The organism is Pantoea sp. Sc1, from assembly GCF_000255315.1.
GTDB lineage: Bacteria > Pseudomonadota > Gammaproteobacteria > Enterobacterales > Enterobacteriaceae > Pantoea > Pantoea anthophila.
Map to the genome: position 1 here is coordinate 575,345 of NZ_AJFP01000001.1, position 56,687 is coordinate 632,031.

Genomic DNA, 56,687 nt, shown 5'->3' on the forward strand with positions numbered 1-56,687 from the left:
CAGGCAGATCAAGACGCTGTTCACGCCCCTCGTCATCAAACAGGCAGAGCTCGACGCGCCCGGCATGCTGAGAAAACAGGGTGAAATTGACGCCTTTGCCATCGTAACTGGCACCCAGCGGTTCGGGATCCCCGGCAGTAATGGTCATTCCCCCTCCCGCACCAGCCATACCGTTGCCAGCGGTGGCAGATTGAGGCTCAGCGACTGTGGTCGTCCGTGACTCTCCTGCTCATCGGTATGCACCCGGTGATTGCGCACATCACTGCCGTGATACTCATGCTGGTCGGTGTTCAGCACTTCGCGCCAGGTGCCAGGCTGATTGACCCCAAAGCGGTAGCCCGGACGCGGCACCGGCGTAAAGTTACTGACGACGATGATTTCGTTACCTTCGCGGTCACGACGTACAAAGGCGAAGACCGAATGTTCCGCATCGTTGACCACCAGCCACTCAAAACCTGCCGGATCGAAGTCGAGCTGATGCAGCGGCGTGTAGTACTGATAGGTGTGGTTGAGATCGCGCACCAGACGCTGCACGCCGTGATGCCAGTTATCGCCGCCTTCCAGCAGATGCCAGTCCAGGCTGACATCGTGGTTCCACTCGCGGCCCTGAGCAAACTCGTTGCCCATAAACAGCAGTTTCTTGCCGGGGAAGCCCCACATCCAGCCGTAATAGGCGCGCAGATTGGCGAACTTCTGCCAGGCATCGCCCGGCATGCGGTCGAGAATGGAGCGCTTGCCGTGCACCACTTCGTCGTGCGACAGCGGCAGCACAAAGTTTTCGGTGTAGTTGTACATCATGCCGAAGCTCATCAGGTTGTGATGATGCTTGCGGTAGATAGGATCGACCTGCATGTAGTCGAGCGTGTCGTGCATCCAGCCCAGGTTCCATTTGAACCAGAAGCCCAGCCCGCCGCCCTCTGTCGGACGCGTTACGCCAGGGTAGTCCGTCGACTCTTCCGCCATCGTGACCGCACCGGACGCCACGGTACCGAGCGTGCGGTTGGTGTGTTGCAGGAACTCAATCGCCTCAAGGTTCTCGCGGCCACCATACTGATTCGGCACCCACTGCCCTTCAACGCGGCTGTAGTCGCGGTAGATCATGGAGGCGACGGCATCCACGCGCAGGCCATCGATGCCAAAGCGTTCTGTCCAGTAGAGCGCATTGCCCGACAGGTAGTTACTCACTTCCCGGCGGCCAAAGTTGTAGATCAGGGTGTTCCAGTCCTGATGGTAGCCTTCTCGCGGATCGCTGTGCTCATAGAGCTCGGTGCCGTCAAAGCGCGCCAGCCCGAAGTCATCATTGGGGAAGTGACCCGGTACCCAGTCGAGCAGGACGTTGAGGCCGGCAGCATGGGCGCTGTCGATAAAGGCGCGGAAGTCGTCACGGGTTCCGAAACGGCGAGTCGGTGCATACATGCCCAGCGGCTGATAGCCCCAGCTGCCGTCAAACGGATGTTCGTTAATCGGCAGCAGTTCGATATGGGTAAAGCCCATCTCTTTGACGTAGGGCACCAGCTGTTCAGCCAGCTCTTTGTAGCTCAGCCAGAAATTGTTGTCGGTATGACGACGCCAGGAGCCCAGATGTACTTCATAGATGGAGATCGGCGCATCGAAACCGTTGGCGGCCTTGCGCTCCGCTTTCATCTCAACGGGCGCAGGCAGGCCGCAGATCATCGAGGCGCTTTCCGGGCGCATCTGCGCTTCGAAGGCGTAAGGGTCCGCTTTGATACGCAGATCGCCATTGGCGTCGATGATTTCATATTTGTAGAGCTGACCGTTGACCGCACCCGGCACAAACAGCTCCCAGATGCCCAGCTCCTGGCGCAGACGCATCGGGTGACGGCGGCCATCCCAGAAATTGAAATCGCCGACGACGGAAACACGACGGGCGTTAGGCGCCCAGACGCAGAAGCGGGTGCCGGTCACGCCATCAATCACGTCACCATGCGCGCCCAGGGTTTCATACGGACGCAGGTGGGTGCCTTCGGCCAGCAGCCACAGATCCATCTCCTGCAGCAGCGGGCCAAAGCGATAGGCATCGTCGACCAGGTTTTGCTGGCCGTGCCAGTTCACCGCCAGCTGATAGCGGAACGGATTTTTGCGGCGGGGGATCACGCCGCTGAAGAAGCCGCGTGCGTCTTCACACGCCAGTTGAGCCAGCTTGCGCCCGGTAGAGGTCTCAATGACCCACACCTCAAGCGCTTCGGGGAGCAACGCCCTGACTTCAAGGCCTTGTGGCGTTCGGTGCATCCCTAGTAACGAAAAAGGATCGGCATAATTACCCGCAAACAGGGCATTGATCGCCTCGCGATCGGGAAGCTCTGACATGACTTTCTTCCTGTGATAACTGGCAGCCGAGATGCTCGCGACACGGCCTGTCGCGCGTCATCTGCGCTGCTCTTCATTGAGCCATACGTACGACGGCAAAAAAGTGTCAGGCCATTCCATGGAAAAAGTGTTTTGCCGTGTACCACAACCATTTAATCCGGAAAGCAAAAGCGAAACCTGTGGCACATCATGGTTAAATCATAGCTTGGTCGCAGCAGTTGCCATGGCTGAAAGCAAAATATTCTTTGCCGGCCGCCAAAAAGGGGAAGCTGATCACTGAGTAAGCGAACCGGCAGGTTGTTTCACGTACTGCAAAGCAAAAAAAAGGCCGGATAAATCCGGCCTTTGGCGATATTTTTCTTAGTCGATTAACAACCGCAGCATGCGACGCAGCGGTTCGGCTGCGCCCCATAACAGCTGGTCGCCTACCGTGAAGGCGGAGAGATACTCCGGCCCCATATTGAGTTTGCGCAGACGGCCAACCGGCGTGGTCAGCGTACCGGTCACGGCCGCGGGGGTCAGTTCCCGCATCGTCAGCTCGCGGTCATTCGGCACCACTTTGACCCACTCGTTATGAGAGGCCAGCAGCTGTTCAATTTCAGACAGCGGCAGATCGCGTTTCAGCTTCAGGGTAAACGCCTGGCTGTGGCAGCGCAGTGCGCCCACACGCACGCACAAGCCATCAACCGGAATGACGTTGCGGGTCGCGAGGATCTTGTTGGTCTCCGCCTGGCCTTTCCACTCTTCGCGGCTCTGGCCATTCTCCAGCTGTTTGTCGATCCACGGAATCAGACTGCCCGCCAGCGGCACGCCGAAGTTATCGGTCGGCAGGGTGCCGGAACGGGTGAAGTCGGTCACGCTGCGCTCGATGTCGAGAATTGCTGAGGCCGGATTCTGCAGCGCAGGCGCAACGTGGTCGTGCAGCATGCCCATCTGAGTCAGCAGTTCACGCATGTGGCGCGCGCCGCCGCCTGACGCCGCCTGATAGGTGGCGACAGAGGCCCACTCCACCAGGTCCTGCGCGAACAGGCCGCCCAGCGACATCAGCATCAGGCTGACGGTGCAGTTACCGCCGACGAAGGTTTTGATGCCCTGGTCGATGCCCTGACGGATCACCGCGTGGTTGACCGGATCGAGGATGATGATGGCATCGTCCTGCATGCGCAGCGTCGAGGCCGCATCGATCCAGTAGCCCTGCCAGCCGCTGGCGCGCAGCTTAGGATAGACATCGCTGGTGTAGTCGCCGCCCTGACAGGTGATAATGATGTCCAGCGCACGCAGCGCCTCAAGATCAAAGGCATCCTGCAGTGCGCCCTGCTGCTTGCCCGCAAACGACGGAGCTGCCTGACCATGCTGCGACGTCGAGAAGAAGACCGGATTGATTGCATCAAAATCGCGCTCTTCGCTCATGCGGGACATCAGCACGGAGCCGACCATACCGCGCCAACCAACAAAACCTACATTCTTCATGTCGTGTCCGTCTCAGGCAGATTTCACCTGCTTTCATTTCAGTGGAGAGAGCGGCGTGCTATGTTCACGCCGCTCTGCGTAATAATAGGATTTACCTCTGTCTGCTCACTCTACAAAATGCAGGCCTGGTGGCAAGTGAATTAATTCGATTACGCTAACTTTTTCAGCAGCGTAACTAATAACTCCGCTTTCTGGCGGACGGGATGGCGTTAAACCAATGACTGAAATGATTTCGGCGACAATATTATTGTTGTTAATTATGGATCCGCTGGGCAATCTGCCGATTTTTATGTCGGTTTTAAAGCATCTGGAGCCGAAACGGCGGCGGGTAGTGTTGATCCGCGAAATGCTGATCGCCCTGATTATCATGCTGCTGTTTCTGTTTACCGGCGAGCGCATTCTGGCCTTTTTAAATCTGCGCACCGAGACGGTGTCGATTTCCGGCGGCGTCATTCTGTTTCTTATCGCCATCAAGATGATTTTCCCGTCGGCCGAGAGCAGCAGCTCTGGTTTACCGGCAGGGGAAGAGCCGTTCCTGGTGCCGCTGGCGATTCCGCTGGTCGCCGGGCCGTCGCTGCTGGCGACGCTGATGCTGCTGTCGCATCAGTATCCACATCAGATGTCCCACCTGGTGGGCGCGCTGTTGATCGCCTGGGGCGTGACGGTCGGCATTCTGCTGATGTCAGGTCTGTTCCTGCGTCTGCTGGGTGATAAAGGGGTCAACGCGCTGGAGCGTCTGATGGGGTTAATACTGATTATGCTGGCGACCCAGATGTTCCTGGACGGCATCCGCGCGTATCTGAAGTTGTAGAAGAGGCACTGCGCCGCCCTGCTGATCAGAGAAGCGCAGTGTTCAACCTATGACGAGAGCAGTGCGAAAGCAATCATACCGACGATAGCCCCGGTCGTGCCGAGAATCGTCTCCATCAGCGTCCATGTCTTCAGCGTTTCCGCTTCGCTGGCCCCGGTAAAGCGGCCAAACAGCCAGAAACCGGCATCGTTCACATGACTGATGATGATGGAGCCGCCGCCGATACAGATCGAGAGCGCCGCCAGCTGCGCGCCGCTATAGTGCAGCGGTTCAATCACCGGCATGATCAGCCCGACCGTGGTCAGACAGGCGACCGTTGCGGATCCCTGAATGACCCGTACCGCACCTGACAGGATAAAGCAGGCCAGCGCAATCGGCAGGCCAGCGCCGGTCAGCGCGTTACCCAGCACCGGACCCACACCGGAGTCCACCAGCACCTGCTTGAACACGCCGCCCGCGCCAATCACCAGCAGGATAATCCCCGCCGGTTGCAGCGCGCTGCCGCACACCTGCATCACCCGCTCTTTATCCATGCCCTGACGATAAGCCAGACCATAAATCGCCACCAGCAGCGCCAGCAGGATCGCGGTGAAAGGATGGCCGATAAATTCCAGCCACGCATACAGCGAGGTCCCTTCGGTGGTGAAGCGGGCGCCAATGGTTTTCAGGCCGACCAGCACCAGCGGAAACAGGATCAGAGAGAGGCTGAAGCCAAATGAGGGCAGCTGGTTCTCATCGACATCCGGCTGATGATCTTCCGGCGGGGCGCTGAAGGAGACGTGCTTCGCAATGAAATTGCCAAACAGCGGCCCGGCAATCAGCATCCCGGGGATCGCCGCACACAGCCCCAGCAGGATCATCCAGCCAAAGTCAGCGTGCATCTGTGAAGCCAGCAGCATCGGAGCCGGTCCCGGCAGCAGAAACGCGGCAGCAGCAGCCACCCCGGCAAAGAGCGGGATAACCAGCTTCACCAGATTGCCCCCGGTTCGCCGCGCCACGGCAAAAGCGATGCTGATCAACAGCACGACAGCCACCTCAAAGAAGAGCGGCAGCGCGCAGATCAGACCGGCAATCCCCATGGCGTAGTGGGCGCGGCTCTGACCAAAGGTTTTCAGCATCCGGATAGCAATCTGATCCACGGCCCCGGTTTCATGCAGGATTTTGCCGAACATCGCGCCCAGCGCCACCACGATAGCGAGGAAGCCGAGCGTGCCGCCCATCCCCTTCTGCATGGTGTCCGCAATCTTATCCAGAGGCATGCCGGAGAACAGTCCGGCACCGATTGACACTAACATGAGTGCGACAAAGGCGTGCATACGCGCCTTCATCACCAGAAAAAGCAGCAGCAGGACGGAGCCTGCTGCGGTCAAAACGAGTGTTGCGGTATTCATCTCTAACCCTGGCTGATAGCGTCCCGGATAGTCGCAACCGTAGCCGCCACAACCTCATCCAGTGAATGCGTGATATCCACTTCCAGTACATCCGGCTCGTCGCTGCCTGGCGCTTCCAGCGTTGCAAACTGCGTCACCAGCATCTGCGGCTTGAAGAAGTGCCCTTTGCGCGCCTTCAGGCGGGCTTCAATGGTGTCGAAGTCCCCTTTCAGGTAGATGAAACGCAGGTTGTCATTTCCCTGACGCAGAATGTCGCGATAACGCTTCTTCAGGGCCGAACAGACAATGATGGAGATCGCCTGGGTGCGCTGCATGGCAAAAGCGGCATCGTTCAGGGCCTGTAACCACGGCTGACGATCGTTGTCATCCAGCGGGTGACCATCGGCCATCTTCAGAATGTTGGCACGGGGGTGGAGAAAATCGCCGTCAAGAAAGGCTGTATTCAGCTGGTGAGAGACCTGATTGGCGACGGCAGACTTTCCGCTGCCTGAAACGCCCATCAGGATAAAAACGTGATGCGACGGGGATTGCGTAGTCATTTTTCTGCTCCGGCAGGTGAGAATTTGCCAATGTTACCGATAACAATGTCGTTTCTCATTCTCCTGGCCGCTTAACAGCGTGGCAACCTTTTTACCCGGAAAAGCCTCAAAGTGTGAGCTGACTCATAAAAACGCCACAATCAGATGCTGCCGCCTTCACTGATCGCAAAACCGGTGTCGAGCATGCGCGTTTCGCGGCTTTCACCGGCGATGCGCGCCAGCAGCAGCGCTGCGGCTTCGCGCCCGATGCGATCACGCGGCGTCAGCACCGTAGCCAGCTGAGGCGTCACCACCTGACTGATATCGTGACCATGGAAACCGGCAATCGCCATCTGATCGGGCACCCGCAATCCCTGGCGCTGGCACTCAAACATCGCGCCGACCGCCAGGTCGTCGTTGGTACAGAAGAGGCTGTCGGTTTCAGGATAGAGACGCTGCGCCTCACGCAGCAGATCGCCACCGGCACTGAATGAAGAGGCATCTTCCATCATGACGCTGCGCGGCGTCAGCCCGGCTTCGCGCATCGCGATTTCGTAACCACGCTGCTTCTGCAGGGTACGCTCATCCAGGCGTGCGCCAAGATAAACGGTGTGGCGATGTCCTTTGCCGAGGATCGCCTGAGTCATCTGCCGGGCCGCTTCGACGTTATCAAAGCCGACCGCCATATCCAGGCAGGGCGTAACGCTGTCCATCATCTCGATGACCGGGATGCCCGCCACTTCCAGCATGCGCAGCGTGCCCGGGGTATGGGTGCGTTCAGTGAGGATCACCCCATCAATGTTCCAGCCCAGCAGCGAGCGCAGTTGCAGCTCCTCTTTCTGTGGGTTGTAGCCAAAGTGGGCGACGAGCGTCTGGTAGTTCGCTTCATCCGTGACGGCTTCAATGCCGCGCAGAACGTCAGCAAAGACCTGGTTGGTCAGTGACGGCAGCAGCACGCCAATCGCACGGCTGGTGGCGTTCGAGAGCATATCGGGGGCGCGATTAGGGATATAACCCAGCTCATCCAGTGCCACCGCGATCTTATCCCGCAGGGCAACAGAAACCTGCTCAGGATTGCGCAGGTAGCGGCTAACGGTCATCTTGGTAATGCCGACACGATCGGCAACGTCCTGTAATACCGGTCTTTTCTTCTTCATCGTAGCGCCTGGGATCGCCCTGAAAGCTAAAGTACGATGAGTCTATCACTTTTCTGTCACAAAATTGCCAGCGGGGCGCACCGGGGTGCGCCCGTCAGTTTTCTCAGACCGGTGGCAGATCAAACAGCAGAACTTCTGCGGCCGTGCTGGCTTCCAGCGTAAGCGCGCTTTCATCCCAGATGGCAAGGGCATCGCTGGTGGTCACCGCGTTACCGTTTACGCTCACGTTGCCTTTGACGACCTGGATCCAGATGCGACGACCGGGTTCAATCGCCACGTTATCCTGTTCACCGGCACCCAGTACCCAGCGCGACAGAGTCATGTCCTGATAGACTTTCAGCGACCCTTCACGGGCATCCGGGCTGAGCACCAGCTGACGTCCCTGCACATCCGGGAAGCGGCGCTGATCGTAGCGCGGCTCAATGCCGGTACGCTCAGGAATGATCCAGATCTGATAGAGGTGCAACGGTTCGCTTTCGCTGGCGTTGTACTCCGAGTGACGCACGCCAGTACCGGCGCTCATGATCTGGAACTCCCCTGCCGGGATCTGCTCTTTGTTGCCCATGCTGTCCTGATGCTCAACCGTACCGGAGAGCACGTAGGTCAGGATTTCCATATCTTTATGCGGGTGAGTACCAAACCCCTGACCGCCGTCGATCACGTCTTCATTAATTACCCGCAGCGCGGAGAAGCCCATGAAGTTCGCGTCGTAATAGTTGGCGAATGAGAAGGTGTGCCAGCTATCGAGCCAGCCGTGGTTTGCGTGACCGCGTTCTTCAGCTTTGCGTACATAAATCATTTTCAGATCTCCTCAATGTTTTTTCATAGTCTGTGCCTGAGACGGTCTGATTGATAGCTGAAAAACTTCACTCCTCTGTTCAAAATAGTTGAACAAGGGTTGCGCAGTGGCTGAAAAAGGCTGAAGGAGAGCGGGCAAAAAAAAGCCAGCGCCCTGGCTGGCTAAATAATACTGGAAGCAATGTGAGCAATGTGAGCAATGTCGTGCTTTCTCAGGCTGTCGGGCGACCTCCCGAGAACGCATGACAATAATAATCATTATCATTCGCGTCTGTAAAGCGGTTTTCGCACTTTTTCACTTGATTAACGGATTGAATACCTTAATGTTTAAAAGGTTTTTAACGGCGAGAGGAGCGACCATGAGTGAAATCGTTGTCCGGCACGTTATACCCGAAGATGCCGCTGCACTGCACCGGATTTACAGCCAGCCCGATACCCAGGCCGGCACCCTCCACCTGCCCCATTCATCCCTACAGGGGTGGCATACGCGCCTCGCCACGCCTCAGCCCCATTCATACCTGCTGGCTGCCTGCATTGATGATGAGGTTGTCGGGCAAAGCGCGTTAAAGGTGGAAGAGCGCCCCAGGCGCCGTCACGCCGCTTCACTGGGAATGGGCGTGGATGCGCGTTACCGGCAGCGTGGCGTCGGCAGCGCACTGATGCGTGAAATGGTCGCCATGTGCGATAACTGGCTTCAGGTGAGCCGAATGGAGCTGACGGTGTTCGTCGACAACGCGCCGGCCATTGCCCTTTATCAGCGATTTGGTTTTGAGATTGAGGGAACGGCGCGTGGGTTCGCTATACGGGACGGTGAACTCATCGATACGTACTATATGGCGCGGATTAAACCCTGACCTGTGATGATGAAAAGGGCACCTGCTGGTGCCCTTTGTGCTGAAAACCCTGGCACGTTTCGCTGTCAGTCAGCGCCTGCACAGGAAACGGGGTCAGATCGGAAAGACGCAAAAGCCGTCATCCATGACACGCTCGGCCCGCGCCGTCCTGGCGCGGGACGCTTTCCTCTTCTGACCCCGTTCCCTGCGCGTTAAGCTTATTTATTGCTGTCAGATTCACCTGGGTCAGGTTTGTATCAGTAACCCGCACTTAAATCATCGATGCTGCGCGGGTCAGACGCGCCATACAGCATGCCATCCGGCCCAATCATGATGCTCTGGGTACTGCCCATCGCAGGCAGCACCTTCACATGCTGACCTCTGGCTTCCAGCAGACGCAGCGTGTCCGGACTGAAGCCCTTCTCTACCCGCAACTGATCCGGCAGCCACTGATGGTGGAACCGCGGTGCGTTAGTCGCTTCCGCCACGTTCATGCCAAAATCGATGCTGTTAACCACCATTTGCAGCACGGTGGTGATAATGCGGCTGCCGCCCGGGCTGCCGGTCACCAGCCAGGTTTTGCCCCCTTTGGCCACGATAGTCGGCGACATCGACGACAGCGGGCGTTTCGCTGGCTGCACCGCATTCGCTTCACCGCCCACCAGCCCATAGACATTAGGCGTTCCAGGTTTAGCAGAGAAATCATCCATCTCGTTGTTCATCAGAATGCCGCTCTTGCCTGCCACAATGCCGCTGCCGAAATAGGTGTTCAGCGTATAGGTCACCGCAACCGCATTCCCCTGCTTATCCACCACCGAGAAGTGGGTGGTCTGGTTGCTTTCATAAGGGTCGAGTTTACCCGGCTTGATCTCGCTGGAGGGGCGCGCTTTCGCCACATCGATCTGCTGCGCCAGCGTCTTAGCGTAGGCTTTACTGGTCAGCGCCTGCCACGGCACCTTCACGAAATCGGGATCGCCGAGATACTCTGAGCGGTCGGCGTAGGCATATTTTTCCGCTTCCGCCATCACCTGCATGGCATCCGCACTGCCAAAGCCCATCTTCGCCAGATCGAAATTCTCCAGAATATTGAGGATCTGCACGATGTGAATGCCCCCGGATGACGGCGGTGGCATCGAGAAGACCTCATAGCCACGGTAAGTGCCGCTAATCGGCTTGCGCTCGACGGCACGATAGGCCGCCAGGTCCGCTTTGGTGATCAGCCCGCCGTGCTGTGCCATCTCTCCGGCGATCTCATCCGCAATTTCGCCTTTATAAAAGGCATCCGGCCCCTGACGGGCAATCAGTTGCAGGCTGTGAGCGAGATTTTTCTGCACCAGCCGATCGCCCTTCTGCCACGGTGTGCCGTCTGGCTTGTAGAAGATCGCCTTGCTGTTGGGATGGGTGATCAGCACCTCTTTGCCGTAGGTTTTCAGGTCATCGGCCAGCGCATCGTTAACCGGAATGCCGTCCCGCGCCAGCCGGATGGCCGGAGCCAGCAGGGTGCTCAGCGGCAGAGTGCCATATTTGTGTGCGGCCAGCGCCAGACCCGCTACGGTGCCGGGGGTGCCGGACGCGAGATGTGAGGTCAGCGACAGCTTGCTGTCGGCATTGCCCTGCTTATCCAGAAACATATCGCGCGATGCCCGTCCCGGTGCCATTTCACGGAAATCGATGGCGGTGGCACGGCCCGAGGCGGTGCGCAGCAGCATAAAGCCGCCTCCGCCAAGGTTGCCCGCCTGCGGATGGGTGACCGCCAGCGCAAAACCCACGGCGACGGCGGCATCTACGGCATTACCGCCCTGACGCAGAATCTCTACGCCGACCTGGGTCGCCATCGCGTCTACCGACGCCACCATGCCGTGCTGCGCTTTGACCGGGTGAAACGTGTCACTGTCCACGCCATAAGAGACGGGCGGCGCCTGCGTCGGCGCGGCATTAGCGCCCGCCACGACGGTAAAACTCATCACCAGCGACCAGCTAAGCTGACGCACCGTTTGCTGCATTTTCATCCTGTCACCATCCCGTGTTGTTATTTACATTTTTTTATCATTTCTGCAAGTGCTTACAAATACAGCAAAAGTGTCAGGGTTAAGTCAAATCAGGAATACATCTGAAAGTCAGGTCTGTGATATCGGGTAAACTTATGGTTGCGACCCAGAAGCCGGTGTGCGCCGTTGTGCACCCATAACCCTGTGGCGTTCAGAAAGGAGGAGTGATGAAAAAGTGGATGATTGTTTTAGCCGCCCTGCTGCCTTTCGCCAGTCAGGCGAACACGCTGAACAGCACTAATGACCCGAACCGGCCGGGCTATAATCCCAGCCAGCAGCGGATGCAGTCACAGATGCAGACCCAGCAGCAGCAGCAACAGCTAAAGCTGCGCCAGGATCAGCAGCGTCAGACTCAGGATATGCAGCGTAAAATGCAGGAACAGCGCGACAGCGCCCGGCAGCGGGTAATCACCACGCAGCCGGGGCAGCAGAATCAGAATTCAAATCAGAACTAACCGAAGTCGGGGCCGATGATGTCGATTGCGTCGGTACAGATGGCATCGACGCCCCATTTCAGCAACTCCCGCGCCCGATCCGGACTGTTCACGGTGTAGACCAGAATCTTCAGGTCCGCGCTTTTCAGCTCTGCAACCCGCTCTGCGGTCAGCACTTTATGGTTGAGGTGGATGGAGACGCACGCCAGCGCCGTGGTCTTTTCCCGCCACTGCGGGTCCCAGCTGTGGGACAGCAGCCCTCGCGGCAGCTGCGGCTCTACCTGCATGGCGGCTTCCAGCGCCTCAAAAGAGAACGACGAGAGCAGCGGCGCGGTCTGATCCTGCCACAGCATTGCCGCGGCCTGCGCCACGGCACGGCCGGTTTCGGTCTCGCTGCCGGTGGTGGGTTTGATTTCGATGTTGGCCATCATCTGATGCTGACGGCAGCGCGCCGCCACCTCATCCAGCCGCGCCAGCTTTTCGCCCGAGAAGGCGTTGCCAAACCAGCCGCCCGCATCAAGCTGCGATAACTTTTCCCACGGCAGCTGACCCGCCACGCCCCAGCCGTTACTGGTGCGATCCAGCGTGTCGTCGTGCAGCAGAAAAATCTGCGCATCGGCCGAGAGTTTGACATCAAATTCAATCATCTGATGTCCAAACTTCGCGCCAGTGTCGATGGCTGCCAGGGTATTTTCCGGTGCCAGTTTACCGCCGCCGCGGTGGGCGACGATGCGGGGATAGGGCCAGTGTTGTGTGCTCATTCCAGACGCTTTCCATGGGTTGAATCGAAGAAGTGTAACGCATCTGACGGCAGATGCAGCCACAGCGTCGTGCCGGGTTCCGGCCGTTCACTGTGGGCTAAGCGTACCACCAGCGGCGTGTCGCCGATGCGGCCATGGGCCAGATTATCGGCACCCAGCATCTCCAGCGTGTCCACCCGCAGCGGGATGCCGCCCTGCTCGCGGCTGCTTTGCCGGATATGCTCTGGCCGGATACCCAGCACCACCGGCCGGCCAGCCCATTTCGCCCTGCTCTCGCTCAGCGGCAGCGCGTGCGAGGCGTCGAGATTAAAGCGCGACCCGTCGCTGCTGAACTGCCCTTTCAGCAGGTTCATGGCAGGAGCGCCGATAAACGCGGCGACGAACTGGCTGGCGGGACGCTCATAGATCTCCACCGGGGTGCCAAGCTGCTCGACCACCCCTTTATTCATCACCATCACCCGCTGCGCCAGCGTCATCGCCTCAACCTGGTCGTGCGTCACATAGAGGCTGGTGGTCTGCAGGCGGCGATGCAGCTGCTGCAACTCCAGCCGCATCTGCACCCGCAGACGGGCGTCGAGATTCGACAGCGGCTCATCAAACAGAAAGACCGCCGGTTCGCGCACGATAGCGCGGCCCATCGCCACGCGCTGACGCTGTCCGCCGGAGAGCTCCCGCGGCCGCCGCGTCAGCAGATGATCCAGCTCCAGACTGCGCGCCGCGTCGAGCACCCGCTGACGAATCTGCTCTTTGCCCATGCCGCGAATTTTGAGGCCATACGCCATGTTCTCCTCTACCGACATGTGGGGATAGAGCGCATAGTTCTGGAACACCATCGCGATGCCACGATCTTTCGGCTCCTCCTGGGTGACGCGCCGGTTATCGATGTAGATATCGCCGGAGCTGACCCGCTCCAGACCGGCCACCATGCGCAGCAGGGTCGATTTTCCGCAGCCGGAAGGGCCGACCATCACCATAAATTCGCCGTCGCGGATGGTGACGTTCAGCGGCTGAATGATCTGATTTTTACCGTCATAGGATTTGGTCACTGCCTGAAGGGTTACGCCTGCCATCTTATTTCTCACTCTCAACCAGACCGCGCACAAAGGCACGCTGCATGACCAATACCACTACCAGCGGTGGGATCAGGGTTAATAACATTGCTGCCATCACTTCGTTCCACTGGGTCGGCGAACCGCTGCTGGAGATCATGCTTTTAATCCCCGCCACCGCCGTGCCGAGGCTGGCGTCATTGATAATCAGCAGGGGCCAGAGATACTGGTTCCAGCCGTAGATAAAGGTGATCACGAATAACGCCGCCAGATTGGTTCTGGAGAGCGGCAGCACGATGTCGATAAAGAAGCGCATCGCGCTGGCCCCATCGATGCGCGCCGCTTCGACCAGCTCATCCGGCAGCGACATAAAAAACTGACGAAACAGAAAGGTGGCGGTTGCTGAAGCCATCAGTGGCAGCGTCAGCCCGCTGTAGCTGTCGAGCAGATTAAGATCGGCAATCACCTGCACCGTCGGGAAAATACGCACCTCCACCGGCAGCATCAGGGTGATAAAGATCAGCCAGAAGAAGAGCGTGCGCAGCGGAAAGCGAAACCAGACCAGCGCAAATGCCGACAGCATCGACACGGTGATTTTGCCGAAGGTGATGCCGAGCGCCATGATCATGCTGTTAAGCAGCATCAGACCAAATGCCGGGCCGTTGTCGTTGACGCCGTGAGTCCAGATGCGTGAGACGTTCTCCCACAGATGGGTGCCGGGCACCAGCGTCATCGGCACCTGATAGACCGCCTCGTTATCCAGCGTTGCGGCGACAAAGGCGACGTAGAGCGGAAACAGGATGGTGAGCACGCCCAGTACCAGCACGAGGTGGCTGAAGAGATCCAGCCCGCGTCGATTCTCAATCATTGGTATTGCACCTTACGTTCAACAAAGCGGAACTGGATGACCGTCAGCCCGATGACCAGCAGCATCAGCACCACCGACTGCGCCGCCGACGAGGAGAGGTCCAGACCGGTGAAGCCTTCGCGGTAGATTTTGTAGATCAGCGTGGTGGTCGCCTGTACCGGCCCGCCGCCGGTAGCCGCGTCGATCACCGGGAAGGTGTCGAAGAAGGCATAGATCAGATTCACCACCAGCAGAAAGAAGCTCACCGGCGCAATCAGCGGCAGGGAAAGGTTGAAGAAGCGTCGCACCGGCCCGGCACCGTCAATCGCGGCGGCTTCCACCAGCGATTTCGGGATCGACTGCAGAGCAGCGAAAAAGAACAGGAAGTTGTAGCTCATCTGCTGCCAGATCGACGCCAGAACAATCAGGAACATCGCCTGACCGCTGTTCTGCGCATAGTTCCACTCATAGCCGATGTGGTGCAGCAGGTAGCTGAAGAGGCCCAGACCGGGATTGAACAGAAACATCCACAGCACCGCGGCCACCACTGGCGCAACGGCGTAGGGCAGCAGCAGCAGGGTCTGATAGAGGCGGCGCAGCCGCACGACATAATCGACCAGCGCCGCCAGCAGCAGCGAAAACAGCATGCCGAACCCCGTGACCATGCCGCTGAATGTCAGAGTGGTCCAGAACGAATCGAGATAGTAGGGATCGGCAAACAGGCGTCTGAAGTTTTCCAGCCCGACAAAGCGGCTGGAGAGGCCAAAGGGATCGAGGCTTTGCAGCGAGTACCACAGCGCTTCACCGGCAGGCCAGAGAAAGAAGACCGCAGTGATCAGTAGCTGCGGCAGCACCAGCAGATAAGGCAGCAGGCTGGTGCGAAAAACCGGGCGAGAAGAAGACATAGCGCACTCTGATTCAGAAAGAGAGAGGGCCAGCCTGCACTGGCCCTGTCGGGCAGATTACTTCACCTGCTGCTGGAAGCGACGCAGCAGTTCGTTGCCGCGTTTGACCGCGTTATCCAGCGCGCTTTGCGGCGACTGTTTACCGGTCCAGACGCTCTCCAGCTCTTCGTCAATCACGGCACGGATCTGCGGCATATTGCCCAGACGAATCCCTTTGGTGAACGGCAGCGGCGGTTTGTTCATCATCTGACGGGTGGCGATATCTGCACCCGGATTTTTGTCGTAGAAGCCCTGCTGTTTCGTCAGCTCATAGGCGGCCGTGGTAATCGGCAGGTAGCCGGTTTTCTGGTGCCATTCCGCCGCGATTTCCGGTTTCGCGAGGAACTGCATGAACTCCGCGACGCCTTTATACGTTGCCGCATCTTTGCCTTTCATCACCCACAGGCTGGCTCCGCCGATCAGGGCGTTCTGCGGCGCGCCTTTTACGGTGTCGTCATAGGGCATCATGCCGACGCCGAAGTTGAATTTTGCGTAGTGGCGGATATCGGCCAGCGAACCGGAGGAGGCGGTTGTGATGCCGCAGTCGCCGTTGTAGAACTTCGCCGTCGGCTCATCTTTGCGGCCAAAGTAGGTGAAGTCCCCTTTTTTGTTCATCGCTTCCAGCATTTCGATGTGACGCACCTGCACCGGTTTATTGAACTCCAGCACCGCATCCAGGCCGTCAAAGCCGTTATTTTCCGTGGCGACCGGCAGCGCATGCCAGGCGCTGAAGTTTTCGATCTGGATCCAGCCCTGCCAGCCGCTGGCGTAGCCGCAGCTCATGCCCGACTTGCGCAGCGCGGCGGCATCCGTGGCCAGCTCCTGCCAGGTTTTCGGAGGCTGATCGGGGTTCAGACCCGCTTTCTTAAAGGCATCTTTGTTGTAGTAGAGCACCGGGGTGGAGCTGTTGAACGGCTGAGAGATCAGCTGGCCTTTGCTGTCGCTGTAGTAGCCCGCGACCGTCGGCACGAACTGCTTTTCATCAAAGGGAATACCAGCATCTTTGAACACCTGATGCACCGGCACAATCGCCTGTGAAGCCATCATGGTGGCCGTGCCCACTTCATAAACCTGCAGCACCGCAGGCGCTTTGCCGCTGCGCACTGCCGCGATCCCGGCCGCCAGGCTCTGCTCGTAGTTACCTTTGTAGGTCGGAACGATTTTGTAATCGGGATGGGTCTGGTTAAAGCGCTGAGCCAGCGAATCGACTTCTTTGCCTAACTCGCCTTCCATGGAGTGCCAGAAAGGGATCTCGGTGGCGGCGATGGCATGGCCGCTGAGGGTCAGACCGAGCAGCGCGCTCATCAGGCTACGGCGAAAGGTAACGACGGACATAGAATTTTCCTGTGCAGGTAAATACGCGTGAAATCACGGATTTCTGGTTCGCGGAGTAACATGACACGGGAAAATGACGGATTAATAACAGGCAGATGACAGGCGGGTGACAGGCGAAAGGGAAGAAAGGCGGAGCAGCTAACGACTTTGTTGACACAATCTGGCCAGGTTGCTGTAAGACTGAGCATGCACAAGGAACAAGGTCAGATCGGAAAGACGCTAAATCCGTCATCCATGACACGCTCGGCCCGCGCCGTCCATGGCGCGGGACGCTTTCCTCTTCTGACCATGTTCCCTGCGCGTTGAGTTTATTTGTTGCGGCCAGATTCACACTGATTTGGGTTTGTCAGCAGTCTGAGCAGCTATACATCATTACTACGTCGGATTGATTACCATAAGCTGCAACGGCCTCTGGCAATAGCCGCGCTTATCCGTGCTTTTGCGCAAATTTAAAGGCCATCGGAACTACCCTTCGCACCAGTGCTCAAGGCCGTCGGCGGCGCAGGCAGGTTGCGGGCGGACAGCGCGCAGCCACCGGAGCGTACACGTAGTACGTGAGGATGGCGAGCACTGCCCAACCGGAACCTGGCAAGCAAGCCAGGCCGTGCCCCATCAGGCACCTAAGTAAGCGCTGCGGACGGCTTCGTTGGATAGGAGAGCTGCACCAGTGTCTTCCAGCACCACATGCCCGTTCTCCAGCACATAGCCCCGGTCCGCCAGCTTCAGCGCCTGATTGGCATTCTGCTCCACCAGGAAGATGGTCATCCCCTCGCTGCGCAGCTGCTCAATGGTGTCGAAGATCTGCTGAATAATGATCGGTGCCAGTCCCAGCGACGGTTCATCCAGCAGCAGCAGGCGCGGCTGGCTCATCAGCGCACGGCCAATGGCCAGCATCTGCTGCTCACCACCGGACATGGTGCCGGCGCGCTGGATTTTACGCTCCGCCAGACGCGGGAAGAGTTCATACACGCGCTTGATCCGCGACAGGTAGTCCGGACGACTGGCAAAAAAGCCGCCCATCGCCAGATTCTCCTCCACCGTCATGCGCGAAAAGACCCGCCGCCCCTCTGGCACGATGGCAATTGCCTCACGCATGATGCGCGCCGTCTGCCAGTCGGTGATGGTTTTGCCATCAAAGGTAATGGTGCCCTGGGTCGCGCGCGGTTCGCCACACAGCGTGCCGAGCAGCGTGGTTTTCCCGGCGCCGTTGGCACCAATCAGGGTGACGATTTCGCCCTGATTGATGTAAAGACTGACGTTGTGCAGCGCCTGAATTTTGCCGTAATGCGCACTGACGTTCTCAATGGTTAACATCGCATTTGCCATCTCAGGCCTCTCCTAAATAGGCGCGAATGACATCCGGGTTATTACGAATCTCTTCCGGCGTTCCGTTAGCCAGCGGCGTTCCCTGATTGACCACGTAAATGCGGTCAGAGATGCCCATTACCAGCTTCATATCATGTTCAATCAGCAGCACCGAAACCTTGTGTTCGCCACGCAGTTCCGCAATCAGCGCATCCAGCTCGTGGGTCTCTTTGGGGTTGAGGCCCGCTGCCGGCTCATCCAGCATCAGGATCTCCGGGCGCGTCACCATGCAGCGCGCGATCTCCAGCCGGCGCTGCTGACCATAGGCCAGATTGCCCGCCTGACGGTTAGCCAGGTCGAGTAAGCCGACCCGCTCCAGCCAGGTCGCCGCGCGATCCAGCGCTTCGCTCTCACTGCGGCGAAACGCGGGCGTTTTCAGCAGGCCGGAAAACAGGCCGCTCTTCAGGTGCTGATGCTGTGCCACCAGCAGGTTCTCAATCACCGTCATCTCACGGAACAGGCGTACGTGCTGGAAGGTTCGCACAATGCCCATGCGCGCAATCTTCTGACCCGGCAGGCCTTCCAGATGCTGGTCACGCAATGTAATGCTGCCGCCGGTTGGCTTGTAAAAGCCGGTCAGGCAGTTGAACACCGTGGTTTTCCCGGCACCGTTAGGGCCAATCAGCGAAACGATCTCCTGCGGACGCAGCTCCAGCGCCACATTGTTTACGGCTAACAGACCGCCGAAGCGCATCATCAGGCCTTCAACGGCTAATAAAGGCTGACTCATGCCTCTTCTCCTTGTTTACCGGTTCTGAGCTTCAGATGCGGACGCTTCATCGGCAGCAGGCCCTGCGGACGCCAGATCATCATCAGCACCATCAGGCCACCCAGCACCAGCATGCTGTACTCATTGAGATCGCGCATCAGCTCGCGGGAAACCACCAGCAGAATGGCAGCCAGAATCACCGCGAACTGCGATCCCATGCCACCCAGTACCACAATCGCCAGCACAAAGGCGGACTCGACAAAGGTAAAGGATTCCGGGCTGACAAAGCCCTGGCGCGCCGCGAACAGGCTGCCGGCGAATCCGGCAAAGGCGGCACTGATAGTAAAGGCGGTCAGCTTAATGCGGGTCGGGCTGAGGCCCAGAGAGCGACAGGCGATCTCATCTTCACGCAGGGCTTCCCAGGCGCGGCCCAGCGGCATCCGCAGCAGCCGGTTGATCACGAACAGCGTCACCACCACCAGCAGCAGCGCCACCAGATAGAGGAAGATGATACGGTCGCTGGGGTCGTACTTCAGGCCAAAGAAGTTGTGGAAGGTATCCCAGCCGCCTTCGCGCGGGGTACGCCCGAACTCCAGGCCAAACAGGGTCGGTTTAGGGATCTGGCTGATGCCGTTGGGTCCGCCGGTCAGCGCGGTATTGTTCAGCAGCAGGATACGCACAATCTCACCGAAGCCCAGCGTCACAATGGCCAGATAATCGCCGCGCAGTCGCAGCACCGGGAAGCCCAGCAGCAGACCAAACAGCGCAGCCACGATGCCGGAGAGCGGCAGACACTGCCAGAAGCCAAGGCCGTAGTAGTGGTTCAGCAGCGCAAAGGTGTAAGCACCGATGGCGTAGAAGCCACCGTAGCCCAGCACCAGCAGGCCAGAGAGTCCGACCACCACGTTCAGGCCCAGGCCGAGCATCACGTAGATCAGCGTCATCGTGGCGATATCCACGGTGCCGCGTGACACCAGGAAAGGCCAGGCGACTGCGGCGATAATCAGCACCGCCATCACCAGCTTCTGCTTCGGCGTTGAGCCATCAAAGCCCGGCAACACCAGCGACGGACCGGAGACTTTCTTCAGGCTGCTCTGCCAGACCGGACGCAGCAGCTGGAACAGAAACACCACCGCACAGCCTGCGGCGATCCAGTTCCAGCGCACGCTGCCCGCGTTCTGCACCACCAGATTTGTGCCATCCAGCGTCAGGCGCAGTCCCATAAAGAAGGTGGCCAGCACCAGCAGCATTACCGAGGCGATCAGGGCGTTGATAAACGAGGTCTTCATACTTTCTCAACCTCCGGACGACCCAGAATCCCGGTCGGCATCACCAGCAGCACCACAATCAGCAGGGCAAACGAAACCACATCTTTATATTCCGTGCTGAGATAGGCTGACGTCAGCGCTTCAGCGATACCCAGCACCAGTCCGCCAATCATCGCGCCCGGAATACTGCCGATCCCGCCCAGCACGGCGGCGGTAAACGCTTTCATCCCTGCCATAAAGCCGATGAAGGGGTTGATCGAGCCGTAGAACTGGCCCAACAGCACGCCTGCTACCGCGGCCATCGCGGCCCCGATCACGAAGGTCAGCGAGATCACGCGGTCGGTGTTAATGCCCAGCAGGCTGGCCATTTTCAGATCTTCAGCGCAGGCGCGACAGGCGCGGCCCATGCGGGAGTAGCGGATAAAGGTGGTCAGCGCCAGCATCGCCAGGAAGGTCACCACCCAGATAACAATCTGCATGGTTGAGATGGTGGCGGCAAACCCGTTGCTCTCCCCCACCGTCCACTGTCCGGTGATCAGGCTCGGCAGCGCCAGGTCGCGTGAGCCCTGGGTCAGGCTGACGTAGTTTTGCAGGAAGATCGACATCCCGATGGCGGAGATGAGCGCAATCAGGCGCTTAGAGGAACGTACGGGCCGGTAGGCCACGCGTTCAATGCTCCAGCCGTAGGCGCTGGAGATAATGACTGCCATCACAAAGCCAGCCGCAATCATCAGCCAGGTGGTGTCGATGCCCATCATCATCAGGGCGGCAATCACGATAAAGGAGACATAGCTACCGATCATGTACACCTCGCCGTGGGCGAAGTTGATCATGCCGATAATGCCGTAAACCATGGTGTAACCGATGGCGATCAGCGCGTAGGTGCTCCCGAGGGTGACACCGTTAAACATCTGCTGAATAAAATAGAGGAACTGCTCGGACATACCTTAACCCTTACTTATCCGATCGCAGGCGATCGGGGTACAAAAAACGCCTGGCAGCGGCGTGCCAGGCGTTCGTGTCGCCGGTCAGTGGAGACCGCTTAGCTGGCCTCCGGCTCACCAGAAAACCGCCTGGTTTACTTCACTGCGGTCGAGGTACCATCGGCATGCCATTTGAAGATGCCGAATTCAAAGCCCTTGAGATCGCCCTTTTCATCCCAGTTCAGGTTGCCCATGACGGTTGGCACCGCAGCCCCTTCTTTGAGGTTCTTCACGATAGCGTCCGGCTCTTCGCTCTTGCTACGTTCCATGCCGGTGGTCAGCGATTGCAGCGCGGCATAGGTGGTCCAGACGAACGGACCGGTCGGATCAAGTTTCTTCGCCTTCAGCGCGTCAACGATCGGTTTGTTGGTTTCAACCTGATCGTAGCGTTTCGGCAGCGTGACCAGCATGCCCTCAGACGCCGCACCGGCAATGTTCGACAGGGAGGCGTTGCCCACCCCTTCTGGTCCCATAAACTGCGTTTTCAGACCGGCCGCCCGCGCCTGACGCAGGATCTGGCCCATTTCCGGGTAGTAGCCGCCGAAATAGACGAAATCGACGTTCTCTTTCTTAAAGCGCGCCACCAGCGTAGAGAAATCTTTGTCGCCTGCGGTGATCCCTTCAAACATGACGATGTTCGCGCCCTGTTTTTTCAGGCTCTCCTGTACGGAACGCGCCAGGCCTTCACCATATTGCTGTTTGTCGTGCACCACGGCGATACGCTGCGGCTTCAGCTCGCTCATAATGTATTTGGCTGCGGTCGGCCCCTGGTCAGAGTCCAGACCGGTGGTGCGCATGATCAGTTTATAGCCGCGGGAAGTCAGGTCAGGTGCGGTCGCCGCCGGGGTAATCATCAGCACGCCTTCATCTTCATAGATGTCAGACGCAGGCTGGGTCGAGGAGGAGCAGAGATGGCCGATAACATAACGGATACCGTCGTTAATCACTTTGTTCGCGACCGCAACGGCCTGTTTCGGGTCACAGGCGTCATCATATTTCACCGCAACCAGTTTGTTGCCGTTAACGCCGCCTTTGGCGTTGATATCTTCAATCGCCTGAGTAGCACCCGCGAACTGCATGTCGCCGTACTGCGCCACCGGACCTGACATTGCGCCAACAATCGCCACTTTAATATCTTCAGCCAGCGCCGCATGGCTCATCGCCAGTGCTACACATCCCGCCAGTAATGCGCGACCTTTCATTTTCATCCTGACTACCCCATCTGTTTTGTCGTGTATGTTGTGAGTGCGTGCATTGCCAGATAAAGTCGAAAACTGATTGATCATGAAGGAGTTAGCGTACTTTTCTGGCATTTTTTAGTAATAAGGCTTTATTTTTCAGGTTATTAAACAGGATGTTTCTTCTGTAAATCAACTGACATATTCAGAATTGACTGAGTGAAACAGCATAATACACTGGAGGCAATGGCCGGTTTTTCACCACTTTGCCAGCGCATTATGCTGGGTTGATCGCAGGCTTAACCTGTTTACACCTATTATCCTGGCACCCAGGCCATCTTTTGACCTGTTTTATTGATGAAAATGTGGTGGCGCTCTGGTTGTATACTTTCGCTGCACTTTCCCCTTTTTTAGAGGTTTTTGTTATGAAGCTGACTATCCAGCGTTTAACCACGCTGACGCCGCAGGACCACATCGATCTGGGCAAGGTCTGGCCCGATCTGAACATTCAGGAACTGGAACAGCGGCTGGATGAGCGCCATCGTCTCTATGCGGCGCGCTTCAACGATCGGCTGCTGGCGGGGTTACAGCTGGAAATCTCCGGTACGCACGGCAAGATCCACCGGCTGGCGGTGCGTGACGTGACGCGGCGACGCGGTGTGGGCCACTATCTGCTGGAAGAGACGATTGCGCAGAACGGATCGATAGCGGACTGGTGGATTGCCGATGATGGCAGTGACGATCAGCAGGTGCGGGCGGCGTTTATGCAGGCGTGCGGCTTCCGGGCGCAGAGTGACGGCTGGATACGGGCAACAGATGACGCAGAGGGGATGGCGGAAGAGGCGTGACAGTTCGGGGCGACAGAAAGCAGCAGGGGCGACATGTGTCGCCCCTGTGGGTATTACGCTTCGATCGCCATACGCAGTTTTTTCATGGCGTTCTTCTCCAGCTGCCGGACTCGTTCGGCTGAGACGCCATACTGATCGGCCAGCTCCTGCAGCGTGGTTTTGTTATCTTCGTCCAGCCAGCGGGCGCGGATGATGTGCTGACTGCGCTCATCCAGGCCTTCCATCGCATAGCTCAGCTTGTCAGCGGCGTGTGCGTCCCAGTTGTCCTCTTCAATGCCATCAGCAAAGTCAGAGGTCTTATCCTGGAGATAGAGCACCGGGGCCATTGAGCGGCCTTCACTGCTCTCATCGTCGGCAGACATATCAAAGGTCATATCCTGCGCAGCCATACGCGATTCCATTTCACGTACGTCTTTGCTGCTTACGCCCAGCTCACGCGCAACCATCTCAACTTCGTCCTGATTGAACCAGCCCAGACGCTGCTTGGTTTTACGCAGGTTAAAGAACAGCTTACGCTGTGCTTTGGTGGTCGCGACTTTCACGATACGCCAGTTACGCAGCACGTACTCGTGAATCTCGGCTTTAATCCAGTGCACGGCGAATGAAACCAGGCGCACGCCAACTTCCGGGTTGAAGCGGCGCACCGCTTTCATCAGGCCGATATTACCTTCCTGAACCAGGTCAGCCTGTGGCAAGCCGTAACCGGAGTAATTACGAGCGATATGAACTACAAAGCGTAGGTGTGACAGGATCAGCGTCTTAGCTGCATCCAGATCGCCCTGGTAATGCAGCCGTTCAGCTAACGCTTTTTCCTCTTCTGCCGACAGCATCGGCCAGGTGTTGGCAGCCCGGACGTAAGAATCCAGGGTACCCGGAGAAGCAATAGCTAAAGTTTGCATTTCTTTGGTCATTCAAACCCTCACAAATTCAATGGAATTGCCGCACATTTCCCTGCGCAGACGATACAGTAAGTCAACGTCGCGCGAAATCCGAAAGCAATCTGTGCTACTTAGAGTGTGAAAGTTATCCACAAGTTCAATTATAGCAGTGAATATTTTACACACAGATGACAGGAAGGGAAGAGGGGAAAGGTCCTCTGCCTACACTGTGGGTAGCAGAGGACCATTATAACAAAAAAATGTTGCAGGCGTTTACTGCGGCGTAAATCGGCGTAAATGTTGTACCGTGGCCAGCCAGGCAGCTACCCAGCCGATGATCGCCGCAATCAGCAGCAGCAGCAGCGCTTCATCCCAGGAGAAGCCTTCCAGCGAGAAGGTGGTGCCGAAGACGGTCGCCACGCTGGCAACCACCGACTGCAGGCGCAGCACCAGCACTTCCGACAGCAGCAGCGACAGCACTGCGCCGCTGAAGCCCAGCAGCGCCCCGCCATAGAGGAAAGGCCGCAGGATGAAGCCATCCGTCGCGCCGATCAGCTTCTGAACATTAATGGTGTCACGCCGGGCGAAGATGCTGAGCCGGACGCTGTTGCCGATCACCAGGAACACCGCCACGATCATCAGTACGCCAATCATCGACGCGATCTGCCCCACCAGCCCGGTCAGCGCGGCCAGTCGTGCAAACCAGCTGTCATCCATCCGGACTTCATCCACGCCCTGCACTTTCGTCACGCGGTCGCGCAGGCTTTGCATGGTGTCGGAGTTCTGGAAATTGAGCTTCGGCGTGATGATCGCGACGGCGGGCAGCGGATTCTGCTCCAGCATATCCATCGCGCCGCCAAAGCCTGACCAGTTACGGAACTCGTTCAGCGCCTCTTCGCGCGTCAGGTAGTTGACGTTATCCACCCCTTCCACCTGCTTGAGCTGCGCCACCACATTCTCGGCCGCGCTGTCATCCAGGGTCTTGGAGAGATAGACGGTTAACTGCGGAGCCGGATACCACTGGGTCGCCGCCTGGCTGACGTTTTTCCACACCATGTAGCAGACGCTGGGCAGCGTCAGGGAGATGGCGATCACCATCACCGTTAGCAGCGTAGCCAGCGGCTGACGCCACATATCAGAGAGGGTGCCGCGCAGCGCATAGCGCCACTGCTCCTGCCAGCCACCCTTGAGCGCTTTACTCTTCGACGGCTGCTTTGCTTTCGGTGCCGCCGGACGTTTAATGCGTTTATTGACCATCGTGGCCTCCGTGCAGGCGTCCCTGATTCAGCGTCATCATCCGGTAGTTGCGTCGGGCGATCAGGCCGCTGTCATGCGTTGCCATCAGGACGGTGACGCCGACGCGGTTGAACTCTTCGAACAGGCGCAGAATATCTTCTGACAGCGCGTCGTCGAGGTTACCGGTCGGTTCATCCGCCAGCAGCACCGACGGTTTGTTCACTACCGCACGGGCGATGCCGACACGCTGCTGTTCACCACCAGAAAGCTGAATCGGATAACTTTTCGCTTTGTCGAGCAGACCCACTTTATCCAGCGCGGCCGACACGCGACGACGGATATCTTCGCCACTGGCACCCGAGATAATCAGCGGGATTGCCACGTTGTCATAGACCGAGCGATCCATCAGCAGGTGGTGGTCCTGGAAGATCATGCCGATCTGACGACGCAGAAACGGCACTTCACTGTTCCGCAGACGGGAAATGTCATGGCCACTGAACCAGATTTTTCCGGCACTCGGGCGCTCAATGCCACAAATCAGCTTCAGCAGGGTACTCTTACCGGCACCGGAGTGGCCGGTGAGAAACGCCATTTCGCCGGGGCGCAGATGGAAATCTACCCCCTGCAGCGCCTGACGTCCGCCGAGATATGCCTTACTGACCTCTTCAAAGCGAATCATCCTAATTAGTCCTCTCGGGCAAACAGTGCCTCAATAAAATCGTCCGCCTTAAACGGTCGTAAATCTTCAATGCCTTCACCGACACCAATGTAGCGAATCGGAATACCGAACTGATCGGCCACCGAGAAGATCACGCCGCCTTTAGCGGTGCCATCCAGTTTGGTGAGCGCAATACCGGTCAGGCCGACCGCTTCGTTAAACAGCCGGGCCTGGCTGACCGCATTCTGTCCGGTGCTGGCGTCCAGCGTCAGCATCACTTCGTGAGGCGCGGACTCATCCAGCTTTTTCATCACGCGGGTGATTTTTTTCAGCTCTTCCATCAGGTGCGATTTGTTCTGCAGACGCCCGGCGGTGTCGGCAATCAGCACATCCACGCCACGCGATTTCGCCGCCTGAATCGCATCGAAGATCACCGAGGCGGAATCTGCGCCGGTGTGCTGGGCAATCACCGGAATGTTGTTGCGCTGGCCCCACACCTGCAGCTGCTCAACCGCTGCCGCACGGAAGGTATCGCCCGCCGCTAACATCACGGATTTGCCTTCGGCCTGATACTGGCGCGCCAGCTTACCGATGGTGGTGGTTTTCCCCACGCCATTGACGCCCACCATCAGGATCACAAACGGTGTTTTGCCTGAAACGTCCAGCGGCGCGTCGACTTTGGCGAGAATCGACGCCATCTCCGCCTTCAGCAGGCCATAGAGCGCTTCCGCGTCGCGCAGCTGCTTGCGGTTTGCCTGCTGGGTCAGATGCGTAATGATGCGGCGCGTGGTATCCACACCCACATCCGCAATCAGCAGCTGCTCTTCCAGCTCATCAAACAGATCGTCATCAATCTTTTTGCCCCGGAACAGGCTGATGAAACCGGAACCGAGGTTCTGACGGGTTTTCACCAGGCTGCGTTTCAGGCGGGCAAAGAAGCCCTCTTTGGCGGGACGCTCCTGCTCCTGGGCGATGAATGGCGCAGCAGCCAGCGGCAGATCGCTGACGGTATCAGAGGCGCTCTCGTCCGCCGGTTCCTCAGCGATCACCTCCGCGTCGGCCAGCGCCAGCGCGGTCAGCTCTTCCTCGCTCAGCGGCGCGTCGGCGTCGCCGGGCAGGATTTCCGTTTCCGCATCGTTCTCTGCCCGTGCGGCAGAATCCTGCTCGCTGAGCGGGGCATCCGCGTCGCTGTGCGGCGTGTCGATAATCTCTGCGTCACCCAGCGCCAGCGCGGTCAGCTCCGCTTCGCTCAGCGGAGCCACGGCGTCATCCGGTGTCGTTTCAACGACGGCGGCATCGCCCAGTGCCAGCGCCGTCAGCTCCTCTTCACTTAACGGTGCGTCTGAGGGGACGGCATCCTCAACCGGCATGACCACGGCGTCGGCGTCAATGACCGGCGCGTCGTCATGTTCAGGTGCAGCAGATTCAGTGATAGCGTCAGATTCGGTAACGACAGATCCAGCGTCATCCAGCGCCGCCGGTGCCGCTTCAGATGGCGCGGCCGCGGTCACGTCCGCCTCATGCTGCTCGCTGGCTACCGTTTCAGTAATGGCAACCGTCTCTTCCGCCTGTGCTTCTGCCTGACTTAAAGCCGGGGCTTCCTGTTCTGGCTGCTGCTGAGCGGGTTCTGCGACCTGTTGTGTCTGCTCTTCCGCTGCAGGTTGTTTCTCTTCCTCTTTGCCAAATCCCAGCCAGGAAAAAAAGCCACGTTTTTTCTCTTTTGCCATTGTGTGACTACACTCCTCGATGGCTTTGTCCCGGTCGCGCAGGGTTTCCAGGGGTAAATCAATGAAAGTTGGTCATCGCCAGACCGGCGTAAACCGCAGAATAATGCATGACTTCAGCAACTCAGTAGTCTAACACTTTCCAGCCAGCTCACCACAGCACCCTTTTTTAACGTTTCTTCTCACCGATTCGCCCGTTAAACTACGCAACAAATTATGACGAGTTGTGAGCAAGATGAATAAAAACCCCCGCAGTACAGGCGGAACCGGGCAGATCCGCATCATTGGCGGCCAGTGGCGCGGACGTAAATTGCCGGTGCCGGACAGTGCCGGACTGCGCCCCACCACCGACCGGGTGCGAGAGACGCTGTTTAACTGGCTGGCCCCGGTGCTGCCCGAGGCGCGCTGCCTCGACTGCTTTGCCGGAAGCGGCGCATTAGGCCTGGAAGCGCTGTCACGCTATGCTGGATCGGCGACCCTGCTGGAGCTGGAACGCCCGGTGGCGCAGCAGCTGACAAAAAATCTGCAGACCCTGCGCGCCAGCAACGGCACCGTCATCCAGACCAATACGCTAAACTGGCTGGCGCAGCCGGGCGAACCCTTCGATGTGGTGTTTATCGACCCGCCGTTTCGTCAGGGATTGCTGGCGCAGACGCTGCAGTTGCTGGAGCAGAATCACTGGCTGGCCGATCAGGCGCTGATTTATGTCGAGAGCGAAGTGGAAAATGGCGCACCGCCGGTGCCGCCAGCGTGGGATCTTTATCGCGAGAAAATAGCCGGACAGGTGGCTTATCGTTTGTATCAACGTCAACAGGAGACGCAGGATGTTACTTAATTTGGGGCGTCTGTTGATGCTTTGCGTGTGGGGATTTTTACTGGCTAACGTGGTGCATCCCTACCCGAAACCGCTGACTTACTTTATCAACGTGGCGCTGTTCTTCATGATCATGATGCACGGTCTGCAGCTGGTATTGCTGCGCGCCACGCAGACTAAAGATGCGCCGCCTATCGATCGCGTCACCCAGATCAAAGTCTTTCTGTTCGGGGTTTTCGAGCTGGTCGCCTGGCAGAAGAAACATTTCCCGCGCAAAAAATAGTGCCGGGCGGGCGTCACGCCCGCCAGTTACTGCACGGGCGTGAAGCTGATAAAGCGCGTGCCCTGCATCTTCAGTTCGCCCCTCGCCCCTTTATCCAGTTGATGGTACTCCGCCTCTTTAATCTGCACCTTAATATCGCTGGCCCCGTTCAGCGGATGAAACAGGGCTTCATACCGCATCTCTTCGCCGGCGATCACTTCCCGCTGCCGTGAACGGCGATTGGGTGCCGGAAATTCCCGTTTGGTTCTGACTTCAGCCTGCAACGCCCGCACCGGAGACGCGTCATTGACCGCGCCTTCGCGGCGTTGCTTGATGAACTGACGCGTGGCCAGCACGGCGATAACCGCCAGGACGATAATAAAAATCAGCGGGGGTTTACTCATGGTGAATCTGTGCCTGAGGAGATGATGAAACAGGGAGCAAAGGATACAACCAGAGTTGCCTGATTGTCACATCTCTGAGGCGTAACCTAAACTGGAAGGGATATTTTGGGATCTTTCATCATTCTGAATAAAAAAGGGAGAAACAATGCTCTGGTCTTTCCTCGCTGTCCTTTTCTCCGGCTGGCTCTATGTCGATGCCACCTATCGCGGCCCGCAGTGGCAACGCTGGTTGTTTAAACCGGTCACCCTGCTGCTGCTGGTGGGTCTGGCCTGGCAGGCACCGGTGCTGCAGACCACGGACTACCTGATTTTGGCGGGGCTGATCGCAACCCTGATCGGTGATGCGTTGACGCTGCTGCCGCGTCAGCAGATGCTCTATGCCGTAGGGGCCTTTTTCCTGTCGCATCTGCTCTATACGCTCTGCTTCGCCGCCAGCATGACCATGACCTTCTTCTGGCCGATCCCGCTGACGCTGCTGATCATCGGTGTCGCCCTGATTGGCGTGCTGTGGAGCCGACTGGAAGATCTGCGCTGGCCCGTCTGCACCTTCATCGGCATGACCCTGGTCATGACCTGGATCGCCACCGAGCAGTACTTCTTCCGTCCGACGGATTACAGCTTCTCCATCATGGTGGGTTCAGCGCTGCTGCTGCTGGCAAACATCATCTGGTTTGTCTCTCACTACCGTCGTCGCTTCACCGCCGACAGCGCCATCGTCGCCGCCTGCTATTTTGCCGGTCACTTTATGATCGTGCGCTCCTTGTGGGTGGTGTGATAAAAGCGGCTTGACTCTGGAGTCCACTCCAGAGTGTAGGATAAGGGATGAGCTGCATGGCTCATCCCGCTCTTCTTACGCTCCGGAGGTCATATGCACCAACATCACGCCTGTGGCTGTGGCAAACCCCGTGCCAGTCACGCTGCAGCAAAACCGCTGTGCCAGGTTCGCCAGGCCCGTCCCCTCTCCCTTTCTGTTCATGCTGCGACACCCGTAACGGCTGATACGGCAGGCTGCTGCTGTGAAAGCAACAGCAGCCCTGGCACGGAGGCCGACGCCGCAGAGGAAAGCGACCGGCGAGACGCCGGTTCCCCCTTTAGCTGGCAGGTCAGCGGGATGGATTGCCCCGGCTGCGCCCGCACCATTGAGACGGCCGTGCGCCAGATAAGCGGCGTCACCGACGCCCGCGTCCTGTTCAGCAGTGAGAAGCTCGTCGTCAGCGCCAGCCAGGATGTCCGGAACGCTGTCGAACAGGCGGTCAGAAAAGCCGGATTTGAGCTGACGGCCTCATCAGCCTCCTCAGTCACTCCCGCCGCCCGTCCGGGCTGGCAGCAAAACCGGATGCTGCTTTTACTGGCGCTGCTGGTGCTGCTCAGCAGCGTTCTCGGCCAGTTCGCGCCCGCCTGGGGCGATCGGCTGTTTGTGCTGACCACGCTCATCGGGCTGGCGCCGGTGGCACGCGGCGCCTGGCAGCGTCTGCGCAGCGGATCGCCGTTTACCATCGAAACATTAATGACGCTGGCGTCGGCGGGCGCGCTGATCATTGGCGCCCACGCCGAAGCGGCGGTGGTGCTGCTGCTGTTTCAGCTGGGTGAACAGCTGGAAGGCTATGCCGCCGCCAGAGCGCGCAGTGGGGTGACCCGCCTGATGGCGTTACGGCCTGAATCTGCGATCCGCCTGCAACAGGGTCAGCGCACGGAAGTTCCCCTCGCGGCGCTGCGCCCCGGCGATCGGATTGAAGTGGCGGCGGGCAGCCGACTGCCGGTCGACGGCCGGTTAATCAGCCCGCTCGCCAGCTTCGATGAGAGCGCGCTGACCGGTGAGTCACTGCCGGTCACGCGAGCCAGCGGCGAAACGATTCCCGCCGGTGCCACCAGCGTGGATCGCCAGGTGGAGCTGGAAGTGGTGTCGGAACCGGGTGAAAGCGCTATTGACCGTATCCTGCAGCTGATTGAAGAGGCGGAGACACACCGTGCCCCGGTCGAGCGCTTTATCGACCAGTTCAGTCGTCTCTACACGCCGCTGGTGATGCTGCTGTCGCTGCTGGTGATGGTGGTGCCGCCCCTGCTCGGCGCAGGCGACTGGCAGCCGTGGATCTACAAAGGCCTGACCCTGCTGCTGATCGGCTGTCCCTGTGCGCTGGTGATCTCCACCCCTGCGGCCATTACCTCCGGGCTGGCGGCGGCGGCACGGCAGGGTGCACTGATCAAAGGCGGCGCGGCGCTGGAGCGGCTGAGTTCGCTGCGCAAAGTCGCGTTTGATAAAACCGGCACCCTGACGCCGGGCAAACCGCAGCTGACACAGATCCTGCGCTTTGGCGCGGCCAGTGAAGCGGAGATGCTGGCGCTGAGCGCCGCAGCCGAACAGGGGGCGACCCATCCGCTGGCCAGCGCCATTGTGGCGGCCGCCCAGGCGCGTCATCTGCCGATGCCGGATGCACGGGATCAGCAGGTTCTGGCCGGGCGCGGTATCCGGGCCCGGGTAGCAGAGCAGCAGATTGAACTGCTGACGCCCGCTCATGCGCCAGGGCTGACCGCACAGCAGCGCAGGCAGATTGCGCAGCAGGAGGAGGAAGGTAACACCCTGGTGGTGCTGATGCGCGACGGTGAGGCGCTGGGTGCGCTGGCATTGCGCGATCGGCTGCGTAGCGATGCAGTGGCGGCCATTCAGGGGCTGAACCGGCTCGGCATTGAGAGCCTGATGCTGACCGGCGATAACCCGCGCGCCGCCGCGACGCTCGCCCGCGAGCTGGGGATCGATTATCGCGCCAGCCTGCTGCCCGCCGATAAAGTGTCCGCTATCCGTGAGCTGAGTCAGCAGCAGCCGCTGGCGATGGTCGGGGATGGCATCAATGATGCACCGGCAATGAAAGCAGCAACGCTGGGCATTGCCATGGGCAGCGGCACCGATGTGGCACTGGAAGCGGCCGATGCGGCGCTGACGCGGAATCAGCTCACGCAACTGGCCCCGATGATTGCGCTGGCGCGCCGGACACGCCGCATTATCCGTCAGAATATCGGCATTGCGCTGGGGCTGAAGGCGATTTTTCTGGTCACGACCCTGCTGGGCCTGACCGGACTCTGGCTGGCGGTGCTGGCGGATTCCGGTGCGACCGCGCTGGTGACGGCCAACGCGCTGCGCCTGCTGCGCCACCGTGACTGAGCGCGCGGCGCCGGCCTGAAGGGCCGGGGATAACAGCGGCCGGTGCGGCTGGGGTTATCCCGCCATCCCTTTGCGGATCAGAAACTGATAGGGCAGCGTCTCCGTCTGCTGCGCCAGCAGACCATGTTCCATAAAGCGGCAAAAGCCGGGAATATCGCGGGTTGTGGCGGGATCGTCGGCGATGATCAGCAAGGTCTCACCCTCCTGCAGGCCACGTACGGTTTTGCGCACCATCATCACCGGCTCCGGGCAACGCAGGCCGCGGGCATCCAGCTGATGGTCGGCAGAGGAAAAAAGATCGCTCATATTCAACTCGCTTCAGGTCAGGGGCGCTCATTCTAGCGCGTGCTGACCGTGACGCAAGGCGATAACGATTGCGCTAAAATTAACCATTGCATAAAAAGCACAACGCGGTAATATGCCGCCGCTTTTTGCTCATAAAACTGCCTGGCACCGCCCGAACGGTGTCCCGCAATGGGTTCCCTCACCCCAACATTAAAAAGGTTGACTATGCTCGCATTTTCTTCGCGTCAGCGCATGTATGCGCTTTTCTGGTTGTCGCTGTTTCACCTGCTGGTGATCACATCGAGCAACTACCTGGTTCAGCTGCCTGTTTCTGTCTTTGGCTTCCACACCACGTGGGGCGCGTTCAGCTTTCCGTTTATCTTCCTGGCGACCGATCTCACCGTGCGTATTTTTGGCGCACCGCTGGCCCGTCGTATTATCCTGGCGGTGATGATCCCGGCGCTGTTTATCTCGTACGGCGTTTCGTCGCTGTTTTATCAGGGAGAGTGGCAGGGCTGGCAGGCACTGAAAGAGATGAACCTGTTCGTGGCTCGCATCGCCTGCGCCAGCTTTATGGCCTACGCGCTGGGCCAGATCCTCGACGTTCACGTCTTCAACCGGCTGCGCCGCCTGCCGCAGTGGTGGGTCGCACCGGGCTGTGCCATGTTCCTGGGGAATATCAGCGATACGCTGGCCTTCTTCTTTATCGCCTTCTATAAAAGTCCCGATGCGTTTATGGCGCAGCACTGGGTGGAGATTGCGCTGGTGGATTACAGCTTCAAGGTGCTGATCTGCATGGTCTTCTTCCTGCCCGCTTACGGTGTGCTGCTTAACGCCGCGCTGAAACGTCTGGCTGAGCGCCAGACTGCCCGCCAGGTAAATTTCGGCTAATCCGCCATACATTTTTCCGCCATTACCCGCTAAGATCTTCTGACAATCATCAGGTTGCGTTTGCAGCCTGATTCCTGTTGTACTGATGCCTGACCGGAAATTTAAAAAGGGATTCTGATGCGTAACCTGGTGAAATATGTAGGAATGGGCTTACTGGTTCTGGGCTTAGCAGCCTGCGATCAGAAGAAAGATGACGCGGCGAATGACAACGGCGTCAGCGCCAGTCAGTCGGCGCAAACCGTGACGCTGATGGATGGCAAACTGAGCTTCTCACTGCCGCCAGGCATGTCAGACAAAAGCGGCAAACTGGGTTCGCAGACGACTAATATGCATGTCTATGCGGATGAAACCGGTGCCCGCGCCATCATCGTGATTGCCGGTGAGCCGACCAGCGAAGCGCTGGATGTGCTGTCGCAGCGTATGGAGCAGCAGCAGCGTAACCGCGACCCGCAGCTGCAGGTGGTGTCGAACAAAGCGGTAACGCTGAAAGATCAGCCTGCTCAGCAGCTGGATACGGTGATCTCTGCCAACAACCAGACCTCATGGTCCTCGGTGGTGCTGGCGAAGGTCGACGGCAAGCTGGTGACGCTGCAGATTACGCTGCCAGGCGATAATCAGCAGCAGGCGCAGAGCGATGCTGACAACATCGTGAAGAGCATCTCGCTGAAATAAGCCGATCGCTGGCCTCTCTGCATTGCAGGGAGGCCAGCATTCTCAGAGCTGTTTATAACCCCGCATTCTCACGAATATATTTTCGCGCTTTGACCGCATATTCAAACGGATTAGCCAGTGCCGGGTCCTGCTCCGCTTCCACGACCATCCAGCCCTGATAGCCATACTCATCCAGAATTTTAAACACCGGCTTAAAGTCGATTACGCCATCACCCGGAACGGTGAAGGTGCCCTTTTTCACCCCCTCCAGGAAGGAGAGGTGATTCTCGCGAACCGCTGCGACCACCTCATCACGTACATCCTTGAGATGAACATGGAAGATGCGCGGCAGATAGTTCTCCAGCACCGCCAGCATCTGCTGCTGTGACCCCTCGGAGTAGTAGATGTGGCCGGTGTCATAGAGCAGTCCGACCCGATCGTCAGTCATGGCCATAAAGCGGTCAATCTCTTCGGTGGTCTGAATGCCGGTGCCCATATGGTGATGCAGCGTGACGCGCATCCCCTTCTCTGCTGCGAGGCGTGCCAGTTCGTTGTAGCCGTCGGCCGTTAACTGCCACTCCTCATCACTGAAAATGGGTTTCTGCTCAAACACCGCCAGCGGGGTGCCCTGAATGCTTTTACTCTGCTCAGAGCAGCCAATCACCCGCGCCCCCATTGCATGGAGAAAGTTCATGTGATTGATGAACTCATCGATGGTTTTTGCTTTATCGCCGTTGGCGAAGAAGGTACTGAACCAGGCGTTGCAGATTTCGATGCCGCGGATATCGAGCATCGGTTTCAGGATCGCCGGATCGCGCGGGTATTTGCTGCCCACTTCGCTGCCGGTAAAGCCTGCCAGCGCCATCTCACTGACGGTCTGCTGAAAGGTGTTTTCATGGCCGAGATCTGGCATGTCATCGTTGGTCCAGCCAATCGGCGCGATCGCCAGTTTTACATTTTCTTTGTTCATCATCTTATTCCCGGACGGAGCGCGGCGAGGCCGCATACAGGGCTGAATCAGCGATAGAAATCAGGACGCGGCGGCATCTCTACCGGCTCAATCGCCCCGCTGTTCTGCGCTTTGATGCAGGCATCGGCGGCTACCGAGGCGGCAAAACCATCCCAGGCCGAAGGACCGGTCAGCTGGCCTGCTCTGATGTCATTAATAAAGGCCTGCAGCTCCACGTCATACGCCTCGATAAAACGATCTTTCCAGTCGACCAGGATCGTGTTCGACAGGCGCGCCTCTTTGCGCAGCTGCACGGAGGAGGGTTCGGGCAGACGCGCAATGCCCTCCTCCCCCACTACTTCACACTGGATGTCGTAGCCGTAGGCGCAGTTCACAAAAATCTCGACGTCGATGCGCACCCCTTTCCGGGTTTCGAACAGAACAATCTGTGGATCTTTCAGCTGCCCGTGCGTCTTCGATGTGACGCGCGGGAAGACCACCTGCACCGTTTTGTAGTCATCATTTGTCAGCCAGCGCAGCACATCCAGCTCATGGATCAGGGTGTTGGTGATCGCCATCGGCGTGGTGTAGTTCTCCGGCACCGTTGGGTTGCGGTGCGCGCAGTGCAGCATCAGCGGCTCACCAATATCGCCATCGGTGATCACTTTTTTCAGCGCGCGGTAGCCTGCATCGTAAGGCCGCATAAAGCCGACCTGCACCAGCCGTTTTCCCGCCTTCATCTCCGCCTCCACCACCCGGCGGCAGCCTTCGGCACTCATCGCCAGCGGCTTCTCGCAGAACACCGGCTTTCCGGCGGCAATCGCCGCCAGGGTGAACTCTTCATGGGTGGGGTCCCATGAGGTGACCAGCACCGCCTCGACATCCGGTGACTGAATCACGTCGTGACCGTTCTGGAAAACCTCCGCTTCAATGTTCAGGCGCTGCAGGGCGGCACGCGCACCCTCGACATTAATGTCAGAGACCGCCACCACCTGTGCCCCCTGCAGCACGTGGCTGCAGCGACGAATATGTTCCTGACCGATTGCACCTGTACCGATGACGCCAAGTTTCAAAGTCATAATTACACCTGTGTAGGGTTCGTACGGAGAAGAGGAAAACGGGCCGCGATATGGCCCTGAAATTAATATTTTCGCGCCTGGCCGAGATGCGTGTTGAGCTTGTCCGCTACCGCCTGGGCGCGTTCGGTCTGCGAAGCCTGCGCTACCCCGACATGCCACCAGCTGAAATATTTGTGGATCATGGTTTTTGGCAGCACTTTGATGTCGATAAGGGTAGAAATCGTCTGGGTGCGGGCATCTTCCAGCGCCGCCCTGAGCTCTTCAAGCGTGGTAACCCGGTAGGTCTTACAGCCATAGCCTGCGGCAATCGCGGCGAAATCAACCGGGATAAAGCCGCCATCGAGCCTGCCCCCTTCCGGGTTGCGGAAGCGGAACTCGGTGGTGAAGCTGTCCATGCCATGTTCCATCTGCAGGTTATTGATGCAGCCGTTGGTCATGTTATCCAGCAGCACCACGTTGATCTTCGCCCCCTCCTGAATGGAGGTAACCAGTTCGGAGTGCAGCATCATGAAGGAGCCATCCCCGACCAGCGCATAGACCTCACGCTGCGGCTGAGCGAGCTTCACGCCCAGCGCGGCATTGACCTCATAGCCCATGCAGGAGTAGCCATATTCGACGTGGTAGGCGTTGTAATCTTTGGTGCGCCAGACGCGCTGCAGGTCACCCGGCAGGCTGCCCGCCGCCGCCACCACCACTGCCTCTTTGGGCAGCTGTTCATTCAGGGTGCCAAGCACGCTGCTCTGCGTCAGCCAGGAGTGGGTCAGCTGGTTAAACTCAGCAAACACCGCGTCGCGGTCGAGATGATCCGCAATCTCCGGCACAAAGTCGCCATCATGCCAGGCCACCTGATAGACGCGCTGCGTCTCTTTCAGCAGCTGGCTCTGCGCCTCTTCAATCTGGCTGCCCCAGTCGTTACTGTAGTGCTGTGATGCCAGCCCGGCGGTGAGCGCCGTCAGCCCCTCACGGGCATCGGCCAGCAGCTGCACGCCATCCAGCTTGTAGCTGTCGAAGTTGCTGACGTTGATGTTCAGGAAGCTGACATCAGGATGGCGGAAAATCCATTTGGAGGCGGTAGTGAAGTCGGTATAGCGGGTGCCGATGCCGATCACCAGATCGGCCTCTTTCGCCAGCAGGTTAGCGGCCAGCGAGCCGGTTTCACCGACGCCGCCGACATTCAGCGGATGGTCAGAAACCAGCGTGCCCTTGCCCGCCTGGGTTTCCGCAAAGGGGATCTGATAGCGCTCGGCAAACTGGCGCAGCGCCTCACCCGCCTCAGAATATTTTACCCCGCCGCCGCAGATAATGAGCGGTTTACGCTTGCGGGAAATCAGGGTCAGCGCATCCGCCAGCTGCGCGGCGACGGGCAGGCGGCGATCGAGCCGGTGCACCCGTTTGTGGAAGAAGTAGTCGGGGTAATCCCAGGCTTCGCCCTGCACATCCTGCGGCAGCGACAGGGTAACCGCACCGGTTTCAGCGGGATCGGTCAGCACCCGCATGGCGTTGATACAGGCGGACATCAGCTGCTCCGGGCGGCTGACGCGGTCCCAGTATTTGCTGACTGCGCGGAACGCATCGTTGGTGCTGATGCTGAGGTCGTAGCTCTGTTCAATCTGTTGCAGCACCGGATCGGGCTGGCGCGTGGCGAAGACGTCGCCGGGCAGCAGCAGCAGAGGAATGCGGTTGGCCGTCGCGGTACCCGCGGCGGTGATCATGTTGGCTGCACCCGGTCCCACTGACGAACTGCAGGCGATAATCTGCCGGCGCAGTGACTGACGGGCAAAGCCCGTAGCGGCATGGGCCATCCCCTGCTCATTACGCCCCTGCCAGACCACCAGATCGCCGCTATCCTGTTCCAGCGCCTGGCCCAGCCCCAGCACGTTGCCATGACCGAAGATGGCGAAGATGCCTTTGACGAATTTCGTCTCAGTGCCATCAACATCAATGAACTGGTTATCCAGAAATTTAACCAGCGCCTGTGCCGTGGTCAGTCTGATTGTGCCCATATGCTTTTCCTTTACATGCTGGCGGACCCCGACTCCCGTAACACCGCGCCAGGCGCTGTCATCGGCGGAAAAGGCGACCGGAATAACTGAAACGTGAGGCGATTATAAACAAATATATTTTTCATAAAACACGCTTACAGAAGAAACATTTCATTTTGCGAGTGAGATCAAATTTAGCCGCTGCGTCAGCCCTGGCGGGCTGTCGCGAGGGTGAAAAGCGGAACGTTTAGCCATGAGCCGGGTACGATAAAAAAATTCATTCCGTTGCCACCGCCTGGCTGAACAGCACGCCAACAGGTGCGTTCGCCTTCACGCCCCCGCTGCAGCGGGCATCATCCTCTCAGCACCCAGGCCGAGAGAGGAGATTCAGGATTTTTACCTGGTTCACAAATTTGCGATGGATATTTCATTTCACATTGAATGTGGAATTTTTATTCCTCATACTGCCCTCATCGCCAGTCAGGCTCTTACAGACCCGAACGCAACGCGCATCTGACGTCGCGCGTTTTGCCCGCCGGCTCTGCCAGTCACAGAAGGAAACCACAGGTATGAATGCACAACAGAAGCCGCTTGATGTGATTTGTATCGGGCGTATTGCCGTTGATTTTTATGGTCAGCAGATTGGAGCACGGCTGGAAGATGTCACCTCCTTTGCGAAGTATCTGGGCGGATCGTCAGGCAACGTCGCCTATGGCACCGCGATTCAGGGGCTGAAATCGGCCATGCTGGCGCGGGTCGGGGATGAGCACAATGGCCGCTTTCTGCGTGAAGAACTGCAGCGCGTCGGCTGTAACACGGATGCGCTGATTACCGATCCGCGGCGCCTGACCGCGCTGGTGATCCTCGGCATCAAAGATGAAGAGACTTTTCCGCTGATTTTCTACCGCGATAACTGCGCCGATATGGGCCTGGTGCCGGATGACGTGGATGAGGCTTTCATTACCTCAGCCCGCGCCGTGGCGGTGACCGGCACCCACCTCTCCCATCCGCAGACCCGTGAAGCGGTGCTGAAAGCGCTGCAGATTGCCCGCCAGAACGGCCTTCGCACCGCGCTGGATATCGATTACCGCCCGGTATTGTGGGGGCTGACCTCGCCGGGTGACGGTGAAACGCGTTTCATTGAATCCTCCCAGGTGACGCAGCAGTTGCAGGAAGTGGTGCACTATTTCGATCTGATCGTGGGCACCGAAGAGGAGTTTCACATCGCCGGTGGCAGCACGGAGACCCTGACCGCGCTGAAAAATGTGCGTCAGGCGAGTCAGGCGACGCTGGTCTGCAAACGCGGTCCGCTGGGTTGCGTGGTGTTTGAGGGAGCGATCCCGGATAGCTGGGAAGAGACCCGCCTGCACACCGGCGTGCGCGTCGACGTACTCAACGTGCTGGGTGCAGGTGACGCCTTTATGTCGGGACTGCTGCGCGGCTGGCTGAATGATGAAGGCTGGGAGCAGGCGTGCCGTTACGCCAATGCCTGTGGGGCGCTGGTAGTCTCACGTCACGGTTGTGCACCCGCCATGCCGACCAAAGCCGAACTGGATGATTTCCTGAGCCGCGACGATGCGGTGAAGCGTCCCGATCTCGACAGCCGTCTGAATCATCTGCACCGGGTCACCACCCGCAAACAGCAGTGGCCGGAGCTGAATGTTTTCGCCTTTGACCACCGCAAACAGCTGGCGGAGATGGCACAGGAGGCGGGCGTGGAGGCCAGCCGGATCCCACCGCTGAAGCTGCTGTTGCTGAAAGCTGCTCAGCAGGCTGCCGAAGAGGCGGGGTTAGAGAATAAAAGCGGGATTCTGGCGGATACCACCTACGGGCAGAAAGCGCTGAATGCGATTACCGGTAAGCAGTGGTGGATTGGCCGTCCGATTGAGCAGCCCGGCTCGCGTCCGCTGCGTCTGGAGCATGGCAATATCGGTTCGCAGCTGATCGACTGGCCCGCTGAGCATGTGGTGAAGTGTCTGGTGTTTTACCATCCTCACGACAGCGCAGAACTGCGCAAAGAGCAGGATGATCTGATACTCGATGTCTGGCAGGGCTGTAACAAAAGCGGCCATGAGCTGCTGCTGGAAGTGATCCTGCCTGAGAGCAATCCGGACAGGAATGAAGCCTATTACGTGGACATTCTGCGCCATTTTTACACTCTGGGCATCCAGCCTGACTGGTGGAAACTGCCGCCGCTGTCCGCAGCGTGCTGGGAGGCGATCGGCACGCTGATTGAGCAGCAGGACCCTTACTGTCGCGGCATTCTGCTACTGGGTCTGGATGCGCCCGAAGAGACGCTGAAAGCGGGTTTTGCCGCGGCGGCCAGCGCGCCCTGGGTAAAAGGCTTTGCGGTGGGCCGGACTATTTTTGGTCAGCCTTCACGCGAGTGGCTGCAGGGGGAACTGGACGATCAGGCGCTGATTGCGCGCGTCAAAGGTAACTATCTGCGGCTGATTGAATACTGGCGCGCGGCGCGCGCCTGATGCTGTTCTGCTAAAAGCCGCTTTGAGAAAGTGCAGGCGCCGGGAACATGGTCAGATCGGAAAGACGCGACACCCGCCATCCATGGCATGCTCGGCCCGCGTCATCCCTGACGCGGGACGCTTTCCTCTTCTGACCGTGTTCCCTGCTCATCTGGCTGATGCGTTGTTGCCAGAGAGATCCTGACCGCATTTCTCACCCGCCACAGATATTTAACGCCGGTTTTCACCCGCTTATCGCCTGTGAAGAGGCGCGTTCCGGGCTCTCAAGCCAATCTGTGAACCATTTCATAAAGCCATGAAATAAACCGCGCGATTGACGCAAACAAATGAAATTTTCCATCCATCTGATACTATAGCGCTCATTATACAGCCATTATTCTAATTATTCGGGCAGAAGTGATGAACAATAATCCCACCCAACTTTCTCTGTTGCAGGACGATATTCGTCGCCGCTACGAAACGCTGAGCAAACGTCTTAAACAGGTTGCGCGCTACATTCTTGATAACAGTAACAGTATTGCGTTTGATACCGTCGCCTCGATTGCCCAGCAGGCCGATGTGCCCCCCTCTACCCTGATTCGCTTTGCTAATGCTTTTGGCTTCAGCGGTTTCAACGAAATGAAACAGGTTTTTCGTCAGCACCTGATGGAAGAGACGGTCAACTACACCGAGCGTGCGCGTCTGTTCCGTCAGACATCCACCGATGACAACGCCAGCGCCCCTGAGAGCCCGTCGGAGATCCTCAACGTTTTTACGATGGTAAACAGCCAGGCGCTGCAGCAGCTGGCGATGCAGGTGAATCCTGAACAGCTGAACAAGGCGGTAAAACTGCTGAGCGAGGCCGAGAACATCTATGTGATTGGCCTGCGCCGCTCCTTCAGCGTCGCCTCCTATCTGGTCTACGCGCTGCGTCATCTGGAGCGGCGCGCGTTTTTAATTGATGGCCTGGGCGGGATGTTTACCGAGCAGCTCAGCCTCGTTAATCCTAAAGATGTGGTGATTGCCATCAGCTATTCACCCTATGCGCGTGAAGCGGTCGAAGTGGTGGAGATGGGCGCCCGACGCGGCGCACATCAGATTGCAATTACCGACAGCCAGGTCAGTCCGCTGGCCGCCTTCAGCGACGTCTGCTTTGTCGTGCGTGAAGCCCAGGTGGATGGCTTCCGTTCACAGGTTGCCTCTCTCTGCCTGGCGCAGACGCTGGCTGTGTCGCTGGCGCTCAACAACGCCGGCACCAGCTGATTTCAGGGCGCAAAAAAGGGCAGCGTGACCCGCTGCCCTTATAGCTGAGAGACTGCTTTTCTGACGCCGCCGTAGGCTAGGTGTTACGCGGATAATTCTCGCTGTTCACCCAGGCGTGATCTTTCTCCCAGGTAAACTTCCACAGCCGCACAGGCCCCGCCATCACGTTCAGATAGTAGTTGTTGTATCCCGCCAGCGTCGCAACCGGGTGATAGCCGCGCGGCACCATCACCACATCGCGATTGTAAGGTGCCATACAGGCATCCAGTGAGCGATCGTCGGTATAAACGCGCTGCATGGCGAAGCCGGGTTCCGGATCGAAACGGTGATAGTAGGTCTCTTCCAGAAGGGTTTCGTTTTCACTCTCTTCATCATGCTTGTGGCTGGGGTAAGAGCTGGTGTCGCCCTCATTGGTATAAACCTCGACCACCAGCAGGCTGTCAGCCGGTTTGTCATCGGGCAGAATATTGTGCACCAGACGCTGATTGCGCCCTTTGCCGCGATGCTCAACGCCCACGTCCGCGGGCGTAATCAGTCGTGCAGGCAGATGCCCGTGACCGGGCGCGCTGCAGACCGCCAGCTCCAGATCGCTGTCCGCGTAAACCACCACCTCATCATCGTGCGGCACATAAACGGAGTAAGGCGGCACGCGCTCAAAGGGCGACATGCGCTGTCCAATCCCGGGAAACGCCGCGTGACGGGTTTTCACCGAGGCGAGTCCGGCCACCAGCACCAGACAGAGCTCTTTATCCCCGCTGGTAAGGTGCAGGGTTTCCCCTTTTTTCAGCAGATAAGCATCAAACCCGACATAGCGCCAGCCGGCGCGTTCAGGCGTCACATGCTGAATACGACCCTGCGCATCAGGGGCCTGGGCTTTCGACAGTAAAGACATCCTGATCCTCCTCTCTGTCACGGTTATCGCTGCAGTTGCCGCGCTGGCGTGACGTGCAGCCCGCCTGCGAACAGAAAGACCGGCAGAGTGATCTGCCGGTCGCGCATCCTGCCAGCGTGGAAATAAATCAGCCTAAGGTCGGCATACTGAATTCAGACACGGTCTGCTGACCGGATGGCCAGCGCACGGTGGCGGTTTTCATGCGGGTGTAGAAGCGCACGCCATCCGGCCCGTGCACGTTGAGCGCGCCAAACACCGAGCGCTTCCAGCCGCCAAAGCTGTGGAATGCCATCGGCACCGGAACCGGCACGTTGACGCCCACCATGCCCGCTTCAACGTTCTGCACAAAGTCACGCGCGGTGTGACCGTTGCTGGTGAAAATGGCGCTGCCATTGCCAAACTCATGGCTGTTAACCAGCTGCAGCGCACTGTCGTAATCCGCCGCGCGCATGATGCTCAGCACCGGACCAAAAATCTCTTCACGCCAGATCACCATGTCAGAGGTGACGTTATCAAACAGCGTGCCGCCGACGTAGTATCCCTCAGCATGCCCTTCGACCTGGACATGACGCCCATCGACCACCAGCTTCGCGCCTTCCTGTTCGCCTTTGTCGATGTAGCCCAGCACCTTCTTCTGGTGCGCCGCTGAAACCACCGGCCCCATCTCATTCTCCAGAGCCCCCTGATTCATACCGGGGCCGATGCGCAGTGCCTGCACCAGCGGGGTCAGGCGGGCAATCAGCTTGTCGGCGGTATCATCGCCCACGGCGACCACGACCGGCAGCGCCATGCAGCGTTCACCGGCAGAACCAAAGGCACCGCCCATGATGGCGTTGACGGTGGCATCCAGATCGGCATCCGGCATCACGATGGCGTGGTTTTTCGCCGCGCCAAACGCCTGCACCCGTTTGCCATGCGCGCTGGCGGTTTTGTAGATGTGCTCAGCCACGCCGGAGGAACCGACAAAGCTGACGGCGGCGATACGCGGATCTTTGTAGAGCTGCTCCGCGTCTTCATTTGAGCTGTGCACCACGTTGAAGACCCCATCAGGCAGGCCCGCCTCGGTCAGCAGTTCAGCCATCCGCACAGACGCCGAGGGGTCCAGTGCCGGTGGCTTGAGGACAAAGGTGTTGCCGCAGGCCAGTGCGATCGGAAACATCCAGAGCGGCACCATCGCCGGGAAGTTAAACGGCGTAATGCCCGCCACGACGCCGACCGGCTGCATCAGCGAATAGCTGTCAACGCCGCCGCCGACGTTAGGGGAGTATTCGCCTTTCAGCAGGTGCGGGATGCCGCAGGCAAACTCAATCACTTCAATGCCACGCGTCAGTTCACCCAGCGCATCAGACCAGACTTTGCCATGCTCAGAAACAATCAGTGCCGCCAGCTCGTCACGATGCTGCTCCATCAGGGCCTTAAAGTTGAACAGGACACGGGCACGGCGCAGGGGTGAGGTTTTCGACCATTCGGCAAAGGCCGCATGCGCGACACCAATCGCCTGAGCCACTTCATCGGCGGTACTCTGCGTCAGTTCACGTACCACTTTGCCGGTTGCCGGGTCGTAAACAGGAATGGTTTCGTTGCTGGCGCTGAACGTAATTTTGCCGCCAATAAAGTTACCTGTGATTGTCATGATGTTGCCTCTTTAGATGGTTAAGTTCCCTGCAGACGAACCATGCGACCTGCCGCGCTGCCTGACCAGGCAAAGCTGAAAGCGTGCTATGAAGCTATTGCATTGGAATAAATTTTTCAAATAATTCTTTTTGGAAGATTTGCTTTTAGCGGCACAGATCGCATTTTCTCCGTCGGCTTGCGCCTGGTGCGCTCCTGACGTCCGGAGAGCGCCGGTTGCCGCAATCCTCAGCCCTGCAGGCGCGGCTTAAGACCATCACGGCGCGGTTCTCTGCGGGATAAACCCCGCGAGGCAGCACCCGGCTGAAACGAAATATGAAATTAATGCGAGGCAGATCCAATAATCCATATTTCATAATTCACTATTAATGAAATAAATGTTTTCTTTAGTCGCAATCTTCTTCTGTTTCGGGGTAATCACATGGCTATCGATCCGACCCGTTTCTGTATCAACCGCAAAATTGCTCCCCGGCTCTCGCTGGAGGCCTTTTTTCAGCTGGTTCATCGCCTGGGGCTGAGCAAGGTTGAGTTGCGCAATGACATGCCGGGTGGCAGCGTGACAGACGATCTGACGCCCGAGCAGCTGCGCGCCCTGACCGACAGATATCAGATTGATATCGTCACCATTAATGCGCTCTATCCGTTTAACCGCATCGATGAGGATCTGCTGACCCGTGCAGAGCTGTTGCTGCAGACCGCACAGCAGACGGGTGCGAAGGCGCTGGTGATGTGCCCACTGAATGAGGGGATTACCCTGTCGCCTCAGGAGACGCAGGCGGCGATGCAGCAGCTGGCGCCGCGCTTTGAACATTATGGCATTCAGGGGCTGGTGGAGCCGCTGGGATTCCCGGTCAGCTCACTGCGCTCGGCCGCAGAGACGCAGCGACTCATCGCCGCCGCCGGCGTACCCTTTAAGCTGGTGCTGGATACCTTCCATCACCATCTCTATGAAAAGGCGGAAGAGGAGTTCCTCACGGGTGTCGACGTGCAACAGATTGGGCTGGTTCACCTGTCGGGCGTGGAAGATCGGCGGCCCACCGCTGAGCTGACCGATGAGGAGCGCATTATGCTGAGTGACAGCGATGTGCTGAACAGCGTCGTGCAGGTTAAACGGCTGGAGATGCTGGGCTATAAGGGGATCTACGCCTTTGAGCCCTTCTCAAGCCAGCTCAACAGCTGGACACCGGATGAAACGGAACGGCAGATCCGTCACAGTATCGAACTGCTGCAGGCCTGAACCCGGTGTTGGCAGGCGCTGAAAACATGGCCCGCCCGGGCGCGTTTTACGGCGCAGTCTCGTCGGCTGCCGGTGACAGCGCCTGACGCCGTTGCAGGCGCAGCGTGCAGACAAACGCAACGCAGACCAGCAGCGCCGTGAGCAGATACACCTGCGACACGCCTGCATAGTTCATGATAAATCCGGCGATCGGCCCGGTAATGCCCAGCGACAGATCCATAAACGCGGTGTAAGTCGCCAGCGCACTGCCCTGATTCTGCTGCGGCACCACCTTCACCGCCACAACCCCCAGCGCCGGGAAGACCAGTGAAAAACCGGCGCCGGTCAGAAACGCGCCCGCTTTTGCCATCCAGGGGTCGCCCGCCGCCGCGACCAGAAAGAGTCCGGCAGCTTCCGCCGCCAGGCAGAGGCTGGCAACGCGCAGGCCGCCGTGGCGGTTAATGGCATTCGGAAACAGCAGGCGCGTGCCAACAAAGGCGGCACTGAACAGGGAGAGGGCAAAGGCGGCACCTTCCCAGCCTTTATCCTGATAGAACAGCGTAATAAAGGTGGCGATAACCCCGAACCCCGCCGAGCCCATCGCCAGTATCGCGCCAAAGCCGGCAATTTTTCCCAGCACCGCACGAAACGGCAGCGGCCTGGCCCGGCTGGCTTTGACGGCCGGACGCGGTACGGCGCAGACAATGCCCGCCACGCAGATAGCGACAATGACCAGCGACAGCCAGAGCAGGCCACCCGCCCGGAAGATCACCACGCCGAGCGGCGCGCCAATCGCCATCGCGCCATAGGTGACGATGCCATTCCATGAGATGACCCGGCCAATATGCAGCGAACCGACCCGCGCAACGCCCCATAACGAGGTGCCGGTGCCGGTAAAGCTCTGGCCCAGACCCAGAATCACCCGTCCCGCACAGAGCAGCGTCAGGCTTGTCATCGGCGAGTCGCTCAGCGCCGCCAGCAGAATACAGAGACCGCTGATCAGGCAGCCCACCAGCCCGATCACCACGACCTTCTTTGGTCCCCAGAGATCGGCGTAACGCCCGGCGTGGGGGCGACTCAGCAGCGTCGCCACATACTGCAGGCTGATCACCACACCCGCCCAGAAGGCGCTGAATCCCAGCTGGTCATGTACCCATCCCGGCAGCACCGCCAGCGGCAGACCGATAGTGAGATAGCTGGCAAAGTTATAGGCCACAATAGAGAGGATCAGCAGCGTGAGACGGAAGTTGCCGGTTGGGGTGGCCGGTTCCACTTTAGGCTGTTCAGGCATGAGAGATCCCGCTCGTATCAGGCTGTATGATAAGGTTTATCCGTCGACTATACCCGCTTTCACCACTGACGTATCGGCGCTGCGCCGTCAACCGGATGCAGCGTGCCGGACAAAAATCCTGCCGCGAAAGTGGAGTGTGGTGGCGCTGATTAAGGCCCCCTTCTGCCGCCGCGCTTTACCGTTTCTCTGATAAATCAGATTGTTAATTTTCTTTCAGCTACACTGTCAACAGCCAATTTACGTCACGGGAGAGGGAATGAGCGAGCTGCAACGGGAAAAGATCGGACAAAATATTCTGATCAAACTGGCAATGCTGGTCATTATCCTCGCCGGGGTGCGGGCAGCGTCCGACATTCTGGTCCCGCTGCTGCTGGCGGCTTTCTTTGCCATTGTACTCAACCCGCTGGTGACGATGCTGATGCGGCGTGGCTTCCGCCGCGGGCTGGCGATCGGGCTGGTGATCACGGTGATCTTCTGCGTCATGGTGCTGCTGGGCGCCATCATCGCCAGCTCAATGAGTGAGTTTTCCGATCTCTACCCGCAGCTGCGCGCCACCATGGAGCAGAAAATGACGGTGCTGCAGCATCTGGCCGCGGGCTTTCATCTCAACATCTCAACCGACGTTCTGATCAAACATTTCGATCCCAACACCATGATGAATCTGGCCACGGTGGCGCTGAGCGGCTTTTCCGGCGCGATGACTAACACCGTGCTGCTGGTGCTGACCGTCGTCTTTATGCTGTTTGAGGTCCATCACCTGCCCTACAAAATGCGTAACGCGCTGGTGAATCCCAAGATTCGCATCGCCGGGCTGCACAAAGCGCTGAAAGGGGTGACCCACTATCTGGCGCTGAAAACCCTGGTGAGCCTGATCACCGGCGTGGCGGTCTGGCTGACGCTCTTTCTGCTGGATGTGAAGTTCGCGCTGCTGTGGGGTGTGGTGGCGTTTATCCTCAACTTCATTCCCAACATCGGCCCGATCATTGCCGGTATCCCGCCCTTTCTGCAGGCGCTGCTGCTGAACAGCCTGTTTGATGCTGCGATGGTGGCCGCCCTGTTTACGGCCATTCATATGGTGTTTGGCAATATGCTGGAACCGCGCCTGATGGGCCGGGGTCTGGGCCTGTCGACGCTGGTGGTATTCCTCTCCCTGGTCTTCTGGGGCTGGCTGCTGGGCCCGGTTGGCATGCTGCTGTCGGTGCCGCTTACCAGCATCACGAAAATCCTGATGGAAACCACGCCCGGCGGCAGCCGTCTGGCCATTCTGCTGGGCACCGGGCGACCTAAACGGGTGCGGGGCTTAACCAAGTAAGCGCTGCTGGACGTGCCGCAGATGGTTCTCCATGGCCTGACGGGCAGCCGCCTCATCCCCCGCCACAATCGCGCTGGCAATCTGCTGATGGTCAGCGTTCATCTCCAGCGCAAAGCTGTTCTCAGCAAAATGGCGCTCCAGCCGCTCGACATGGGGGCTGTGGCGCTTGTTCCAGAGCTGTTCCAGCAGGTCGCGCAGCACATCATTGCCACTCATTTCGCTGATCAGCAGGTGGAAGCGTTTGTCCTTAGCCAGAAAGGCCGCATCGTTTTCCTGATGCTGCTGCAGCTCAGCGGCCAGCGCCAGCAGTGCCGCCCGCTGTGCAGGCGTACCGTTTCGGGCGGCAAAGCACGCCAGCATCCCCTCAAAGGCTTCACGGGCCTGCAACAGATCCTGCAGACTGCAGGCCTCACTCTCCTGCGTAACCCCGGCCTGCGGCAGCGGCTGGGCGACAAACACCCCGGTGCCGGTGCGGATATCGACCCAGCCGGTCATCTCCAGCGCAATCAGCGCTTCACGCACGGATGAGCGGCTGACGCCCAGCTGTTTTGCCAGCTCGCGCTCCGGCGGCAGCAGCCCGCCAGCGACAAAGTCACCACGCGTGATACCGGCCATAATGGCGTTGGCTATCTGACGGTAGAGCCGCTCCGTTTTAATGGCTGCCAGGGTCATTGTCCTCTCCTCTTGTCCTGCCTAATCGGTCCGCTGGCCGATGCAGTTTATGATGCTGCGATCCGGATCACGGCCTTGTTTTGCACACTATCATACTCTTGGTCCAGCGGCCTGACCACTGGGCCACATCACAGTTAAGGAGCAAACATGGAACATACCTGGCGATGGTACGGCCCGAACGATCCGGTTTCACTGGATGATGCGCGTCAGGCAGGCGCGACCGGCATCGTTACCGCACTGCATCACATTCCCAACGGCGAGATCTGGCCGGTTGAGGAGATCAAAGCCCGGCAGGCCCTGCTGGCGGAAAAAGGGCTGGTCTGGTCAGTCGTGGAGAGCATTCCGGTTCACGAGGCGATTAAAACCCAGCGCGGCGACTACCTGCGCTATATCGCCAATTATCAGCAGTCGATCCGCAATCTGGCCGCCTGCGGCATTGATACCGTCTGCTACAACTTCATGCCGGTGCTGGACTGGACGCGGACCGACCTCGCCTGGACGCTGCCCGATGGCGCTAAGGCGCTGCGCTTCGATGCCGACGCGTTCGCCGCGTTTGAACTCTGCCTGTTAAAACGTCCGGGTGCAGAGCAGGACTACAGCGCGACCGAGCAGCAGGCGGCCAGAGCGCGCTTTGCCGCGATGAGCGAGGAAGAGAAAAACACGCTGGTGCGCAATATCATCGCGGGCCTGCCCGGCGCCGAAGAGGGGTACACGCTGGAGCAGTTTCAGGCGCAGCTGGCGCAGTATGACGGCATCGACAAAGCAAAACTGCGTGAACATATGGCGACCTTCCTGCGCGCCATCGTGCCGGTGGCGGAAGAGGCTGGCGTAAAACTGGCGGTGCACCCGGACGATCCACCGCGTCCTATCCTGGGCCTGCCGCGCATTATCTCCACGCAGGAAGATATGCAGTGGCTGAAGGAAACCGTCGACAGCCTGCACAACGGATTCTGTTTCTGCACCGGCTCCTACGGCGTGCGGGCCGACAATGCGCTGGTTGAGATGGCGGAAACCTACGCCGACCGCATCAACTTTGTCCATCTGCGCGCCACGAAGCGTGAAGAGAATCCCGCCAGTTTCCATGAGGCGGCGCATCTGGCGGGGGATGTCGATATGGTGGGGGTGATCAGGGTCATTCTGGCCGAAGAGCAGCGCCGTCGTCGGGCGGGCAACCTGCGGGCCATTCCTATGCGCCCCGACCACGGCCATCAGATGCTGGATGACCTGCATAAACGCACCAACCCCGGCTATTCCGCCATTGGCCGCCTGAAAGGACTGGCTGAACTGCGCGGGGTGGAAGTGGCGCTGAAGCAGATCTTTTTTACTGATTAATTCTTCATTCACGCGCCCGCCCTGCGACCGTCCCGTGACGGCGCAGGGCCTTTCGCCCACCGCTGCGCATCGCCCGTTATCCCCCGCGTCCTGCCTGCTGAATTTGTGTCGCTGAATCGCAATAAAGACAAAACAAACGTCACATAAATGATACGCACTGTTCGATAATTGACCTGAGTCAGTCTGATTGATTGCAAAAACGCTAATCTGCTCCGCCCGGAGAGATGTTATTCTGCGCAGCGGATTAGCGCCTCCTGATAACACCAATAATATTCAGAGGATTTTGCGGTGCCGCTACTGAAACGAAAACGCGACTACGCCAGGCTGGTGATTATTATCTCCGGCCTGCTGCCTCTGGTTATTGGCCTGTTTTTTACCGCACTGGATGCGCGCCACACCGTTCATCAGCAGCAGATGAGCGCGGCAGAAACCCTGCTATCCCAGGCGGAGAGAATGAGCGACAGCGCCTGGGATATGATTACCGAGCTGCGCCAGTTTGATCAGGTGCCCTGCAGCCAGATTGAAAACCAGCTGCAGCGCATCGGCTCACTTAATCCCTACTTTCGCGCTATCGGTAAAATGGAGCAGGGAAAAATTGCCTGTTCATCGGTGTATGGTTCACGTCCTGCCCCGCTGAAAGCGATGATCCTGCGTGATGCCCCCGTCACCGGTAAAGCCTGGTGGAGCCTGTCGATTGCCGGTACCGCCGGTGTGCCGACGCGTCCCGCCGTGATTTTTGTGCGCGACCTGCCTGATGGCGAAAGTTTCTGGGCGGTGATCGATGGGCAGTATCTGATCGATTTTATGCGCGCCATCAGCAGCACCCATCGCTACCATTTCAGCATGGATTTCAGTGATGGTGCGCCCATCTCCTATGGCGATCCGCAAATCGCCGCCGACAGCTGGTTCAAACCGTCGATTTATCAGGCATCCTCCCGGCGCTATCCGCTGACGGTCACGCTGATAGCCTCGCCCACGGAGCTGATTTCGGCCTGGCGTCAGGTGATGTTTATCATTATGCCGATGGCGGCAATCTTCTCTATTCTGCTGATGATGATAATGGCGAACTGGCTGCAGCGACGTATTTCCTGGCGCGATGAGATCCGGCGCGCTATCGCCAGCGGCCAGTTCAGGGCGCACTATCAGCCGGTCTATGACAACCGGCTGCAGCGCTGCGTCGGTGTTGAGGCGCTGCTGCGCTGGACAACCCCGGACGGCAACGGCGTGCGGCCGGATATTTTTATCGGTGCCGCAGAAGCGGAAGGCATGATTGTGCCGCTGACCCGCCACCTGCTGGCGTTGGTCGCAGAAGATGTCCGGAGCTGGCAGGTAGAGCCCCATTTCCACCTGGGAATTAACGTGGCGGCGGAGCACCTGCAGCATCCTGACTTTGTCGACGATATGCTGCACTTCGCTGAACAGGTCAGGGATAAGCAGTTCCTGATCACGCTGGAGCTGACCGAGCGCAGCCTGATCAAAGAGGGCGCGGCGGTGGCACGCAAACTGGAACACCTGCGTCACTGCGGCATGAAAGTCGCGATTGACGATTTTGGCACGGGTCACTGTTCGCTGAGCTATTTACAGACCTTCACGCTGGATTATCTCAAGATTGATCGGGGCTTTATCAACACCATCGAGTCGCTTGAGGGCAGAACACCTGTTCTGGATGCCATTATCCAGCTCAGTCATGAGCTGGAGCTGGAAGTCTTGGGCGAAGGGGTCGAAACCGCCTTGCAGTTCCGTTATCTGCAACAGCGCGGCGTGGTCTTTATTCAGGGCTACTATTACGCGCGCCCGCTGGACAATGCGGGACTGATCGCCTGGCTGGCCGAACAGGGCGACCAGCCCGTCGAGCCGGACCTGGCCCTTACGACCTGATCGGCTACCGGCGTCTGACGACAGAACGCCGATAGCCGATTGGCCCGTCGCGGTTCTCCCTTTTGTCAGGATCATCTCCTTCGCGCTCCCTCCCTTCTCCAGCCCGTCATTTCTTCCGTCCGGAAAAGCGTGAGGACCGCCGCTCAAGTGCTGAAAAAAGCGGCGATTGTCACGCAGAGTGATAATTTTTTTGCGGAGAGAAATAGCCTTATCAGTGGCAAAAAGAGGCTACATGTAGCCCAAACATGACAGATATCACACAAAAACGGTATACTCTGTCGCTGTTCGCAATAATCACAACAGTAATTATTGTGTTAACGGGCGCTAAAACAGCGCGTATTTACGGCTATGCTTAAATTTCTCAACGTGGCGGTCTGTACGATTCATCCGGCTCGCGCCGTTGAGAACTTTCGTGTTCCATTACAGGGTAATTCTATGAAATTGCGTAGGAAGCGTGTAAAACCAATTGGGATCAATGATGTCACCATCATTGATGATGCCCGTTTACGTAAAGCCATCACGGCGGCCTCTCTGGGTAACGCGATGGAGTGGTTTGACTTCGGCGTTTACGGCTTTGTGGCCTATGCGCTGGGTAAAGTCTTCTTCCCGGATGCGTCGCCAGGCGTTCAGATGATCGCGGCGCTGGGTACCTTTTCTGTGCCCTTCCTGATCCGACCGCTGGGTGGTCTGTTCTTCGGTATGCTGGGCGACAAATATGGTCGTCAGAAAATTCTTTCCATCACCATTATCATCATGTCGGTCAGTACCTTCTGTATCGGCCTGATTCCCTCCTATGCCTCCATCGGCATCTGGGCGCCGATTCTGCTGCTGTTAGCGAAGATGGCACAGGGCTTCTCGGTGGGCGGTGAATATACCGGTGCCTCGATCTTCGTGGCCGAATATTCGCCTGACCGCAAACGCGGCTTCATGGGAAGCTGGCTCGACTTTGGCTCCATTGCCGGCTTCGTACTGGGTGCGGGTCTGGTCGTGCTGATCTCTTCCATTATCGGGGAAGCGAACTTCCTTGAGTGGGGCTGGCGTCTGCCGTTCTTCGTTGCGCTGCCGCTGGGCATCATCGGTCTTTACCTGCGTCATGCGCTGGAAGAGACCCCGGCATTCCAGCAGCACGTGGACAAGCTGGAACAGGGTGACCGCGAAGGTCTGCAGGATGGCCCGAAAGTCTCCTTCAAAGAGATTGCGACCAAACACTGGCGCAGCCTGCTCTCCTGTATCGGTCTGGTCATCGCCACAAACGTCACCTACTACATGTTGCTGACGTACATGCCGAGCTACCTGTCGCATAACCTGCACTACAGCGAAGATCACGGTGTGATGATTATTATCGCCATCATGATCGGGATGCTGTTTGTTCAGCCGATGATCGGCATGATGAGTGACCGTTTTGGCCGCCGCCCGTTTGTTATCATCGGCAGTCTCGCCCTGATGGTCTTCTCGATCCCTGCCTTCATGATGATCAACAGTGGCGTGCTGGGCATGATTTTTGGTGGTCTGCTGCTGATGGCGGTGATCCTGAACTCCTTCACCGGTGTGATGGCTTCGTCACTGCCTGCCATGTTCCCGACCCACATCCGCTACAGTGCGCTGGCCAGTGCCTTTAACATCTCGGTACTGGTTGCCGGTCTGACCCCTACGCTGGCCGCCTGGCTGGTTGAGTCAACCGACAACCTCTACATGCCTGCCTACTATCTGATGGTCGTGGCCGTGATTGGTCTGATTACCGGTCTGTTCATGAAAGAGACTGCGAACAAGCCGCTGAAAGGGGCCACACCGGCCGCGTCGGATATGGAAGAAGCGCGCGAGATTCTGCAGGAGCATCACGATAACATCGAGAATAAAATCGAAGATATCGACGCAGAGATCGCCCGTCTGGAAGCGAAACGTAAAAATCTGGTGCAGCAGCATCCGGATATCAACGAGTAATCGTTCTGCTCTCCCGCCGCCCGGCGGGAGAGCATTTTTCCCCCTCCCTACCGCACACAATCCTTCATGCCCTGCGGGCAAAGGGAGTAAACTGTTGTCACTTTTTTCACCTGCGTAAGAATGAAAATGTCTGATTATTCCCTTATCCAGCGCCCAAGAAGATTGCGCGCCAGCGCGTCAATGCGTGAAATGTTCCAGGAGTCATCCCTGAGCCTGAACGATCTGGCTCTGCCCATTTTTGTTGAAGAAGAGGTCGACGACTACAAACCGATTCAGGCGATGCCTGGCGTGATGCGTATTCCGGAAAAACGTCTCGCTTATGAGATTGAGCGTATCGCCAAAGCCGGTATCCGCTCGGTCATGACCTTTGGTATTTCGCACCACACCGATGCCACCGGCAGCGATGCGTGGAACGAAAACGGTCTGGTGGCCCGCATGTCGCGCATCTGCAAAGAGACCGTGCCGGAGATGATCGTCATGTCTGACACCTGCTTCTGCGAATACACCAGCCACGGCCACTGTGGCGTGCTCTGCGATCACGGTGTCGACAACGATGCCACCCTGGAAAACCTGGGTAAGCAGGCGGTCGTTGCTGCCGCAGCCGGAGCCGATTTTATCGCCCCGTCGGCGGCGATGGATGGGCAGGTTGAGGCGATTCGTCGCGCGCTGGACGCGGCGGGCTTCACCCAGACCGCAATCATGTCCTACTCCACCAAGTTTGCCTCCTCCTTCTACGGCCCGTTCCGTGAAGCCGCGGGCACGGCGCTGAAAGGCGACCGTAAAACGTATCAGATGAACCCGATGAACCGCCGTGAAGCGATTCGTGAATCACTGCTCGACGCGGCTCAGGGCGCAGATTCACTGATGGTGAAACCGGCAGGTGCCTATCTGGATATCCTGCGTGACATCCGTGAGCGCACCGAACTGCCTCTGGCGGCTTATCAGGTGAGTGGCGAATACGCGATGATCAAGTTTGCCGCAGCGGCCGGTGCCATTGACGAGCGTAACGTGGTGCTGGAAAGCCTCGGGGCGATCAAACGTGCCGGTGCAGACCTGATTTTCAGCTATTTCGCTCTTGATCTCGCCGAACAAAAGGTGCTCTGATCCCCTCCTCATAAAGAGCGTGATCGCGATGTCACGCTCTTCTTCTCCGCCAAAAGGCAAACACCAGAACCTGGCTTCGGCTAAACCAACAAAGGTCTCTGTGATGAAAGCACCTGACATTCCTGCCGACGAGGCACAACGTTTATCGCAGCTGCGTGCGCTGAACATCATGAACACCACCGCGGAGGAACGTTTTGATCGTTTAACCCGTCTGGCCCGCCGCCTGTTTGACGTGCCTATCGCGTTAGTCAGCCTGCTGGAAGCTGACCATCAATGGTTTAAATCGGCTCAGGGCTTTGCACCGCCGGGATCGCCGCGCAATATCTCCTTCTGCGGACACGCTATCCTGCAGGATGAGATCATGATTGTTGAAGATGCGCATAAAGATGAGCGTTTTCACGACAACCCGCTCGTCACCGGCGATCCACACATCCGTTTTTATGCCGGCTGTCCGCTGCGTGCACCGGGCGGCGCCAAACTGGGTACGCTCTGCATCATTGGACGCGAACCGCGCCAGTTTGATGAAGAGGATCAGGCTACCATGCGTGACCTGGCCGCGATGGCAGAAGCGGAGCTGGTCGCCTTTCAGACCGCCACCTGCGACGAACTGACGCAGATAACCAATCGCCGCGGCTTTATGACCCTGGGACAGATGGTGCTGAACGAGTGCCGGATGAAGAACCGGCCAGCCTCACTGACGTTTCTCGACCTCGACAAGTTCAAGCAGATCAATGACTCGCTGGGCCATCGCGAAGGCGACCGTGCGCTGATGGACTTTGCCGACGCGATGAAGGTGGTGTTTAAACACTCCGATCTCTTTGCCCGACTGGGCGGCGACGAGTTTGTGGTGCTGCTCAATGGCATGTCGCAGCAGCAGAGCGAAGCGCTGTTACAGCAGTTCGCCTGCTATCTGCGTCAGCAGTCGATCAGCCTGAATCGTCGTTACCACCTGCAGTTCTCTTCCGGCATCGTTGAGTTTGATCCGGCGCAGCCGCAGTCGCTGGAACAGCTGCTGCACGACAGCGATGAGCGGATGTACCAGCGTAAAAAGCAGAAGCGTGTCGCGGTGTAACCTCAGCCGCCGCGGCTGAAAGATCAGGGACGCGCCAGATCGTCGAGCAGGGTCTGATTAAACTTTGCAGGCTCTTCCATTTGCGGCGCGTGCCCCAGGCCCGGAAACTCAATCAGCCGCGCCCCCGGAATGCGTTTTGCGACCGCTTTACCGAGCACCCTGTAATCGCCCAGCCGCGCTTTCACCGCCGGCGGGGCGATATCGCTGCCGATAGCCGTGGTGTCGGACGTGCCGATCATCAGCGTGGTCGGCACCTTCAGATCGCCGAACTCATAAAACACCGGCTGCGTGAAAATCATGTCGTAGATTAAGGCGGAGTTCCACGCCACCTTCTCATGCCCCGGCCCGCTGTTGAGTCCGGCCAGCATATCGACCCATTTGTCATATTCAGGTTTCCAGCGGCCCGCGTAGTAGGTCTGCTGCTCATACTTCTTAATGCCCTCTGCGCTGAGCCTGAGTTCCCGCTGATACCACTGATCGACGGAACGCCACGGCGCCCCTTTCGCTTTCCAGTCTTCCAGCCCTATCGGATTAACCAGCACCAGCTTCTGCGTCTGCTGCGGGTACATCAGCGC

52 protein-coding genes (2 of these 52 running past the window's edge) are annotated in these 56,687 nt (G+C 58.5%); 20 read left to right on the top strand and 32 right to left on the bottom strand.

What is annotated here, in order from left to right:
- Both glgX and glgB read right to left on the bottom strand, forming a co-directional pair.
- Positions 1-148 carry the 5' portion of a glycogen debranching protein GlgX gene (gene glgX, locus S7A_RS02805; RefSeq protein ID WP_009087752.1) on the bottom strand. It extends 1,835 nt beyond the left edge of the window, so only the first 148 of its 1,983 coding nucleotides appear in the window; its start codon is at positions 146-148; its stop codon lies off the left edge, out of view.
- Positions 145-2,328, bottom strand: a complete 2,184-nt coding sequence (gene glgB, locus S7A_RS02810; RefSeq protein ID WP_009087753.1) for a 1,4-alpha-glucan branching enzyme — start codon at positions 2,326-2,328, stop codon at positions 145-147. Before glgB ends, glgX begins: the two co-directional genes overlap by 4 nt.
- A gap of 118 nt (positions 2,329-2,446) precedes the next feature.
- Between glgB and S7A_RS21390 the strand changes: the two genes are divergently transcribed.
- Positions 2,447-2,608, top strand: coding sequence for a hypothetical protein (locus tag S7A_RS21390; RefSeq protein WP_158000247.1), 162 nt, complete (start codon positions 2,447-2,449; stop codon positions 2,606-2,608).
- 80 nt (positions 2,609-2,688) lie between these two features.
- Here the strand turns inward: S7A_RS21390 and asd are convergent, their stop codons facing one another.
- Positions 2,689-3,798, bottom strand: coding sequence for an aspartate-semialdehyde dehydrogenase (gene asd, locus S7A_RS02815; protein ID WP_009087755.1), 1,110 nt, complete (start codon positions 3,796-3,798; stop codon positions 2,689-2,691).
- Positions 3,799-4,015: 217 nt separating this feature from the next.
- Here asd and S7A_RS02820 point away from each other — a divergent pair, with 217 nt between their 5' ends.
- Positions 4,016-4,609 carry a YhgN family NAAT transporter gene (locus S7A_RS02820; protein WP_009087757.1) on the top strand — a complete coding sequence of 198 codons (594 nt, stop codon included), beginning with the start codon at positions 4,016-4,018 and terminating at the stop codon, positions 4,607-4,609.
- Between the two features lie 47 nt (positions 4,610-4,656).
- On the opposite strand, the gene gntU is transcribed toward S7A_RS02820, so the two are convergent.
- From gntU to S7A_RS02840, 4 genes are all read right to left on the bottom strand, one after another.
- Complete coding sequence (gene gntU / locus S7A_RS02825) at positions 4,657-6,000, bottom strand: gluconate transporter (RefSeq protein ID WP_009087758.1); 1,344 nt, start codon at positions 5,998-6,000, stop codon at positions 4,657-4,659.
- A 2-nt stretch (positions 6,001-6,002) separates the two neighbouring features.
- Positions 6,003-6,539, bottom strand: a complete 537-nt coding sequence (gntK, locus tag S7A_RS02830; protein WP_009087761.1) for a gluconokinase — start codon at positions 6,537-6,539, stop codon at positions 6,003-6,005.
- 140 nt (positions 6,540-6,679) lie between these two features.
- The gene (gene gntR / locus S7A_RS02835; protein WP_009087763.1) at positions 6,680-7,675 is read right to left on the bottom strand and encodes a gluconate operon transcriptional repressor GntR; all 996 of its coding nucleotides are present in this window, start codon (positions 7,673-7,675) and stop codon (positions 6,680-6,682) included.
- 103 nt (positions 7,676-7,778) lie between these two features.
- Positions 7,779-8,474, bottom strand: a complete 696-nt coding sequence (locus S7A_RS02840) for a pirin family protein (RefSeq protein ID WP_009087765.1) — start codon at positions 8,472-8,474, stop codon at positions 7,779-7,781.
- 358 nt (positions 8,475-8,832) lie between these two features.
- Between S7A_RS02840 and S7A_RS02845 the strand changes: the two genes are divergently transcribed.
- Positions 8,833-9,327, top strand: a complete 495-nt coding sequence (locus S7A_RS02845) for a GNAT family N-acetyltransferase (protein WP_009087767.1) — start codon at positions 8,833-8,835, stop codon at positions 9,325-9,327.
- A gap of 236 nt (positions 9,328-9,563) precedes the next feature.
- On the opposite strand, the gene ggt is transcribed toward S7A_RS02845, so the two are convergent.
- Positions 9,564-11,315 (bottom strand): gamma-glutamyltransferase, encoded by a 1,752-nt coding sequence (gene ggt / locus S7A_RS02850; RefSeq protein ID WP_033736081.1) that lies wholly within the window; start codon positions 11,313-11,315, stop codon positions 9,564-9,566.
- 206 nt (positions 11,316-11,521) lie between these two features.
- Between ggt and S7A_RS02855 the strand changes: the two genes are divergently transcribed.
- Positions 11,522-11,809: a DUF2756 domain-containing protein gene (locus S7A_RS02855; RefSeq protein WP_009087771.1), complete on the top strand. Its 288-nt coding sequence runs from the start codon at positions 11,522-11,524 to the stop codon at positions 11,807-11,809.
- Here the strand turns inward: S7A_RS02855 and ugpQ are convergent.
- The 10 genes from ugpQ to S7A_RS02905 all read right to left on the bottom strand — a co-directional run bounded on the left by ugpQ (position 11,806) and on the right by S7A_RS02905 (position 22,257).
- A complete protein-coding gene (gene ugpQ, locus S7A_RS02860; protein WP_009087772.1) occupies positions 11,806-12,549 on the bottom strand; it encodes a glycerophosphodiester phosphodiesterase in 744 nt (247 codons plus the stop codon). The genes S7A_RS02855 and ugpQ overlap by 4 nt on opposite strands.
- Positions 12,546-13,619, bottom strand: coding sequence for a sn-glycerol-3-phosphate import ATP-binding protein UgpC (locus S7A_RS02865; protein ID WP_009087774.1), 1,074 nt, complete (start codon positions 13,617-13,619; stop codon positions 12,546-12,548). The genes ugpQ and S7A_RS02865 overlap by 4 nt, the downstream gene beginning before the upstream one ends.
- Before the next feature lies 1 nt (position 13,620).
- A complete protein-coding gene (gene ugpE, locus S7A_RS02870) occupies positions 13,621-14,466 on the bottom strand; it encodes a sn-glycerol-3-phosphate ABC transporter permease UgpE (RefSeq protein WP_009087776.1) in 846 nt (281 codons plus the stop codon).
- Positions 14,463-15,350 carry a sn-glycerol-3-phosphate ABC transporter permease UgpA gene (gene ugpA / locus S7A_RS02875; RefSeq protein WP_009087778.1) on the bottom strand — a complete coding sequence of 296 codons (888 nt, stop codon included), beginning with the start codon at positions 15,348-15,350 and terminating at the stop codon, positions 14,463-14,465. Before ugpA ends, ugpE begins: the two co-directional genes overlap by 4 nt.
- 57 nt (positions 15,351-15,407) lie before the next feature.
- Entirely contained in the window at positions 15,408-16,724 is a 1,317-nt protein-coding gene (gene ugpB / locus S7A_RS02880) for a sn-glycerol-3-phosphate ABC transporter substrate-binding protein UgpB (protein WP_009087781.1), read from the bottom strand.
- A 612-nt stretch (positions 16,725-17,336) separates the two neighbouring features.
- Positions 17,337-18,050, bottom strand: a complete 714-nt coding sequence (livF, locus tag S7A_RS02885) for a high-affinity branched-chain amino acid ABC transporter ATP-binding protein LivF (RefSeq protein ID WP_033736083.1) — start codon at positions 18,048-18,050, stop codon at positions 17,337-17,339.
- Position 18,051: 1 nt separating this feature from the next.
- Positions 18,052-18,819: a high-affinity branched-chain amino acid ABC transporter ATP-binding protein LivG gene (gene livG / locus S7A_RS02890; RefSeq protein WP_009087785.1), complete on the bottom strand. Its 768-nt coding sequence runs from the start codon at positions 18,817-18,819 to the stop codon at positions 18,052-18,054.
- A complete protein-coding gene (locus tag S7A_RS02895) occupies positions 18,816-20,087 on the bottom strand; it encodes a high-affinity branched-chain amino acid ABC transporter permease LivM (RefSeq protein WP_009087787.1) in 1,272 nt (423 codons plus the stop codon). The genes livG and S7A_RS02895 overlap by 4 nt, the downstream gene beginning before the upstream one ends.
- Complete coding sequence (livH, locus tag S7A_RS02900) at positions 20,084-21,010, bottom strand: high-affinity branched-chain amino acid ABC transporter permease LivH (protein WP_009087789.1); 927 nt, start codon at positions 21,008-21,010, stop codon at positions 20,084-20,086. The genes S7A_RS02895 and livH overlap by 4 nt, the downstream gene beginning before the upstream one ends.
- A gap of 134 nt (positions 21,011-21,144) precedes the next feature.
- Positions 21,145-22,257, bottom strand: a complete 1,113-nt coding sequence (locus S7A_RS02905; RefSeq protein ID WP_009087791.1) for a branched-chain amino acid ABC transporter substrate-binding protein — start codon at positions 22,255-22,257, stop codon at positions 21,145-21,147.
- A gap of 395 nt (positions 22,258-22,652) precedes the next feature.
- On the opposite strand from S7A_RS02905, the gene panM reads away from it, so the two are divergent.
- The gene (panM, locus tag S7A_RS02910; RefSeq protein ID WP_009087793.1) at positions 22,653-23,075 is read left to right on the top strand and encodes an aspartate 1-decarboxylase autocleavage activator PanM; all 423 of its coding nucleotides are present in this window, start codon (positions 22,653-22,655) and stop codon (positions 23,073-23,075) included.
- A gap of 53 nt (positions 23,076-23,128) precedes the next feature.
- Here panM and rpoH read toward each other — a convergent pair whose 3' ends face one another.
- The 4 genes from rpoH to ftsY form a co-directional block, all read right to left on the bottom strand.
- Entirely contained in the window at positions 23,129-23,986 is an 858-nt protein-coding gene (gene rpoH, locus S7A_RS02915) for an RNA polymerase sigma factor RpoH (protein ID WP_009087795.1), read from the bottom strand.
- Positions 23,987-24,226: 240 nt separating this feature from the next.
- Positions 24,227-25,210: a permease-like cell division protein FtsX gene (gene ftsX, locus S7A_RS02920; RefSeq protein ID WP_009087796.1), complete on the bottom strand. Its 984-nt coding sequence runs from the start codon at positions 25,208-25,210 to the stop codon at positions 24,227-24,229.
- Entirely contained in the window at positions 25,200-25,868 is a 669-nt protein-coding gene (gene ftsE / locus S7A_RS02925; protein WP_009087798.1) for a cell division ATP-binding protein FtsE, read from the bottom strand. Before ftsE ends, ftsX begins: the two co-directional genes overlap by 11 nt.
- Before the next feature lie 5 nt (positions 25,869-25,873).
- Complete coding sequence (gene ftsY / locus S7A_RS02930) at positions 25,874-27,574, bottom strand: signal recognition particle-docking protein FtsY (RefSeq protein ID WP_009087799.1); 1,701 nt, start codon at positions 27,572-27,574, stop codon at positions 25,874-25,876.
- Between the two features lie 232 nt (positions 27,575-27,806).
- Between ftsY and rsmD the strand changes: the two genes are divergently transcribed.
- On the top strand, positions 27,807-28,406 hold the full coding sequence (gene rsmD / locus S7A_RS02935; protein WP_009087801.1) for a 16S rRNA (guanine(966)-N(2))-methyltransferase: 600 nt from the start codon (positions 27,807-27,809) through the stop codon (positions 28,404-28,406).
- Positions 28,396-28,668 carry a DUF1145 family protein gene (locus S7A_RS02940; RefSeq protein ID WP_009087803.1) on the top strand — a complete coding sequence of 91 codons (273 nt, stop codon included), beginning with the start codon at positions 28,396-28,398 and terminating at the stop codon, positions 28,666-28,668. The genes rsmD and S7A_RS02940 overlap by 11 nt, the downstream gene beginning before the upstream one ends.
- 26 nt (positions 28,669-28,694) lie before the next feature.
- Here the strand turns inward: S7A_RS02940 and S7A_RS02945 are convergent, their stop codons facing one another.
- A complete protein-coding gene (locus S7A_RS02945; protein WP_009087805.1) occupies positions 28,695-29,051 on the bottom strand; it encodes a DUF2500 domain-containing protein in 357 nt (118 codons plus the stop codon).
- A gap of 145 nt (positions 29,052-29,196) precedes the next feature.
- Between S7A_RS02945 and S7A_RS02950 the strand changes: the two genes are divergently transcribed.
- Both S7A_RS02950 and S7A_RS02955 read left to right on the top strand, forming a co-directional pair.
- A complete protein-coding gene (locus S7A_RS02950) occupies positions 29,197-29,826 on the top strand; it encodes a lysoplasmalogenase (protein WP_009087807.1) in 630 nt (209 codons plus the stop codon).
- A 93-nt stretch (positions 29,827-29,919) separates the two neighbouring features.
- Positions 29,920-32,208: a zinc/cadmium/mercury/lead-transporting ATPase gene (locus tag S7A_RS02955; protein WP_033736085.1), complete on the top strand. Its 2,289-nt coding sequence runs from the start codon at positions 29,920-29,922 to the stop codon at positions 32,206-32,208.
- Positions 32,209-32,262: 54 nt separating this feature from the next.
- Here the strand turns inward: S7A_RS02955 and tusA are convergent, their stop codons facing one another.
- Positions 32,263-32,514 carry a sulfurtransferase TusA gene (tusA, locus tag S7A_RS02960; RefSeq protein WP_009087811.1) on the bottom strand — a complete coding sequence of 84 codons (252 nt, stop codon included), beginning with the start codon at positions 32,512-32,514 and terminating at the stop codon, positions 32,263-32,265.
- Positions 32,515-32,718: 204 nt separating this feature from the next.
- Between tusA and S7A_RS02965 the strand changes: the two genes are divergently transcribed.
- Positions 32,719-33,384, top strand: coding sequence for a 7-cyano-7-deazaguanine/7-aminomethyl-7-deazaguanine transporter (locus S7A_RS02965; protein WP_009087813.1), 666 nt, complete (start codon positions 32,719-32,721; stop codon positions 33,382-33,384).
- Between the two features lie 117 nt (positions 33,385-33,501).
- Positions 33,502-34,056: a DcrB family lipoprotein gene (locus S7A_RS02970; protein WP_009087815.1), complete on the top strand. Its 555-nt coding sequence runs from the start codon at positions 33,502-33,504 to the stop codon at positions 34,054-34,056.
- Between the two features lie 52 nt (positions 34,057-34,108).
- Here S7A_RS02970 and iolE read toward each other — a convergent pair whose 3' ends face one another.
- The 3 genes from iolE to iolD all read right to left on the bottom strand — a co-directional run bounded on the left by iolE (position 34,109) and on the right by iolD (position 38,066).
- Positions 34,109-35,005 (bottom strand): myo-inosose-2 dehydratase, encoded by an 897-nt coding sequence (iolE, locus tag S7A_RS02975; protein ID WP_009087817.1) that lies wholly within the window; start codon positions 35,003-35,005, stop codon positions 34,109-34,111.
- Positions 35,006-35,052: 47 nt separating this feature from the next.
- Positions 35,053-36,063, bottom strand: coding sequence for a Gfo/Idh/MocA family protein (locus tag S7A_RS02980; RefSeq protein WP_009087818.1), 1,011 nt, complete (start codon positions 36,061-36,063; stop codon positions 35,053-35,055).
- A gap of 62 nt (positions 36,064-36,125) precedes the next feature.
- Positions 36,126-38,066 (bottom strand): 3D-(3,5/4)-trihydroxycyclohexane-1,2-dione acylhydrolase (decyclizing), encoded by a 1,941-nt coding sequence (gene iolD, locus S7A_RS02985; protein ID WP_009087820.1) that lies wholly within the window; start codon positions 38,064-38,066, stop codon positions 36,126-36,128.
- A gap of 548 nt (positions 38,067-38,614) precedes the next feature.
- On the opposite strand from iolD, the gene iolC reads away from it, so the two are divergent.
- Positions 38,615-40,528: a 5-dehydro-2-deoxygluconokinase gene (gene iolC, locus S7A_RS02990; protein WP_009087822.1), complete on the top strand. Its 1,914-nt coding sequence runs from the start codon at positions 38,615-38,617 to the stop codon at positions 40,526-40,528.
- Positions 40,529-40,927: 399 nt separating this feature from the next.
- The gene (locus S7A_RS02995; protein WP_009087824.1) at positions 40,928-41,770 is read left to right on the top strand and encodes a MurR/RpiR family transcriptional regulator; all 843 of its coding nucleotides are present in this window, start codon (positions 40,928-40,930) and stop codon (positions 41,768-41,770) included.
- Between the two features lie 76 nt (positions 41,771-41,846).
- On the opposite strand, the gene iolB is transcribed toward S7A_RS02995, so the two are convergent.
- Together iolB and S7A_RS03005 are read right to left on the bottom strand one after the other, a co-directional pair.
- Complete coding sequence (iolB, locus tag S7A_RS03000; protein ID WP_009087825.1) at positions 41,847-42,662, bottom strand: 5-deoxy-glucuronate isomerase; 816 nt, start codon at positions 42,660-42,662, stop codon at positions 41,847-41,849.
- Positions 42,663-42,789: 127 nt separating this feature from the next.
- Positions 42,790-44,295 (bottom strand): CoA-acylating methylmalonate-semialdehyde dehydrogenase, encoded by a 1,506-nt coding sequence (locus S7A_RS03005; RefSeq protein ID WP_009087827.1) that lies wholly within the window; start codon positions 44,293-44,295, stop codon positions 42,790-42,792.
- A gap of 420 nt (positions 44,296-44,715) precedes the next feature.
- On the opposite strand from S7A_RS03005, the gene S7A_RS03010 reads away from it, so the two are divergent.
- The gene (locus S7A_RS03010; protein ID WP_009087830.1) at positions 44,716-45,531 is read left to right on the top strand and encodes a TIM barrel protein; all 816 of its coding nucleotides are present in this window, start codon (positions 44,716-44,718) and stop codon (positions 45,529-45,531) included.
- Positions 45,532-45,577: 46 nt separating this feature from the next.
- On the opposite strand, the gene S7A_RS03015 is transcribed toward S7A_RS03010, so the two are convergent.
- Positions 45,578-46,801: an MFS transporter gene (locus tag S7A_RS03015; protein WP_009087832.1), complete on the bottom strand. Its 1,224-nt coding sequence runs from the start codon at positions 46,799-46,801 to the stop codon at positions 45,578-45,580.
- A 256-nt stretch (positions 46,802-47,057) separates the two neighbouring features.
- Here S7A_RS03015 and S7A_RS03020 point away from each other — a divergent pair, with 256 nt between their 5' ends.
- Positions 47,058-48,113, top strand: a complete 1,056-nt coding sequence (locus S7A_RS03020) for an AI-2E family transporter (RefSeq protein ID WP_009087834.1) — start codon at positions 47,058-47,060, stop codon at positions 48,111-48,113.
- Here the strand turns inward: S7A_RS03020 and S7A_RS03025 are convergent.
- Positions 48,102-48,785, bottom strand: coding sequence for a FadR/GntR family transcriptional regulator (locus S7A_RS03025; protein WP_009087836.1), 684 nt, complete (start codon positions 48,783-48,785; stop codon positions 48,102-48,104). The two genes, S7A_RS03020 and S7A_RS03025, sit on opposite strands and share 12 nt — an antisense overlap.
- A 147-nt stretch (positions 48,786-48,932) precedes the next feature.
- Between S7A_RS03025 and uxuA the strand changes: the two genes are divergently transcribed.
- The 5 genes from uxuA (at position 48,933) to S7A_RS03050 (ending at position 56,112) form a co-directional block, all read left to right on the top strand.
- Entirely contained in the window at positions 48,933-50,117 is a 1,185-nt protein-coding gene (gene uxuA, locus S7A_RS03030; protein WP_009087838.1) for a mannonate dehydratase, read from the top strand.
- 288 nt (positions 50,118-50,405) lie between these two features.
- Entirely contained in the window at positions 50,406-51,995 is a 1,590-nt protein-coding gene (locus S7A_RS03035; protein WP_009087840.1) for an EAL domain-containing protein, read from the top strand.
- A gap of 435 nt (positions 51,996-52,430) precedes the next feature.
- A complete protein-coding gene (gene proP, locus S7A_RS03040) occupies positions 52,431-53,936 on the top strand; it encodes a glycine betaine/L-proline transporter ProP (RefSeq protein WP_009087842.1) in 1,506 nt (501 codons plus the stop codon).
- A gap of 126 nt (positions 53,937-54,062) precedes the next feature.
- A complete protein-coding gene (hemB, locus tag S7A_RS03045; protein WP_009087843.1) occupies positions 54,063-55,040 on the top strand; it encodes a porphobilinogen synthase in 978 nt (325 codons plus the stop codon).
- Between the two features lie 103 nt (positions 55,041-55,143).
- The gene (locus S7A_RS03050) at positions 55,144-56,112 is read left to right on the top strand and encodes a diguanylate cyclase (protein WP_009087845.1); all 969 of its coding nucleotides are present in this window, start codon (positions 55,144-55,146) and stop codon (positions 56,110-56,112) included.
- Between the two features lie 23 nt (positions 56,113-56,135).
- Here S7A_RS03050 and S7A_RS03055 read toward each other — a convergent pair whose 3' ends face one another.
- Positions 56,136-56,687: the 3' portion of an alpha/beta fold hydrolase gene (locus tag S7A_RS03055; RefSeq protein ID WP_009087848.1), read on the bottom strand. It continues 471 nt past the right edge of the window; only the last 552 of its 1,023 coding nucleotides appear in the window; its start codon lies beyond the right edge, outside the window; its stop codon occupies positions 56,136-56,138.

What these genes read in the sequence shown, in the direction of transcription:
- iolB (WP_009087825.1), bottom strand. Translation starts at nt 42,662, where the DNA reads ATGTCTTTACTGTCGAAAGCCCAGGCCCCTGATGCGCAGGGTCGTATT.
- S7A_RS02980 (WP_009087818.1), bottom strand. Translation starts at nt 36,063, where the DNA reads ATGACTTTGAAACTTGGCGTCATCGGTACAGGTGCAATCGGTCAGGAA.
- panM (WP_009087793.1), top strand. Translation starts at nt 22,653, where the DNA reads ATGAAGCTGACTATCCAGCGTTTAACCACGCTGACGCCGCAGGACCAC.
- ugpE (WP_009087776.1), bottom strand. Translation starts at nt 14,466, where the DNA reads ATGATTGAGAATCGACGCGGGCTGGATCTCTTCAGCCACCTCGTGCTG.
- asd (WP_009087755.1), bottom strand. Translation starts at nt 3,798, where the DNA reads ATGAAGAATGTAGGTTTTGTTGGTTGGCGCGGTATGGTCGGCTCCGTG.
- S7A_RS03050 (WP_009087845.1), top strand. Translation starts at nt 55,144, where the DNA reads ATGAAAGCACCTGACATTCCTGCCGACGAGGCACAACGTTTATCGCAG.
- ftsX (WP_009087796.1), bottom strand. Translation starts at nt 25,210, where the DNA reads ATGGTCAATAAACGCATTAAACGTCCGGCGGCACCGAAAGCAAAGCAG.
- S7A_RS02970 (WP_009087815.1), top strand. Translation starts at nt 33,502, where the DNA reads ATGCGTAACCTGGTGAAATATGTAGGAATGGGCTTACTGGTTCTGGGC.
- S7A_RS02845 (WP_009087767.1), top strand. Translation starts at nt 8,833, where the DNA reads ATGAGTGAAATCGTTGTCCGGCACGTTATACCCGAAGATGCCGCTGCA.
- rsmD (WP_009087801.1), top strand. Translation starts at nt 27,807, where the DNA reads ATGAATAAAAACCCCCGCAGTACAGGCGGAACCGGGCAGATCCGCATC.
- livG (WP_009087785.1), bottom strand. Translation starts at nt 18,819, where the DNA reads ATGAGTCAGCCTTTATTAGCCGTTGAAGGCCTGATGATGCGCTTCGGC.
- S7A_RS03010 (WP_009087830.1), top strand. Translation starts at nt 44,716, where the DNA reads ATGGCTATCGATCCGACCCGTTTCTGTATCAACCGCAAAATTGCTCCC.
- uxuA (WP_009087838.1), top strand. Translation starts at nt 48,933, where the DNA reads ATGGAACATACCTGGCGATGGTACGGCCCGAACGATCCGGTTTCACTG.
- ugpQ (WP_009087772.1), bottom strand. Translation starts at nt 12,549, where the DNA reads ATGAGCACACAACACTGGCCCTATCCCCGCATCGTCGCCCACCGCGGC.
- S7A_RS02955 (WP_033736085.1), top strand. Translation starts at nt 29,920, where the DNA reads ATGCACCAACATCACGCCTGTGGCTGTGGCAAACCCCGTGCCAGTCAC.
- S7A_RS02905 (WP_009087791.1), bottom strand. Translation starts at nt 22,257, where the DNA reads ATGAAAATGAAAGGTCGCGCATTACTGGCGGGATGTGTAGCACTGGCG.
- S7A_RS02950 (WP_009087807.1), top strand. Translation starts at nt 29,197, where the DNA reads ATGCTCTGGTCTTTCCTCGCTGTCCTTTTCTCCGGCTGGCTCTATGTC.
- S7A_RS02895 (WP_009087787.1), bottom strand. Translation starts at nt 20,087, where the DNA reads ATGAAGACCTCGTTTATCAACGCCCTGATCGCCTCGGTAATGCTGCTG.
- S7A_RS21390 (WP_158000247.1), top strand. Translation starts at nt 2,447, where the DNA reads ATGGAAAAAGTGTTTTGCCGTGTACCACAACCATTTAATCCGGAAAGC.
- S7A_RS02820 (WP_009087757.1), top strand. Translation starts at nt 4,016, where the DNA reads ATGACTGAAATGATTTCGGCGACAATATTATTGTTGTTAATTATGGAT.
- livF (WP_033736083.1), bottom strand. Translation starts at nt 18,050, where the DNA reads ATGGCAAATGCGATGTTAACCATTGAGAACGTCAGTGCGCATTACGGC.
- ugpB (WP_009087781.1), bottom strand. Translation starts at nt 16,724, where the DNA reads ATGTCCGTCGTTACCTTTCGCCGTAGCCTGATGAGCGCGCTGCTCGGT.
- S7A_RS02945 (WP_009087805.1), bottom strand. Translation starts at nt 29,051, where the DNA reads ATGAGTAAACCCCCGCTGATTTTTATTATCGTCCTGGCGGTTATCGCC.
- iolE (WP_009087817.1), bottom strand. Translation starts at nt 35,005, where the DNA reads ATGAACAAAGAAAATGTAAAACTGGCGATCGCGCCGATTGGCTGGACC.
- S7A_RS03025 (WP_009087836.1), bottom strand. Translation starts at nt 48,785, where the DNA reads ATGACCCTGGCAGCCATTAAAACGGAGCGGCTCTACCGTCAGATAGCC.
- rpoH (WP_009087795.1), bottom strand. Translation starts at nt 23,986, where the DNA reads ATGACCAAAGAAATGCAAACTTTAGCTATTGCTTCTCCGGGTACCCTG.
- S7A_RS02840 (WP_009087765.1), bottom strand. Translation starts at nt 8,474, where the DNA reads ATGATTTATGTACGCAAAGCTGAAGAACGCGGTCACGCAAACCACGGC.
- gntR (WP_009087763.1), bottom strand. Translation starts at nt 7,675, where the DNA reads ATGAAGAAGAAAAGACCGGTATTACAGGACGTTGCCGATCGTGTCGGC.
- ugpA (WP_009087778.1), bottom strand. Translation starts at nt 15,350, where the DNA reads ATGTCTTCTTCTCGCCCGGTTTTTCGCACCAGCCTGCTGCCTTATCTG.
- ftsE (WP_009087798.1), bottom strand. Translation starts at nt 25,868, where the DNA reads ATGATTCGCTTTGAAGAGGTCAGTAAGGCATATCTCGGCGGACGTCAG.
- gntK (WP_009087761.1), bottom strand. Translation starts at nt 6,539, where the DNA reads ATGACTACGCAATCCCCGTCGCATCACGTTTTTATCCTGATGGGCGTT.
- S7A_RS03005 (WP_009087827.1), bottom strand. Translation starts at nt 44,295, where the DNA reads ATGACAATCACAGGTAACTTTATTGGCGGCAAAATTACGTTCAGCGCC.
- S7A_RS02995 (WP_009087824.1), top strand. Translation starts at nt 40,928, where the DNA reads ATGAACAATAATCCCACCCAACTTTCTCTGTTGCAGGACGATATTCGT.
- hemB (WP_009087843.1), top strand. Translation starts at nt 54,063, where the DNA reads ATGTCTGATTATTCCCTTATCCAGCGCCCAAGAAGATTGCGCGCCAGC.
- S7A_RS03015 (WP_009087832.1), bottom strand. Translation starts at nt 46,801, where the DNA reads ATGCCTGAACAGCCTAAAGTGGAACCGGCCACCCCAACCGGCAACTTC.
- ggt (WP_033736081.1), bottom strand. Translation starts at nt 11,315, where the DNA reads ATGAAAATGCAGCAAACGGTGCGTCAGCTTAGCTGGTCGCTGGTGATG.
- S7A_RS03020 (WP_009087834.1), top strand. Translation starts at nt 47,058, where the DNA reads ATGAGCGAGCTGCAACGGGAAAAGATCGGACAAAATATTCTGATCAAA.
- gntU (WP_009087758.1), bottom strand. Translation starts at nt 6,000, where the DNA reads ATGAATACCGCAACACTCGTTTTGACCGCAGCAGGCTCCGTCCTGCTG.
- S7A_RS02855 (WP_009087771.1), top strand. Translation starts at nt 11,522, where the DNA reads ATGAAAAAGTGGATGATTGTTTTAGCCGCCCTGCTGCCTTTCGCCAGT.
- iolD (WP_009087820.1), bottom strand. Translation starts at nt 38,066, where the DNA reads ATGGGCACAATCAGACTGACCACGGCACAGGCGCTGGTTAAATTTCTG.
- S7A_RS02940 (WP_009087803.1), top strand. Translation starts at nt 28,396, where the DNA reads ATGTTACTTAATTTGGGGCGTCTGTTGATGCTTTGCGTGTGGGGATTT.
- glgB (WP_009087753.1), bottom strand. Translation starts at nt 2,328, where the DNA reads ATGTCAGAGCTTCCCGATCGCGAGGCGATCAATGCCCTGTTTGCGGGT.
- livH (WP_009087789.1), bottom strand. Translation starts at nt 21,010, where the DNA reads ATGTCCGAGCAGTTCCTCTATTTTATTCAGCAGATGTTTAACGGTGTC.
- tusA (WP_009087811.1), bottom strand. Translation starts at nt 32,514, where the DNA reads ATGAGCGATCTTTTTTCCTCTGCCGACCATCAGCTGGATGCCCGCGGC.
- S7A_RS02965 (WP_009087813.1), top strand. Translation starts at nt 32,719, where the DNA reads ATGCTCGCATTTTCTTCGCGTCAGCGCATGTATGCGCTTTTCTGGTTG.
- proP (WP_009087842.1), top strand. Translation starts at nt 52,431, where the DNA reads ATGAAATTGCGTAGGAAGCGTGTAAAACCAATTGGGATCAATGATGTC.
- iolC (WP_009087822.1), top strand. Translation starts at nt 38,615, where the DNA reads ATGAATGCACAACAGAAGCCGCTTGATGTGATTTGTATCGGGCGTATT.
- ftsY (WP_009087799.1), bottom strand. Translation starts at nt 27,574, where the DNA reads ATGGCAAAAGAGAAAAAACGTGGCTTTTTTTCCTGGCTGGGATTTGGC.
- S7A_RS02865 (WP_009087774.1), bottom strand. Translation starts at nt 13,619, where the DNA reads ATGGCAGGCGTAACCCTTCAGGCAGTGACCAAATCCTATGACGGTAAA.